Source organism: Paracoccus sp. NBH48, assembly GCF_015390265.1.
In the GTDB taxonomy this organism is placed as follows: Bacteria; Pseudomonadota; Alphaproteobacteria; order Rhodobacterales; family Rhodobacteraceae; genus Paracoccus; species Paracoccus marcusii.
Window position 1 is genome coordinate 56,157 of record NZ_VUOJ01000002.1, and the last position, 57,671, is coordinate 113,827.

A 57,671-nucleotide genomic window follows, 5' to 3' on the forward strand; every position below is an offset into this window, starting at 1 on the left:
GGTGCCGGCGGCGGCATGCCCGACATGGGCGGCATGGGCGGGATGATGTAATCATCCCCCTGCCCCTTGGCAGAACAGGAAAGGGCGCCCCGCGGGGCGCCCTTTTCGCATCCGACAGTGTCGATGGCCCGTCTACTTGACGATGCCGACGACGCCGATCGACTTGCACAGCGACAGAAAGCGCGACTGCGCAACCTCGCCCATCAGGTGACGGCCGGTGGATGTCAGGCGCAGCTCCAGCGTGCCGGCCGGGGTCAGGCGCAGGCTGGCCGCATCGGACGGATCGTCGATCGCGAACATCGCGCCAAAGCGCATCGCCTTGCCTAGGATCTCGGCCGCGCGGATCTCGTCGTCATCCAGCAGCGCGAACAGCGGTGCCATCTGCGATTCCGCACGGTTGTTCTTGTAGCGGTGCAGCAGGGCCAGCCCCAGGAAGATCCGCTCGGGGTGGCTCAGCGCCGCCATGTTCGCGCGCGTGACGTTGTCGAAGCAGGCCTCGGCCCGGTAATCGGGGTGGGCGCGCCATGCGGTGTCGTGCAGCAGGCAGGCCGCCCGCATCAGGCGGTCGCGTTCGGGCGTCAGGTTCGGGAACAGCGGCAGCAGGAACTGGTACAGCTTCTTGCCGAAACCCGGCAGGCGGGCCATCTGCTTTTCGGTGAAGCGCGCCGCCTCGATCAGGGGGTCGCGCTTTCGCAGCGTCGTCGACATGTGCTCATAGAGCAGCCCTTCGCGGATGCCATAGCTGGACACCGCCAGCTCCTTGGGACCGAACACCTCGATCATCTGCGACAGGACCTGCGAGGCCAGCGGCACCAGTTCGATCCGCGAGGCGGAGATGCCGACCTTGGCGCGCAACGTGCCCAGGTCGTGCTTGCCGATCCAGGCGACGGTGTCGGCGACCGCGCCGGGGGTCATGCGGTATTCGTGCAGGACGGTCATGGGATAGCCCACGCGCTCCATGTCCAGCCGCGCGATGGCGCGCCACGACCCGCCGACCAGATAGATCCGGTCGTGATCGGTGCCCAGCTTCTCGGCCAGCCCCTGCAGGATCGTGGTGATATGCGCGCGCAGCTGATCGGGGGCGACCTGCTGCAGGCGGAACGGACCCAGCTGCGACGTCACGCGCCGCCCGACCTTGCCGTCCGCGACCTCCGCCAGCTCCATGGAGTTGCCGCCGATGTCGCAGACCAGCCCCTTGGCGTCGGGCCAGCCCAGCAGGACGCCCTGCGCGGACAGCCGGGCCTCCTCCTCTCCGTCGATCACGTGCAGCTTCAGGCCGGTCTCCTTCTCGACGCGGCGCTGGAAGGCGGGGCCGTCCTCGGCCTCGCGCACGGCGGCGGTCGCGACGCAGGTCAGCGGTGCGATGTCCATGCTGCGGGCCAGCGCGGCAAAGCGGGCCAGCGCGGAAAAGCCGCGCTTGATCCCCTCGGGGTTCAGTCGGCCGGTGCGGGCCATGTCCTGGCCCAGACCCGCCATGACCTTTTCGTTGTAGAAATAGGCGGGCGAACGAGCCGCCCCGTCGAACACCACCAGCCGGATCGAGTTCGACCCGACATCCACCACGCCGATCCGCTTGAGGGCCCGCTTGGGCAGCTTGCGGAACTTGCCGCCGAATGGCTCGATCGTCTGGCCGCTTGTCGTGCGTACGCCGTTCATCTTGCAGCCCCTTGTCCTTGGTCGCCCGTTAAGTGGCCCGGCGGGGCCAAACCGTCAATCCGCCGAATGGGTCAGGGCCGGCACGTCACGCGCGCCCGCCGTTCCCCGTCCCGACAAGGACGGGTTTTCCATGAAGAAGCGATGACAGTTGAACAGATCGTCACGCCCCTCGGGCAGGTAACGCAGGAAACGGCCATCCGGCTGCAACAACCAGCTTTGCGCCTCGTCGGCCATGTTGGCGGCCATGACCTGGTTGACGATCTGCGCCTTGACCGTGTCGTTGACGCATTCGACCAGAGTCTCGACCCGGCGGTTCAGGTTGCGGTCCATCCAGTCGGCCGAACTGATGAAGACCCGCGCCTTGGGCGACGGCATGCCATGGCCGGACCCGAAACACACGATCCGGCTGTGTTCCAGATAGCGCCCGACGATCGACTTCACGCGAATATTCTCAGACAACCCCTTGATACCGGGTCTTATTCCGCAGATGCCGCGAACGATCAGGCTGATGCGGACACCTGCGGCGCTGGCGGCATAGAGCGCCTCGATCACGTCCTTCTCGATCAGCGAGTTCATCTTGGCCCAGATCGCGCCGGGGCGGCCTTGGCGTGCATACTCGGCCTCGCGGCCGATCAGGTCGATCAGCCGCGATTTCAGGTCGATCGGAGAGATCGACAGGTTCTCCAGCCCTGCGGGCTGCACATAGCCGGACAGATAGTTGAAGACCTTTGTCGCATCCCGGCCAAGCGCCGGGTTGCAGGTGAACAGCGACAGGTCGGTATAGATGCGCGCCGTGATCGGGTGATAGTTGCCGGTCCCGTAGTGGGTATAGGTCACCAGGCCCTCGCCCTCGCGTCGTACGATGGTGCTGATCTTGGCGTGGGTCTTGTAGTTCACGAAGCCATAGACGACATGCGCGCCCGACCGTTCCAGCCGGCGCGACTGGCGGATGTTGGCGGCCTCGTCGAAGCGGGCCTTGAGTTCGACCAGTGCGGTCACAGACTTGCCGGCCTCGGCCGCCTCGCACAGCGCATCGACGATGGGGCTGTCGCGGCTGGTGCGATACAGCGTCTGCTTGATCGCCAGCACGTCCGGGTCGCGCGCCGCCTGTGCCAGATAGCGCACGACCATGTCGAAGGTCTCGTAGGGGTGATGCAGCAGCATGTCCTTCTGGCGGATCGCCGCGAACATGTCGCCGTCATGGTCCTGGATCCGCTCGGGGACACGGGGGGTGAAGGCGGGCCACATCAGGTCGCGGCGGCTGTCCAGCACCAACTCGCGCAGATCGGCCATGCCCAGCAGGCCCTCGACCTCGATCACCTCGTCGGGGCTGACCTCCAGCTCCTCCATGATCAGGCGGCGCAGGCGGTCGGGGGCGCCGGCGGTGATCTTCAGCCGGATGACGCTGCCGCGGCGGCGCCGCTTCAGCGCGGTCTCGAACTCGCGGACCAGATCCTCGGCCTCCTCCTCGACCTCCAGATCGCTGTCGCGCAGCACGCGAAAGCTGCAATGGCCCGTATCGCGATAGCCGGGAAACAGGCTGGACAGATGCATCAGCAGCAGATCCTCCAGCCGCAGGAACCGCTGCCCGCCCGGCAGGGGCACGAACCGCGGCAGCTGCGCGGGGATCGGTAGCAGGGCCTGCATCTTGCGACCATCGGTCTCTCGCGCCAGCTCCAGCGCCAGCGAAAAGCCCGCGTTCGGGATGAACGGGAACGGGTGGGCGGGGTCGATGGCCAAGGGCGACAGGACCGGAAAGACCAGGTTCTGGAAATGGCCGTTCAGGAACTCCTCCTCGGCGCGGGTCAGGCGCTGGCGGGACAGGATGACGATGCCCGCCTGCTCCATCTCCTTGCGCAGCGTGTTCCAGACGCCCTGCTGCGCGCCCATCAGGCGGCGCGCGTCGGCGTTGATCAGGGCCAGCTGTTCCGCCGGTGTCAGGCCGTCATCCGAAGGCGTGGTGCTGCCCTCGCGCACCAGTTCGCGCAGGCCGGCCACGCGGACGGTGTAGAACTCGTCCAGGTTCGTGGCGCTGATCGACACGAAGCGCAGGCGCTCCAGCAGCGGCACGCGCGGATTGCGCGCCTCGTCCAGGACGCGCCAGTTGAACGACAGCCAGGACAGCTCGCGGTTGAAAAACCGTGCGGCGCCTTCGGGAACGCCCTCGGGCAGGGTCTTGGGTTCGGGAAACGGCGTGCGAAGAAAATCGGCTTGGGTCATGATCGTCCGGCGGCTGGCGTGGACGCGATCATGCGTCACCCTCGGACAGCTTGTCCAGCAGGTCGGCCGCGATCCGGCGGGTCACGGGGCCCTTCTGCGCCATGGCCGCATGATCCATCGCTGCGACCAGCCGACGCGCCAGGCCCAGGTCGCGATCCATGTGCAGCACCAGCCAGTCGATCAGCCCCGCAGGCACGGCCAGCTGGCGATCCGCGAACAGCTTGACCAGTACCGCGGCCATCAGGGCCTCGTCCGGCGACCCAAGCCGCACCTGCGGCATGGCGTCCATGCGCGACCGCAGATCGGGCAGCACCAGTCCCCAGTCCCGCGGCGGCGTCCGTGCGGTCAGCAGCAGCAGGCAGTCGCGGGGTCCGCACAGGTTCCACAGATGGAACAGCGCCTGTTCGGCCCCCGCGGCAAAGCCCGCGTGGTCGGCATCCTCGACCACCACGGCGCCGCCGTCGGCGGCCAGCAGATCGGCGGCATCGGGGCGCAGGGCCGAGGCGCTGATGCGGCGCGCGCCGTTCTCGGCCGCCCAGAAGGCCGCCAGATGGGTCTTGCCCGACCCTTCGGGCCCGATCAGCAGCATCCGCCCCGCCGGCCAGTCCTGGGGGCGGTCCAGCGCCTTGAGCGCGGCATGGTTGGCAGGCGCGGGCAGGAAATCCGCCCGCGCATGGGCGGGCGGCGTGGTCAGGTCCAGCGTCAGCTGGCGCGAGGGCGGAAACAGGCTCAACCCGTCAGCCTTGCAGGTCGCGGCGCGCCAGGTTTTCCTGCATGGCCTCGATCTGCTGCTGGCTGCGGGCGCGGTCGGCATCCATCCGCGCGGTGCGCATCCGTGCGGCCACGGTGCCCGCGGGCACCATCTCGACCAGGATCGGCTGCGACGGTTCCGCCGGCAATGCCTGCCCGGTGAACAGCGAGCTTTCGCGATAGCGTGCGATCAGGAACCGCGCCAGCACCCCCAGCGCCGCCGCCATCGGCACTGCCATGACCAGACCGACAAAGCCGAACAGCGCGCCGAAGACCGACAGCGCCAGAAGCAGCCAGACCGGGTGCAGGCCGACATGGCCGCCGACGATCTTGGGTTGCAGATAGTTGCCTTCGACGATCTGGCCCAGGGCAAAGATCGCGACGACCGCGCCGATCCACAGCGGATCGCCCCAGAAGCTGAACAACGCCACGCCGATGGCCGTCGCGCCCCCGATCAGCACCCCGACATACGGGATGAAGGACAGGACCGCCGCCATGATCCCGATGAAGAAGCCGAAGGGAAGGCCCACCAGCATCAGCGCCAGCGCGTACCACGTCCCCAGGATGGCGATCACGACCCCCTGTCCGCGCAGGAACCCGGACAGCGCGTCGTCGATCTCGGCGGCAAGCTGGCGGATGGTCGCCGCATGTTCGCGCGGCAGCAGGTCGTCGATGGCCGCGACCAGGTGATCCCAGTCCAGCAGCAGATAGAAGGCGACCACCGGCACGATGACCAGCAGCGCCACGGTCCCCAGCACGCCGGTGACCGATCCCAGGACGGTCGATGCCAGGCGTGCGGCCTGATCGCCCATCGTCGCCTGCAGGTCGGTCAGCGTCTGCTGCAGCCCGTCGCCCTGCGGGATCAGGTTGGGAAAGCGCGTGTCCAGGAAACCCCGCGCCTGGCTGATCATTTCCGGCGCGGTCTCGATCAGGGCGGTGGCCTGGCGCACCAGGATCGGCATGACCAGCAGAACGATGGCGACGAAGGCCAGCACGACCGCAAAGGTGATCACCACCACGGACATGGTGCGCGACAGGCCCGCGCGCTCCAGACGGTCGGCAAGCGGGTCCAGCAGATAGGCGATGCCCGCCCCCAGGATGAACGGCAGGACTGCCTGCCCCAGCAGCCACAGCGTCACCAGCAACGTCAGCGCCGCGATGCCCCACCACATGACCTGCTTGCGTACGGGGATGCGCATGGTTCGACCCTTGTCCAGAAACCTGCGGCGAATGTGCCGCCCCGTGCGTCTGGTTGCAAGCGCGATGCTTGGCAAGGCCGGACCGATCCGGTAACGCTGCGGACCGAACCGCTTTGAAGGACCCGTGCCATGCGTCTGTCGCGCTATTTCCTGCCCGTGCTGAAGGAAGACCCCAAAGAGGCGCAGATCGTCAGCCACCGGCTGATGCTGCGCGCGGGCATGATCAAGCAGCAGACGGCGGGCATCTATTCCTGGCTGCCGTTGGGCTTCAAGGTGCTGCGGCGCATCGAGCAGATCGTGCACGAGGAGCAGGCCCGCGCCGGTCACATCCCGATGCTGATGCCCACGTTGCAGCCCGCCGACCTGTGGCGCGAAAGCGGCCGCTATGACGACTATGGCGAGGAGATGCTGCGCATCAAGGACCGCAACAAGCGCGACCTGCTGTACGGCCCCACGAACGAGGAGATGATCACCGACATCTTCCGCAGCCATGTCGGCAGCTACAAGGATCTGCCGCTGACGCTGTACCACATCCAGTGGAAGTTCCGCGACGAGATCCGTCCACGCTTCGGCGTGATGCGTGGCCGCGAGTTCCTGATGAAGGACGGCTACAATTTCGACCTGACCAAGGAAGACGCGCTGCACGCCTACAACCGCCACCTGGTCAGCTATCTGCGCAGCTATGAGCGGATGGGCCTGCAGGCGATCCCGATGCGCGCCGATGGCGGCCCGATCGGCGGCGATTACACCCACGAATTCCTGGTCCTGGCCGAGACCGGGGAATCCGAGGTGTTCTATGACAGCCAGATCACCGACCTGACCTTTGGCGACCGGGACATCGATTATGACAGCGTCGAGGAATGCCAGGCCGTGCTGGAGGAGTTCACCAGCCGCTATGCCCGCACCGACGAGACGCATGACGAGGCCGTCTATGCCCAGGTCCCCGAGGAACGCCGCCGCACCGCGCGCGGCATCGAGGTCGGGCAGATCTTCTATTTCGGGACCAAGTATTCCGAACCGATGGGCGCGATGGTCCGCAACTCGGACGGTGCGCAGGTTCCCGTGCACATGGGCAGCCACGGCATCGGCGTGTCGCGCCTGCTGGGCGCGATCATCGAGGCGAACCACGACGACAAGGGCATCATCTGGCCCGAGGGCGTGACCCCCTTCCACGTCGGCATCGTCAACCTCAAGCAGGGCGACAATTCCACCGACGCCGCCTGCGACGCGATCTATGCCGAACTGCAGGCCCGCGGCCTGGACCCACTGTACGACGACCGGGACGAACGCGCCGGGGCAAAGTTCGCCTCGATGGACCTGATCGGACTGCCCTGGCGCATCACGGTCGGTCCGCGCGGCCTGACCAGCAACAAGGTCGAGCTGACCAGCCGCCGCACCGGCCAGACCGAGGAGGTCTCTCCCCAGGAGGCCATCGCCCGGATCGCGCAGATCTATCAGCCCGTGTTGGGCGTGACGGTCGCGGACAAGTAGGCCGCGACGGACGGTCGCCGCCGCGCTTCATCGCAAGCGTCGTGGCGACCGACCACCCGCGCATTGCCCCTCTGTGTTGGTCCGCCATCGGGGGCATGGTTGACAGGATGACCAGTGCGGATGTCAGGTTCGAACATGGCATTTTCAAAGACGCAACCGCTGCACAAGTTAGGCGGATGCTATTCGACATCGGCGATGACGTCCGACGTCCCTGAACCCCGTGAAACGCCGGCAATACCATTCGGAACGGGATGACCACGGCGACGGCCGACCGTCCCAAAGCCGGCTTGAAGCGAGGGGCGATCATGCGGTCCAAAGTTGCCCCTGCGTCACACGTCAACCTGTCCAAAAACCATGCAAATACGCGCGACAACGCACTTTCTTTTTGAATGTTGCGCTTCTAACCTGACGCGCAGGACAATGTTCCAACTGGGAGACTTCCACATGAAAAAGCTTCTTCTCGCGACCGCCGCCGGGGCGCTGATGGCCGGTGCCGCGGGCGCCGAAGAAATCAAGCTGGGCATCTCGCTCGGCTTCACCGGTCCGCTGGAATCGATGGCCCCCGCAATGCAGCAGGGCGCCGAGATGGCCATGAAGGAGGTCAGCGATTCCGGCCTTCTGCTGGACGGGTCGACCGTTGTGGCGGTCACGGGCGACAGCACCTGCATCGACGCCGCCGCGGCGACCGCGACCGTCGAGCGTCTGATCGCATCCGAAGGCATCAAGGGCCTGATCGGCGGCATGTGCTCGGGCGAGACCATCGCCTCGCTGGAAAACGTCGCCAAGGCGAACGGCATCGTGATGATCTCTCCGTCGGCCACCTCGCCCGCGCTGACCGACATCGAGGATGACGGACTGTTCTTCCGCACCGCCCCGTCGGATGCCCGCCAAGGCGAGGTGATGGCCCAGATCATCGCCGACCGCGGCATCGAAACCGTCGCCGTGACCTACACGAACAACGACTATGGCAAGGGCCTGGCGGACAGCTTTGCCGCGGCCTTCACCGCCAATGGCGGCACCGTGACCGTCAACAGCGCGCATGACGACGGCAAGGCCGACTACTCGGCCGAGATCGCGGCCCTGTCGGCCGCGGGCGGCGATGCGCTGGTCGTGGTGGGCTATGTCGACCAGGGCGGCTCGGGCATCGTGCGCGGCGCGCTGGACAGCGGCGCCTTCGAGACCTTCGTGTTCCCGGACGGCATGGTCGGCCAGGCGCTGGAGGACAACTTCGGATCGGAGATCGAGGGCAGCTTCGGTCAGAACCCCGCAGCCGAAGGCGAAGGCCGCGAGGCCTATCTGGCGATGGCCGAGACCGCGGGCTTTGACGGCTCGGGCGCCTTTTCGGCCGAGGCCTATGACGCGGCGGCGCTGATGCTGCTGGCGATGGCCAAGTCCAAGTCGTCGGACCCGGCGGTCTACAAGGAGCACATCATGGACGTGGCCAACGGCCCCGGCGAAGAGATCCTGCCGGGCGAATTGGCCAAGGCGCTGGAGATCATCAACGGCGGCGGCGACGTCGATTATGTCGGCGGCACCTCGGTCGAGTTGGTGGGTCCGGGTGAATCCGCGGGCACCTTCCGCGAGATCCAGTTCACCGACGGCAAGCTGGAAGTGGTCGGCTATCGCTGATCGCAGACCTGAACAGGCGGCCCGGCACCATCTTGGTGCCGGGCCGTTTTGCAAAGATAACAGCCGCTTGACGGCACATCTTCACCAAGAATGTGAAGACAGGGAAGGTGACGCATGATCCGTGTCGAGGATCTTCACAGACATTTCGGCGGCTTTCGCGCCGTGGACGGCGCCAGCCTGACGATCGAGACCGGATCGATCACCGGGCTGATCGGGCCGAACGGCGCGGGCAAGTCGACGCTGTTCAACGTGATCGCGGGCGTGCTGCCCCCGACCTCGGGCCGCGTCTTCATGGACGGCGAGGACATCAGCGGCCTGCCGCCGCACGAGCTGTTTCACAAGGGCCTGCTGCGCACCTTCCAGCTGGCGCATGAGTTCAGCTCGATGACCGTGCGCGAGAACCTGATGATGGTCCCCGGCGCGCAATCCGGAGAGACGATCTGGAAGACCTGGTTCCAGCGCGGCCGGATCGAGCGCGAGGAGGCCGAACTGAAGCGCAAGGCGGATGAGGTCCTGGACTTCCTGACCATCCGCCATCTGACCCATAAGAAGGCCGGCAACCTGTCCGGAGGCCAGAAGAAGCTGCTGGAGCTGGGCCGCACGATGATGGTCGACGCCAAGATCGTCTTCCTGGACGAGGTCGGCGCGGGCGTGAACCGCACCCTGCTGATGACCATCGCCGACGCAATCATCCGTCTGAACAAGGAACGCGGCTATACCTTCTGCGTGATCGAGCATGACATGGATTTCATCGGCAAGCTGTGCGACCCGGTGATCGTGATGGCCGAGGGCAAGGTTCTGGCCAAGGGCAGCGCCCAGGACATCATGAAGAACGAGGCGGTGATCGAGGCCTATCTGGGCACCGGCCTGAAGAACAAGGACATGGTGGGCGCATGAGCGACGCAGGCTTTGGCAATCGCGGCAACCGCGACGCCTCGGTGGTGAACATCAAGGGCATGGGCCAGATTGACGGCACACGGCGGTCCGGACCGGTGGGCGCCGGTCGCGCGGGCGATCCCTTCCTGATCGGCGAGGCGATGACCGGCGGGTACGGCAAGGGCGCCGACATCCTGCACGACTGCACCATCGCGGTCGAACAGGGCCAGATCGCGGTGATCGTCGGCCCCAACGGCGCGGGCAAATCCACGGCCATGAAGGCCATATTCGGCATGTTGAACCTGCGCCAGGGATCGGTGCGGTTGAACGGCCAGGACATCACCGCGCTGAACCCCCAGGACCGGGTCAAGGCGGGCATGGGGTTCGTCCCGCAGGTCAATAACATCTTCCCGTCCATGACGGTCGAGGAAAACCTGGAGATGGGCGCCTATATCCGCCGCGACGATATCCGCGCGACGATGGAGCAGGTCTATGACCTGTTCCCCGCCGTCGCCGCCAAGCGCCGCCAGGCCGCGGGAGAGCTGTCGGGCGGGCAACGCCAGCAGGTCGCCGTCGGTCGCGCGCTGATGACCCGACCCAAGGTGCTGATGCTGGACGAACCCACCGCGGGCGTCAGCCCCATCGTCATGGACGAGCTGTTCGACCGCATCATCGCCATCGCGCGGGGCGGTCTGCCTGTCCTGATGGTCGAACAGAACGCACGCCAGGCGATGATGATCGCCGACAAGGCCTATGTGCTGGTGCAGGGCGCGAACGCCCATACCGGCACCGGGGCCGACCTGATGCAGAACGACGAGGTGCGTCGCACCTTCCTGGGGGGCTGAGCCGTGGATATCCTGAACGCCCTCGTGGTCTTTCTGAACTTCGTCTTCATCCCGGCCGCCGCCTATGGCGCGCAGCTGGCGCTTGGCGCCCTGGGCGTCACGCTGATCTATGGCATCCTGCGCTTCTCGAACTTCGCGCATGGCGACACCATGGCCTTCGGCACGGGCATCGTGATCCTGCTGACCTGGGGGCTGCAATCCCTGGGCGTCAGCGCGGGCCCGCTGCCCACGGCGCTGATCGCCCTACCCCTTGGCATCGCGCTGACGGCGCTGCTGGTGCTGGGCACCGACCGCGCCGTCTATAAATTCTATCGCCGGCAGAAGGCCGCGCCGATCATCCTGGTGATGGCATCGGTCGGCGTGATGTTCGTGATGAACGGCCTGACCCGCATCCTGATCGGCGTGGACGAGATCCGCTTTGACGACGGCGCGCGCTTCCTGATCGCGGTCCGCGACTTCCGCGAAATGACCGGGCTGGAGGAAGGCCTGGCGCTGCGCTCGACCCAGGCGCTGACCGTGGGGGTGGCGCTGATCGTGATGATCGCGCTGTTCTGGTTCCTGAACCGCACGAAGTCGGGCAAGGCCATGCGCGCCTATTCCGACAACGAGGATCTGGCCCTGCTGTCGGGCATCGACCCGGAACGCGTCGTGCGCCTGACCTGGATCATCGCGGCCGCGCTGGCCACCATCGCGGGCACGCTTTACGGGTTGGACAAGTCGTTCAAGGCCTTCAACTATTTCCAGATCCTGCTGCCGATCTTTGCCGCGGCGATCGTCGGGGGCCTGGGCAATCCGCTTGGCGCCATTGCGGGCGGGTTCCTGGTCGCGTTCTCCGAGGTCGCGGTGACCTATCCGTGGGTCAAGGTCGTGGGCTATCTGGCGCCTTGGTACGAACCCGGCGGGCTGATGCAGCTTCTGGGCACGGAATACAAATTCGCGGTCAGCTTCGTGATCCTGATCGTCGTCCTGCTGTTCAGGCCCACCGGCCTGTTCCGCGGCAAATCGGTCTGAGGGGGAGAGATCATGGCAACCAACCGTCAAGCCGCGACATCCGCCAGCCCCTGGCGCGCGCCGGTCCTGTTCGGGGTGCTGGCCATCCTGTTCGTGCTGGAGGGCACGGTCCGGAACAGCATGTTCTCGGGCAGCTGGAACACGTCGCTGGCGATCTTGAACATGGGGCTGCTGTCCGCGATCACCGCCCTGGGCGTCAACATGCAATGGGGCTATGCGGGCCTCTTCAACGTGGGCGTGGTGGGCTTTCTGGCGATGGGCGCGCTGGCCCCCGTCCTGGTGTCGCTGCCTCCGGTCGAAGGAGCATGGGCCGCGGGTGGCACGCGGCTGATGCTGGCGCTGGCCGTGGGCGTGGGGACGCTGGCCATGGCCAAGCTGGCCTGGACGCGCACCCGCAGCGGCATCCTGACCGCGGTCGTGCTGATCGGCGGCTTTGTCGCCTATCGCTGGCTGTTCGATCCCGCTGTCATCGCGATCGAGGCGAACAACCCGGCCCGCAACGGCAATATCGGCGGCCTCGGCCTGCCGGTGCTGCTGTCCTGGGTGGTGGGCGGCCTGTTCGCGGCCGCCGCGGCCTGGGCCATCGGCAAGGTCGCCCTGGGCCTGCGGTCCGATTACCTGGCCATCGCCACGCTTGGCATCGGCGAGATCATCGTGGCCGTGATGAAGAACGAGGACTGGCTGGCCCGCGGGGTCAAGAACATCACCTCGATCCCGCGCCCCGTCGCGCAGGAGGTGGCCTTGCAGCGCAACCCGGATTTCGTCGACTTTGCCGCCAGCTGGGGCTTCCCCGCGGCCGAGGCGTCGGGCATCTGGGTCAAGCTGTCCTACATGTCGCTGTTCCTGGTCGTGCTGCTGGTCATCATCCTGCTGGCCGAACTGGCGCTCAAATCGCCCTGGGGCCGCATGATGCGCGCCATCCGCGACAACGAGACCGCGGCCGAGGCGATGGGCAAGGACGTGACCCGCCGCCACCTGCAGGTGTTCATCCTGGGGTCGGCGGTGATCGGGGTCGCGGGGGCGATGATGGTGACGCTGGACGGGCTCTTGGCGCCGACAAGCTACAACCCGCTGCGCTATACCTTCCTGATCTGGGTGATGGTGATCGTCGGCGGGTCCGGCAACAACTGGGGTGCGGTGCTGGGGGCCGTCACCATCTGGTTCCTGTGGATCAAGGCGGAGGTCTGGGGCCCTGCCCTGATCTCGATGCTGACCGGGCCGATGGCCGACGGGCCGGTCAAGGCGCACCTGCTGGACAGCGCGCCGCACATGCGCTTCATCGCGATGGGGGCGGTGCTGCTGCTGGTGCTGCGTTTTGCGCCACGGGGCCTGCTGCCCGAGAAATAGGGCGACATGGGAAAGGGGCGCGGATCACACCGCGCCCCTTGTCCGTTCAGCGGCAGTTGTTGCCTAGGACCGTGCTGTGCCACAGCCGCCCGTCCCGCGCCGCGCGCGACCCCCGCTGCCGATCTGATAGCTGAGCTGTCCCAGGACCTGTTCCCGCTGCGGGCCGGGGACAAGCCACGCGTTGACCGTTCCTTCGGGCGTGCCGCCGGCGCCGACCAGCTGGACCACGCCGCAGGTCGGATAGCCCACGGACCGCGCGCGGTCGACGACGTTCGACCCGTTCGACCCGGCCACGTCCGCGCGGCCCATCCGCGCCATGTCGCAGGCATGGGCCAGCGCGATGCGGTCCAGTTCCGCACTGCTGGCCAGTGCGTTCTTGCCCTCGGCCGCGCGGGCGGCGTTGACGGCGGCGGACAGGCGCAGCCCCGCGTCGACCTCTCCGCGGCATTCTGTGGCCAGCGCCTGATCGGCGGGGGCCTGCGGGGCCGTCAGGCCGGGAATCGGCATCTGGCAGGCAGACAGGGCCAGAACGCAGGTGGCGGCAAGGGACAAGCGCTTCATCGGGACATACCTTTTGCACGGATCGGGGTGATTGACCCCGAACGCGCGCGGGTTTCGTCGGTTCCCGCCCGCCCCGGCGCCGAAATGCTTGCAAGGTGCTGAAACCGCGCTTAAAGCGCACCCATGACCCAGCACCAGCGCCTTCTGATCATCGACTTCGGCAGCAGGTGACGCAGCTGATCGCGCGTCGCCTGCGTGAACTGAACGTCTATTGCGAAATCCACCCGTTCAACACGGTGACCGACGACACGCTGCGCCAGATGGCGCCGCAGGCGATCATCCTGTCGGGCGGCCCCGCCAGCGTCACGACCGACGGCAGCCCGCGCGCGCCCCAGGCCGTGTTCGACATGGGCGTGCCCGTCTTTGGCATCTGCTATGGCCAGCAGGTCATGATGGAGCAGCTGGGCGGCCGGGTCGAGGCCGGGCATCACGCCGAATACGGCCGCGCCTTCATCGCGCCCGCGCCGGGCCACAAGTCCGACGGCATCTTTGCCGGCCTGTTCGACACGGGCCGCGAAGAGGTCTGGATGAGCCATGGCGACCGCGTCACCAGCCTTGCGCCGGGCTTCGAGGTCATCGGCACCTCGCCCAACGCACCCATGGCGATGATCGCGGACGAGGCGCGCCATTTCTATGCCGTCCAGTTCCACCCCGAGGTGCATCACACGCCGAACGGCCGCACCATGCTGGAGAACTTCGTCCGGCTGGCGGGCTTTACCGGCGACTGGACCATGGCCAGCTACAAGGACGAGGCGATCCGCAAGATCCGCGAGACCGTGGGCGACCGCAAGGTCATCTGCGGCCTGTCGGGCGGCGTGGATTCGTCCGTGGCGGCGGTGCTGATCCACGAGGCGATCGGCGATCAGCTGACCTGCGTCTTCGTCGATCACGGGTTGCTGCGGCTGAACGAGGGCGAGGACGTCGTCAAGATGTTCCGCGACAACTACAATATTCCGCTGATCCATGCGAACGAGGCCGACCTGTTCCTGGGATCGCTGGAGGGCGTCAGCGACCCAGAGGTCAAGCGCAAGACCATCGGCCGGCTGTTCATCGACGTGTTCCAGAAATACGCCAGCCAGATCGAGGGCGCCGATTTCCTGGCGCAGGGGACGCTGTACCCGGATGTGATCGAAAGCGTCAGCTTCAGCGGCGGCCCGTCGGTCACGATCAAGTCGCACCACAACGTCGGCGGCCTGCCGGAGAAGATGGGCCTGAAGCTGGTGGAACCCCTGCGCGAACTGTTCAAGGACGAAGTCCGCGAACTGGGCCGTGAACTGGGCCTGCCCGAGAGCTTCATCGGCCGCCACCCCTTCCCCGGGCCTGGTCTGGCCATCCGCTGCCCCGGAGAGATCACCCGCGAAAAGCTGGAGATCCTACGCAAGGCCGACGCGGTCTTCATCGACCAGATCCGCAAGCACGGTCTGTACGACAAGATCTGGCAGGCCTTCGTGGCGATCCTGCCGGTGCGCACGGTGGGCGTCATGGGCGACGGCCGGACCTATGATTTCGCCTGCGCGCTGCGGGCCGTGACCTCGGTCGACGGGATGACGGCGGACTATTATCCCTTCACCCACGACTTCCTGGGCGAGACCGCGACGCGGATCATCAACGAGGTCAAGGGCATCAACCGTTGCACCTATGACATCACGTCCAAGCCGCCGGGTACGATCGAATGGGAATGACGCGGCACCGCGTCGCATGACATGTCGGGAACGCGCAGGGCAACCTGCGCGTCCTTGTCATTCTGGGGGTGTGAAATGCGTCTGATCCTGGTGCTGGGCGACCAGCTGTCGCCTGACCTGTCAGCGCTGCGCGAGGCGCGCCCCGACGATCTGATCGTCATGGCCGAGGTGATGTCCGAGGCCAGCTATGTCCCCCACCACCCGCAGAAGATTGCCTTCCTGTTCGCCGCGATGCGCAAGTTCGCGGACCGTCTGCGCGAGGCCGGCCACCGCGTCGCCTATGCGACGCTGGACGATCCGGACAACACACAGTCCATTCCCGGAGAGCTGCTGCGCCATGCCGCGGCGCATGGCGCCGACCGCGTGATCGCCACGAGGTCCGGGGAATGGCGCCTGATCGCCGCGCTGGACGACCTGCCCGTGCCCGTCACCCAGCTGCCCGATGACCGCTTCGTCTGCAGCCAGCCCGAATTCGAGGGCTGGGCCGAGGGCCGCAAGGAATTGCGGATGGAGTGGTTCTATCGCGAGATGCGCCGCAAGACCGGGCTGCTGATGGAGGGCGACCAGCCGATGGGCGGCAAGTGGAACTTCGACCACGACAACCGCAAGCCCGCCCAGGCCGACCTGCTGCGCATCCCCCCGCCCCGGTTCGAACCGGACGCGGTGACCGCCCAGGTTCTGGACCTGGTCGAGGCACGGTTTTCCCGACAATTTCGGCCGTCTGCGGCCCTTTGGCTATGCCACCGACCGGGCCGGCGCGCTGCAGGTCCTGGCGCATTTCATCGACCATTCGCTGGACGAATTCGGCCCCTATCAGGACGCGATGCTGCAGGACGATCCGTTCCTGCATCATTCGATCCTGTCGCCCTATATCAACGCGGGCCTGCTATCCCCGATGGAGGTGTGCCAAGCCGCCGCCGACGCCCATGCCGCGGGAAAGGTCCGCCTGAATTCGGCCGAAGGATTCATCCGCCAGATCATCGGCTGGCGCGAATACATGCGCGGCATCTATTTCCTGGAAGGCCCTGACTACACCGCGCGCAACGTGCTGGGGCATGACCGCGTCCTGCCGCCGGTCTATTGGGGTGCGCCCACGCGGATGAACTGCATGGCGCAGGCGGTGGGACAGACCCGCGATCACGCCTATGCGCATCATATCCAGCGGCTGATGGTGACGGGCAACTTCGCCCTGCTGGCGGGGATCGATCCGGCGCAGGTCCATGAATGGTATCTGGCCGTCTATGTCGATGCCTATGAATGGGTCGAGGCGCCCAACGTCATCGGGATGAGCCAGTTCGCGGATGGCGGCGTGGTCGGGTCCAAGCCCTATGTCAGTTCTGGCAACTACATCGCCAAGATGTCGGATTATTGCAGCGGGTGCGCCTACAAGGTGACGCAGAAGACCGGGCCCGGCGCCTGCCCGTTCAACGTGCTCTATTGGGATTTCATGGTGCGTCATCGCGACAGGTTCCAGTCGAACCCCCGCATCGGGCGCGCTTATGCGACCTGGGACCGGATGGACGCCGACAAGCGCCGCCAGATCCGCAGCGACGCGGCAGCGTTCCTGGACCGCCTGGATGCGGGCGATCCGGTCTGAGCCGCTTGACGCGGAGCTGCCGTGCCGCCACGCTGCCCGCCGATCAGCGAAAGGACCTGCCGATGGATTGCGCCTGCGGCCATGCCCATACCCCCGCCCTGGACCCTTCAGGCACGCCGGTGCCCCTGTCGCCTGCCCCCGTCGCCCTGCACGGACGCCTGATCTGTCACGACACGGCGCAGATGCTGACCGCGCTGGACCTGCTGCAGGATCATGCCGATGCCAGCCGCGCCGAGCCGGGATGCCTGCGCTTTGACATCGCGCAATCCGACGACCCGATGGTCTGGTCCCTGTCCGAGGTCTTTGCCGATGAGGACGCGTTCGCGGCGCATCAGGCCCGCACGGCATCCAGCCCCTGGGGCCTGCGCAGCCGCGACATGGGCCGCGATTTCCATCGCCACGCCGCTCAGGTCATGATCCGGCCCGAGGTCCCGTCGGATCACGCAGCCCTGGACACCCTTCTGGTACGCGCATTCGATGGCCCGGCCGAGGCCCGCCTGCTGCGCGCGCTGCGGGCTGATGGCGATCTGTCCCAGGCGCTGGTGGCCCATGTCGAAGGGGTGCCGGTCGGCCTTGTCGCCCTGTCACCCCTGCAGGCGGCGGAACCCGCATTCGCCTTGGCGCCGCTGGCTGTCCATCCGGCCATGCAGCGGCGCGGCATCGGTCGGGCGCTGATCGATGCCGCACTGCGCGCCGCGACGGGGCCGGTCGTGGTCCTGGGCGATCCCACGGTCTATGCCGGATCGGGTTTCGTCCCCGCGGATCTGGCATCCCCCTATGCGGGGCCTGGCCTGCAGATCCACGGCAGTCTGCCCCGGGGCAGCGCCGTGACCCATGCCGGGGCCTTTACGGCCCTGTGACGGCGCGCCCCTTGCGGCGCTGCCCGGCAGGGTCCACATCTGACGCCGAAGCATTTTGAAAGGACCCACCATGGCAGGCAACACCGTCTTCGATGCAACCGATCCGGCGCGCGCCAAGGGCGATTTCGGCACCCTGCCCGAATGGGATCTCAGCGACCTCTATACCTCCCCCGACAGCCCCGAACTGACCGCGGACATCGCGCGCATCGAGACGCAGGCGCAGGCCTTTGCCGCCAAATATCAGGGCAAGCTGGCCGACCTGACGCCCGCGCAGATGCTGGAGGCGGTCGAGGCGTTCGAGCAAATCAATATCCTGGCCGGGCGCGTCATGTCCTATATCGGGCTGCGCTATTACCAGAACACCACCGACCCGGTCCGTGCCAAGCAGATGGGCGACCTGCAGGCGCGCATCACCGATCTGACGACGCCGATCATCTTCTTCTCGCTGGAGTTCAACCGCATCCCCGATGCGACCTACGAATCCATGTTCACCGCCGCGGACGGCCCTGCCCGCTACAAGCCAGTCTTCGACCGGATGCGCGCGATGCGGCCCCACCAACTGTCGGACGAGCTGGAGCAGTTCCTGCACGACACTTCGGTCGTCGGCGCCGCCGCATGGAACCGCCTGTTCGACGAAACAACCGCCGCCCTGACCTTTGACGTCGACGGAGAGACCTTGGGCTTGGAGGCCACGCTGAACCTGCTGACCGACCACGACCGGGCACGACGCGAGGCCGCCGCCCATGCGCTGGCCAAGGTCTTCACCGCGAATGTTGGGCTGTTCACGCGCATCCACAACACGCTGGCCAAGGAAATGGCGATCGAGGACAAGTGGCGCAAGATGCCCACGCCGCAATACGGCCGTCACCTGTCGAACCATGTCGAACCCGAGGTGGTCGAGGCGCTGCGCAATGCCGTCACCGCCGCCTATCCCCGCCTGTCGCACCGCTATTACGCGCTGAAGGCGAAATGGCTGGGGCTGGACAAGCTGCAGGTCTGGGACCGGAACGCGCCGCTGCCGACCGACGCGCCCCGCGTGATCGACTGGCCCGAGGCGCGGTCGACGGTCCTGGACGCCTATGCCGGCTTCTCGCCGGAACTGGCCGAACTGGCCGAACCGTTCTTCGACAGGGGCTGGATCGACGCGGGCGTCAAGCCGGGCAAGGCGCCGGGCGCGTTCGCGCACCCGACCGTCTCGACCGCGCATCCCTATATCCTGCTGAACTATCTGGGCAAACCGCGCGACGTGATGACCTTGGCGCACGAACTGGGCCACGGCGTTCATCAGCGTCTGGCCGCCCGTCAGGGAGAGCTGCTGTCCTCGACGCCGCTGACCCTGGCGGAAACCGCGTCCGTCTTCGGTGAGATGCTGACCTTCCGCGCGCTGCTGGCCAAGACCACGGACCCCGCGCAGAAGAAGGCCCTGCTGGCGGGCAAGGTAGAGGACATGATCAACACGGTCGTCCGTCAGATCGCGTTCTATGATTTCGAATGCCGCCTGCACGCCGCCCGCGCCGAGGGAGAACTGACCCCCGACGACATCAACGCGCTTTGGATGGCCGTCCAGCATGAAAGCCTGGGCCCGGTCTTCGAATACATGCCGGGATACGAGACGTTCTGGACCTATGTCCCGCATTTCGTGCATTCGCCCTTCTACGTCTATGCCTATGCCTTCGGCGACGGGCTGGTGAATGCGCTCTATGCCGCCTACGAGGACGGCCTGCCGAACTTTCAGGACAAGTATTTCGACCTGCTGAAGGCCGGCGGCTCCAAGCATCACCGCGAACTGCTAGCACCGTTCGGCCTGGATGCGTCCGACCCGGCCTTCTGGGACAAGGGCCTGTCCATGATCGAGAGCCTGATCGACCAGCTGGAGGCGCTGGAGGCGTGATCCCGTCTGGCGTCCCCGGTCCGTCGCGCTAGACTGTGCGCGACGGATCGGAGGAGTCATGTGGAAACGGGTGCTGCTGGGGACGGGCGCGGTCCTGGCGATGGGCGTGGCGGGGTTTCTGACCTTCGCCCCGGCCTATGTCGAACGCGGGATGAACCCCGTCACCATGCCGGCAGAAGGCTGGCCGGTCACGGCAGAGGCGCAGGCCCTGCATGACCGGCTGGTGATCGGCGACTGGCATTCCGATGCGTTGTTGTGGGACCGCGACCTGCTGGACCGTGCGGATCGGGGGCATACCGACGTTCCGCGCCTGCTGGACGGGAACATGGCGGTGCAGGTCTTCACCACCGTCACGAAAAGCCCCCGCGGCCAGAACTATGACCACAACGCCACCGATACCGGCGACAACATCACGCCCCTGTTCATCGGACAGCTGCGCCCGCCGCGCAGCTGGTTCTCCCTGCGTGAACGGGCGCTGGTGCAGGCGCAGGCGTTGCAGGACGCCGCGGATCGCGCACCTGACCGGCTGCGGGTGATCCGCAGCCGCGCCGATCTGGCCGACCATCTGGCGCGGCGGCAGGCAGGCGCGCAGGTCCTGGGCGCGGTGCTGGGATCGGAAGGCGGTCACCCTCTGGAGGGCGATCCGGGCAATCTGGACGTGCTCTATGACGCGGGCTTCCGGTTGATGGGGCTGACGCATTTCTTCGACAACGAACTGGGCGGCAGTCTGCACGGAGAGGGCGGCACCGGCGCGGGCCTGTCCGATTTCGGGCGTCAGGTGGCGGACGCGATGATCGCGCGCGGCATGATCATCGACGTGACCCATGCCAGCCCGCAGATGGTGCGCGACGTGCTGGCCATTCCGGGCGCGCGGCCGGTCCTGTCCCATACCGGCATCACCCGCCACTGTCCCAGCCCCCGCAACCTGCCCGACGATCTGATCGCGGACATCGCGCAGGCGGGCGGGATCATCGGCGTCGGGTTCTGGTCGGACGTGGTCTGTGGATCGACGCCCGCCGACGTGGCCCAAGCCATCGCAGCCGCGATCGAGGTCGCCGGAGAGGACCACGTCTCGCTCGGCTCGGACTGGGACGGGTCGGTCGATACGCCGTTCGACGCCGCCCATCTTTCGGCACTGACCCAGGCCCTGCTTGACCAGGGCCTGTCGGAAGTGCAGATCGCCAAGGTCATGGGGGGCAACATGATGGCCTATCTGGCCGAAACCCTGCCCGAGAACTGAGAGGAACCGATGAAACGCACGACCTTGCTGCATGCCGAACTGTCCGGGCTGATCGCCGCCTTCGGCCATGGCGACATGCTGGTGATCGGCGATGCCGGGCTGCCCGTGCCCGCCGGCGTCCGGGTCATCGACCTGGCCCTGACCCGCGGCATTCCGGGCGTCTTCGACGTGCTGGATGCGGTGCTGGCCGAACTGGTCGTCGAACGTTCGGCGATGGCGACCGAAACCGCCCCCGACCTGCAGGCCGAATTCGCGCGACGCGACATCGGAGCGGTCACCATGCTGTCGCATGACGACTTCAAGGCGGCGTCGCGCCACGCCCGCGCGATCGTGCGGACTGGGGAATGCACCCCCTATGCCAATCTGGCCCTTTACGCCGGCGTGGCGTTTTAGACGGAACCGATGCGCCGATATTGCGTTGCAAGCCCAGATGCTTATCCACAAGGAGACTGAGCGATGCAGAAGAAGATCCTGGGCCTGACCGCCGTTCTGGCCATGATGACGCTGGCCGCCTGCGAAACCGTGCAGGGTGCGGGCCGCGACATCTCGACCGCCGGCGCGGTCGTCCAGCAGGAAAGCGCCGAGGCTCAAGCCGGGATGTGATCCTAATCGATCGGCACGACATGACGGCCCCCCGCAGCCTGCTGCCGGGGGCTTTCTCATGCGCATGGGACATTGGATACGGAACCCGATGCCGATCTGGTCCGTTTGAACGTATCCCTTAAAGAAACGATGAGGCCATCATGCGGATTATCCTGATGGCGCTGCTGGCGCTGCCCCTGCCCGCCCATGCTTTCACCGCCCGCAATGGCATGGAGGCCCGTCAGGTCGATGCGACCGATATCGCGGTCCCGTTCGAGGCGGGCCGGACCGACACGGATTACTGGTGCGCCGCCGGTGATCTTGCGCATCAGGTGATGAACCAGCCGGTCGCGACGCGCATCTGGCGCGCCAGTCCCAAGCCGCGCGAGGCAGGTCAGGGCATCCTGTTCACGCTGGACCCGGCTCGCCAGGCGCAGGGCGCGGGCCTGTCCCAGTTCGGATCAGGGCCGCGCGATGGCGCACTGTCGGTCGGTCAGGCCGTGGCCAGTCATTGCCGCATCATCATTCCCTTCATTCGGGAATGACGATCAGTTGTCCATCTTCAGCGCCTGGATGAAGGCCGTCTGCGGGATCTCGACCTTGCCGAACTGACGCATCTTCTTCTTGCCGGCCTTCTGCTTCTCCAGCAGCTTCTTTTTCCTCGTGGCGTCGCCGCCATAGCACTTGGCGGTCACGTCCTTGCGCATGGCTGACAGCGTCTCGCGTGCGATCACGCGGGCGCCGATGGCGGCCTGGATCGGGATCTTGAACATGTGCCGCGGGATCAGGTCCTTGAGCTTTTCGACCATCGCGCGGCCACGGCTTTCGGCACGGTCGCGATGAACCATGATCGACAGCGCGTCCACCGGTTCGTCGTTCACCAGGATCGACATCTTGACCAGGAAATCCTCGCGGTACTCGCTAATCTGATAGTCAAAGCTGGCATAGCCCTTGGTCACCGACTTCAGCCGGTCATAGAAGTCGAACACGACCTCGGCCAACGGCAGGTCATAGACCACCATCGCCCGCGCGCCGGCATAGGTCAGGTCCAGCTGGATGCCGCGACGGTCCTGGCACAGTTTCAGCACGTCGCCCAGATATTCATCCGGCACCATGATCGTGGCCTTGATGCGCGGCTCCTCGATATGGTCGACATGGGTCAGGTCCGGCATGTCGGCGGGGTTGTGCAGGTCGCGCACCTCGCCGTCGCGCATGTGGAGCTTGAAGACCACCGACGGCGCCGTGGTGATCAGGTCCAGGTCGTATTCGCGCTCAAGCCGGTCACGGATGACCTCAAGGTGCAGAAGCCCAAGAAACCCGCAGCGGAAGCCGAACCCCAGGGCCGCCGACGTCTCCATCTCATAGCTGAAGCTGGCATCGTTCAGGGCCAGCTTCTCGATGGCGTCGCGCAGGGGTTCGAAATCGTTGGCGTCCACCGGGAACAGACCGCAGAACACCACCGGCTGCGCCGGCTTGAAGCCCGGCAACGCCGTGGCACAGGGCTTGCGTTCCTGGGTGATCGTGTCGCCCACGCGCGTGTCGCGGACCTGCTTGATCGAGCCGGTGAAGACACCGATTTCACCCGGGCCCAGTTCGGCGATGTCGACCATCTGCGGCGTCAGGACGGCCAGCTTGTCGATGCGGTGGCTGGCGCCTGTCTGCATCATCTTGATCTGGTCGCCCTTGCGGATCACCCCATCCATGACGCGGATCATCACGACAACGCCCAGATAGGCGTCGTACCAGCTGTCCACCAGCATCGCCTTCAGCGGCGCGTCGCGGTCGCCCTTGGGCGCGGGCAGGCGCGTGACGATGGCCTCCAGGACGTCCGGGATGCCCAGACCGGTCTTGGCGCTGATCGGGATCGCGTCCTGCGCGTCGATGCCGATGACTTCCTCGATGTTCTCCTTGACGCGGTCGGGCTCGGCCGCGGGCAGGTCGATCTTGTTCAGGACCGGCACGATCTCGTGGCCTGCGTCGATCGCCTGATAGACGTTGGCCAGCGTCTGCGCCTCGACGCCCTGGCTGGCGTCGACGACCAGCAGCGACCCCTCGACCGCGCGCATCGACCGGCTGACCTCATAGGCAAAGTCCACGTGGCCCGGCGTGTCGATCAGGTTCAGGACATAGGTCCGGCCGTCCTTGGCCGGATAGCTGATCCGCACCGTGTTGGCCTTGATGGTGATCCCGCGCTCGCGCTCGATATCCATGCTGTCCAGCATCTGGGCCTTCATGTCGCGATCCGCGACAGTGCCCGTGGACTGGATCAGCCGGTCGGCCAAGGTGGATTTCCCGTGGTCGATATGCGCCACGATCGAAAAATTGCGGATGAGGTCAAGGTCGGTCATGGGCGGGCTATACAGCCCCGCAAAGGCCGCGAAAAGAGGGTTTCGCGGCCCTGCGTTATTTGGTGTCAGGGCGCGGTCGGAAGGTCCGCGGCCTTCAGCATCAGGCGCGCGACCTCGGCCGACGAGGCCGGGTTCTGGCCGGTGACCAGGTTGCCATCGGCGACGGCAAAGGGCTGCCAGTCCGGGCCCTTCTGATGATGGCCGCCCTGGGCCTTCAACTGGTCCTCCAGCATGAACGGGACGACATCGGACAGGCCGACCGCGTCCTCCTCGCTGTTGGTGAACCCCGCCACGCGACGGCCGTGGACCAGCGGATCACCCGAGGCGAGACGCGCCGACAGCAGGCCGGCCGGCCCGTGGCAGACCGCGCCGACGACCGCACCCTTGTCGAACGCCCGGCCCAGCAGATCGCCCAGGGCCTTCGAATTGGGCAGGTCCCACATCGTGCCGTGACCGCCCGGAAGGAACACGATGTCGCAACCGGACACCTCGACGTCCTCGACCTTGGTGGTGTTCTCCAGCTTGTTCATGACCGCCTCGTCGGCCAGCAGGCGGCGGACCTCGTCGGTCATCGCGTCGCCCTCGGCCGAGGAGGGGTCCGCCGGGGGCTTGCCGCCCTTGATGCTGGCCAGCTCGATCTGCCAGCCCGCGTCCGACAGGATCCAATAGGGGGCGGCCAGCTCCTCCCAATAGAAACCCGTCGGTTTGCCGGTATCGCCAAGCGTGTCGTGCGAGGTCAGGATGAACAGGGCCTTGGGCATGGTAAACCTCCTTGAGGGATGCAAAAATCACCACGATGCCGGGATGGCGCCATGGCGTTCGGCACGTCAATGTTCTCCGACGCGTCTGGGTTCCCGGTCGCGATGTCGCACCGGTGCGACCATCTGGGTCGCGCGGCCGCCAAGGCCCCTCGATGGGGCCGCAGGCGGCCTCGTCCGCCCAAGCCACGCGCGGGCAGGATCTCAGCCGGGACCGGGTCGCACCAGGCTGTCGACGGGGCGCCTGCGCCGCAGCCCCGCCTCGCGCCACATCGCATAGCCCCCCGCCAGCGCGATCAACGCCGCCCCTGCCAAGGTGGCCGCATCGGGCCGCTCGCCAAAGATCACCGCCGCCACGACCAGCGCAAAGGCCAGCCGCGTGTATCGGAACGGCGCGACGACCGACGCCTCGCCCAGACGCGAGGCCGCCACCAGCGTCGCATAGCCCACGACGCCGAACACCACCGTCCCCGCCAGCAAGACGACCTCGATCGGGCCAGGCATCACCGGCGCGGGCCCGGCCAGCAAGCCCAGCACCACCCCCGCCGGAATCATCGCGCCATAGGCCGAGGCCGACAGTTGATCCGACGCCACCCCCGGCGGAATGCGCCGCGTGGCCAGATCGCGCAGCGTCAGCCCCGCGACGCCCGCCACCGCCCACAGCATCGCAGGCTGGAACGCCGCCGTCCCGGGCCGCAGGATCAGCAGCACCCCCGCGAACCCGACCGCCACCGACAGCCAGCGGCGCCACCCGACCTTTTCGCCCAGAAACAGCGCAGCGCCCAGCACTAGCGTCAGCGGCAGCACCTGCAGGATCGCCGAAGTCACCGCCAGATCACCCACCGCCAGCGCCGTCACCAGGCAGACGGCCCCCACGATCTCTCCGGCATTGCGCAACAGCGCCATGGGATGGATCAGGTCACCTGTCCAAAGACGCCCTCCCCGCCGCGCCAGACGCGTCCAGAATATCGCACCCGCGACCACCCCCACCATCGCCAGCAATTGCCATACCGGCATCGTCCGGGTCAGCACCTTGAGAAACGCATCCTCGACCGCGAACATCGCCATTGATGCCGACATGAACAGCGCGGCACGCCCGTTGTCGGTCACGCCGCACCTTCCAGGTCGGCGATCAGCGCGGGCAGTCCGCCCATGTCGGACAGCTGATGCAGGCGCGGATGATCAGGCGCCTCGGCATGTTCATGGCTCCAGGTCAGGTCATGCGGGATGAAGACCCCCGTCCCGCCCAGATCCAGCACCGGGATCACGTCGCTGCGCATCGAATTGCCCGCCATCAGGAACCGCGACGGCTGCACCCCCTGCCCCATCAGGACCCGGGCATAGGCCTCGGGCGTCTTGTCGGCCAGGATATGCACCGCCGCGAATCGCTCGGCCAGGCCAGAGGCTGCGAACTTGCGCTCCTGATCCATCAGGTCGCCCTTGGTGATCAGGATCAGCCGCCGCCCCTCCAGCGCGTCCAAGGCTTGTTCCACGCCCGGCAGTAGGGTCACGGGATGGGCCAGCATCTCGGCGCCCAGGTCCAGGATGCGGGCGATCTGGCGGCCCTCGATGCGTCCGTCGGTCAACTCGATCGCGGTCTGGACCATCGACAGCATGAAGCCCTTGATGCCGTAACCGTAGCGCGCAAGGTTCACGCTTTCCGTGTCGTACAGCCGCGCCGCGATGGTCTCGGCGTCGCCGTGGTCCGACAGCAGCGCGCAGAACTCGGCCTCGGTGACGCGAAAGAACGTCTCGTTCTCCCACAGCGTGTCGTCGGCATCCAGCCCAATGGCGTCAAACAGGGTCATGTCGTCCTCTTGCGGGCGGCGCCGCGCTGTTTCAGGATCGAACGACCCAGCACAGGAGCGCCCGATGATCTATTCCGTCCCCGACATGAGCTGCGACCACTGCAAGGCCGCGATCGAGGCCGCCGTCGCCGGGGCTGGCGGCCGCGCAACCGTCGATCTGCCCGAAAAGCGTGTCACCGTCGAGGGGCTGGATCCCGCCACCGCGCAATCCGCCCTGACCGCCGCGGGCTTCACCCCCCACCCGCTGCCTGCCACATGACCCCGATCACCAAGTTCGCCGCGATTGAGCGGCGGGCCGCTTGATGCTAGGATCGACCGATCGGCCTATGCGGGCAAGAACCGGACCAACCGGCGCGCGGCCGTCCGAGGCATTTCGAGGAGACAGTCCCATGCTGAACCGTTTCGTGATCGCGGCCGCCGCGATCGTCATGACGACCCCCCTGGCCATGGCCGGACCCATCGACAGCGCCTGCGTCCGGTCGGACCGCGCGCGCGGCAACGCACCGCTGTGCGGCTGCATCCAGCAGGTCGCGAACCAGACCCTGTCCCGGTCGGACCAGCGCCAGGCGGCGCAGTTCTTCCGCGAGCCGCATCGCGCCCAAGAGGTCCGCACGTCAAAGCGTGACGCGGACAACGCCTTCTGGGCCCGCTACCGCAATTTCGCGGCGCAATCCGAACGGCTGTGCCGCTGATCTGAACTAACAGGCTGGCCCGCTTGGGTCAGCCGATGCGGGCCAAGATCTCATCCGTCAGCGCGGCCATCTCGGCCGTTGCGGGACCTTTGGGGCGTTCGATCGCCCCCAGACCCAGTCCCAGGGTCTCGGCATAGACGACGCGGTTTGCGACCTGCGTGTCGGCCACCTGCGCGCCCAGCTCGGCCGCCTTCTGCGCCACTTCGACCGACAGGCGCGTGTTGGGGCGGGTGCGGTTCAGGACCACCAGCACATCCGCCTTGTCGCGCCGCGCCAGATCCAGGACCCCCTCGGTCGCCCACAGGTCGACATGGCTGGTGGCCACCGGCACCACCACCAGATCCGCCACACGCAGCGCCGGGCGCAGGTCGCTGTCGATCTTGGGCGGCGTGTCGATGATGACGTAATCGAACCGACGCTTCAGCTTCTCCGATTCGTAGCTGGCCCCCCAGGCCGACGAGGTCGAGAAATCCATCGCCTCGTCCTCTCCTACCGCGGACATGCGTTCCATGAACCAGCGGCCCAGGCTGCCCTGCGGATCGGTGTCGACCAGGGCGACGGAGTGACCCCGCGCATGCAGGCTGACCGCCAGATTGACGGCCAGCGTCGTTTTGCCCGATCCGCCCTTTTGCTGAGCCACCGTGATGATCCGACCTGACATTGCGACAATCCCCCGCGTTTGGCCCAGCCTAGGGTCCAACGCGGCCGATTGCACCAAGTTTCTGCATGTGCAGCATCAGGGATGCACGGACTGAACCTCGTACATCACGGGCTCGAACGACTTGCACATTCCGTGGATTTCCCGGTTCCGGCGACGCATCTCGGGGTCGCGCAGCATCGCTTGGTAATCGCGGCGGTCGCGCCACTGCGAATAGGTGGCGATGCGGGTCTGCGCGTCGTTCAGATGGATCGCCCCGCCCAGGCAGCCGGCCTGTCTGCTGATGACCTGCGCCCAAGCCTCGGTCAGCAGGTCCAGCACGTCATGCGCGGTACCGGGGGTCACCTCGAAGGTGGTGATGACGGTCTGGCCGTCGAAATCGGGCGTGATGCGGGGCATGGGCTGGCCTTTCATGGGCATGGTCCTGCCATCAGCGTAACCCCCAAGCCCCTTGGCGCAAAGTGCCATTGCAGGGCGCTGCACGATGTGCATCCTGCCGGGACGAAACAGCAAGGACACGCCATGACCCCGGTATTCGACGGCCACAACGATTTCCTGCAGCGCGTCGTGGCGGCGGGCGCGGATGCCGACCAGCTTTGGCTGCATGGCGACGGCACCGGCCATCTGGACCTGCCCCGGATGCAGGCCGGCGGCATGGTCGGCGGTTTCTTCGCGATCTGGATACCGACACCGGCAGGGCTGGGCGACGACCATGCGATGGACGCGATGGAGAACCCGCCCTTCGAGCTGCCCCTGCCCGCCCAGATCGCGTCCGACGTGGCCCTGCCCCAGGCTTTCGCACAGGCGGCGGCATTGCTGGCGCTGGAGCGGACCGGCACCCTGGACATCGTGCGCGACGCCGCAGGGTTGCGCGCAACCATCGCGGCCGGGCGGATCGCCGCGATCATGCACATGGAGGGGGCCGAGGCGATCCGCGACCGCGACGCGTTGCATTTGTGGCACGCGGCGGGGCTGCGCTCGCTTGGGCCTGTCTGGTCGCGGCCCACCCAGTTCGGCGAGGGCGTGCCCTTCGCCTTTCCCGCCAGCCCCGACATGGGTGGCCCGCTGACCCCCGAAGGTCATGCCCTGGTCGCGGATTGCAACGCGCTTGGCATCATGCTGGACCTGTCGCACCTGAACCAGGCCGGTTTCGACGACGTGGCCCGGCTGTCGGACGCGCCCCTCGTCGCCAGCCACAGCGCCGTGCATGCCTTCAGCGAAAGCAGCCGCAACCTGACCGACCGGCAGCTGCGCCAGATCGCGGACAGCAAGGGCTTGGTCGGACTGAACTTCGCCTCCAGCTTCCTGCGGCCTGACGGGCGGCGCCAGCCATTGGAGGATCTGGGCATGATGATCCGGCATCTGGATCACCTGCTGGAGATCCTGGGGGAAGATGGCGTAGCCTTGGGGTCCGATTTCGACGGCGCGCTGATGCCGCGTGATCTGCCCGACGCATCGGCGCTGCCTGTGCTGATCAAGGCGATGGACGATGCCGGTTACGGCCCCGACCTGATCCGCAAGATCGCCTGCGACAACTGGATCGGCCTGCTGGAACGCACCTGGCGCTAGGCGGGCCGGGGTTCCGGCCCTGCGTGTCTCACTCGGTTTCGGTCTGGCCGGGCGTTGCGACCTGCGCCACCGCGATCATCTGCGCCAGTTCGGGGTCGGCCGCGGGATCGGCCAACGCGTAACGCTCGGTCAGGCTGGCGGGGGACAGTTCCACCCCGCTGATGACCTGCGCGCCGGGCGCCGCCGGCCCATAGGTCTGGCCGCTGACCGCGAAATAGACCGCGCCCGAATTGCCTGTCCGCAGCACGGGCGGCTGTTCCAGCGGCGGCAGCGCAAAGCGTTCGCCCGCATCCATGATCTTTTCCAGCAGCACCGTGCCGTCCGCCGATGTCACGCGCACCCAGGCCGGACGTGCCGCCATCAGCTCCAACGGGGGTGCATCCGGGGCCAGCGTGCGCACGACGCTTTCCACGGCGGCGGGCTGAGCGGTCTGCAAGGCGCCGATGGCGCCAGGCGTTCCGGTCGGCACCTGCGCCACGCCCGCCTGCTGGGCCAGCGCGTTCTGGGGAAGCGGCACCTGCGCGACCTGTCCCGCCGAGGCGATCACATCCTCGACCGTGGCAGAGCTGTCCAGCAGACCGGGATCGATCGCCGCGATGGGCCCGTCGCGCGCGGTCAGGACCGGTGCCTCGAGGATCTGCGGACGGTACAGACGATCCAGCGCCTCGGGCTGGGGCAGGCTCAGCGCGATGTCGCTGCCCTGTCCGCCATCGATGGCAGGGTCCGACAGCCCCGCGCCCTGCGTCGGGTCCAGTTCGGCGACCACCGTGGGCAGATCATCGCCCGGGGTCAGCGTGACGCGTTGGACCTCCTGCAGGACGGCCCATCCGCCATAGCCCAGCCCGCCGATTAGCGCCATCAGCACGAAGATCGCGCCGACGGCCCGAGGCTCGACCTCGGACAAGAATCCGCGTTCCTGAGGGATGAACAAGGCGCGAGGATTGGCCAGCGCTTCGGCAGGGTCGGACGGACGGCGGCCCGGCTTGGGCCCGGCAGCGGCAGGAGCCATGCCATGCGTCGGCTGAAAGCCAGATTCCTGACAGAACCGCCGGAAGACCCAGTCGGGGTCCATGCCCAGATAACGCGCATAAGAGCGCACATAGCCCGAGATAAAGCTGGGCGCGTCAAAGGCCGAGACGTCGCAGTTCTCGATCGCGGCGACATAGGAGGCACGGATGCGCAATTCGCGCTGGACGTCCAGAAGGGACTTGCCCAACGTCGCCCGCTCTCCGCGCATCAGATCGCCCAACCGCGTGTCATCGTCCAGGAACACTGCCGTATCCCCGACTTGCACGAAATCTTCTGCCGGGTCAGGTGCCCGCAGCCTGCTCATTGCCTATGCCTCATCCGCTTGTTATAGGCTGCCTCCGAATCGAAGGCTACCAAAGCTTCTTTAGCCAAAGGTTATCACGCAGGCGAGAGCAGTTCACCCGTGGATTGCATTACGCGCTCAATTCCGCGCGATTCAGGGCACAGTGCGACCACAGTGCATCCATCGCCCGGACCAGGTGATCGATCTGCTTCGGATCGTGCACCGGCGACGGGGTAAAGCGCAGCCGTTCGGTCCCGCGCGGGACCGTGGGGAAGTTGATCGGCTGGACGTAGATGCCGTAATCGCGCAGCAGCATGTCGGACAGCGCCTTGCAGTGCACGGGATGACCGACATGGACAGGCACGATATGGCTGCCGTGGTCGATGATCGGCATACCGAGCGATTTCAGGCGCATCTTCAGGATGCGGGCATGCAGCTGCTGCGCATCGCGCAGCTTCTGCCCCTCGGCCGTCTTCAGCAGCGCGATGGACGCCGCGGCCCCCGCTGCAACCGCCGGTGGCAGAGACGTGGTGAAGATGAACCCTGGCGCATAGGACCGTATCGCGTCGCACATCTTGTCGCTGGCCGCGATATAGCCGCCGAACACGCCGAACGCCTTGCCCAGAGTGCCGTTGATGATGTCGATGCGATCCGACAGCCCGTCGCGTTCCGCGACGCCGCCGCCCCGCTTGCCGTACATGCCGACGGCATGAACCTCGTCCAGATAGGTCAGCGCGCCGAACTCGTCGGCCAGATCGCAGAACCCCTCGATCGGGCCGAAATCGCCGTCCATCGAATAGATGGATTCGAAGGCGATCAGCTTGGGCGCGTCCGGGTCGTCCGCGGCCAGCAGCTCGCGCAGATGCGCCAGATCGTTGTGCCGGAAGATGCGCTTGGCGCCGCCATTGCGCTTGATCCCCTCGATCATGGACGCGTGGTTCAGCTCGTCCGAATAGATGATCAGGCCGGGAAACAGCTTGGGCAGCGTGGACAGCGTCGCGTCATTCGCGATGTAGGCGCTGGAGAAGACCAGGGCCGCCTGCTTGTCGTGCAGGTCCGCCAGTTCGGATTCCAGACGCTTGTGATAGACCGTGGTGCCGCTGATGTTGCGCGTGCCGCCGGACCCCGCGCCGGTGGCGTCCAGCGCCTCGTGCATCGCGGCCAGGACGGTCGGGTGCTGACCCATGCCCAGATAGTCGTTTCCGCACCACACGGTGATTTCCTGGCGTTCGCCGTCGGGGCGATTCCAGACCGCCTGCGGGAACCGGCCCTGCGCACGTTCGATGTCGATGAAGGTGCGATAGCGCCCTTCTTCGTGCAGACGTGCAAGGGCCTTGTCCAAGGCGACATCATATTTCATGGCGGGCGATCCCTTGCATAGCTGGCTGGGTGCGATCATTCTCCGACCGCGCGCTTTCTGCCTTGATAGAGGTCAAGGCGCGAAAAAAACAGGCCGAAAACGTCGCAATTCGACGAAAGGCGCAGGCAGAAACCTGAAATCGACACCGCAAGAGGTAGGAATCATGGGCGAACACGCAAGGCTGCAGGACATCCTGACGCATCTGGACCAGGGGTTGGAGGATGCGCTGGCACGGCTGATGCGTTTTCTGGAGATCCCGTCCATCTCGACCGATCCGGCGCATGCGGGCGATGTGCGGACCGCCGCCGAATGGCTGGCACAGGAACTGCGCGACCTTGGCTTCGATACCCAGGTCCACGACACGCCCGGCCATCCGATGATCACCGCCCGCAGCCCGCGTGGCGATGCGCGCCCGCTGCTGTTCTATGGTCATTACGACGTGCAGCCGGTGGATCCGCTGTCCCTGTGGGACCGCCCGCCCTTCGAACCGGCGATCGAGGATACGCCCCAGGGACGGGTGATCCGCGCCCGCGGCGCGTCCGACGACAAGGGCCAGCTGATGACCTTCGTCGAGGCGTTCCGGGCCTGGAAGGCCGTGCATGGCGCCCTGCCCACCGACCTGATCCTGCTGTTCGAGGGCGAGGAGGAGTCCGGCTCTCCGTCGTTGCGACCGTTCCTGATCGAACATGCCGACAGCCTGCGCGCCGATCTGGCGATGATCTGCGACACGGCGCGCTATGCCGACGGGCGGCCCGCTATCACCACCCAGCTGCGCGGGCTGGTGGGACAGGAGGTCGTGATCCACGCCGCCGATCGCGACCTGCATTCCGGCAGCTTCGGTGGGCTGGCGGCGAACCCGATCATGATCATGGCGCAGGCGCTGGCGGCGCTGAAGGACGACACGGGTCGCGTCACCCTGCCCGGCTTCTATGACGGCGTGGCGGATCTGTCGCCGGAGCTGGCGCGCGACTGGCAGGCGCTGAATTTCGACGCCACCGACTATCTGTCGCGCGTGGGACTGTCCCAACCCATCGGCGAACGGGGCCGCACCGCATTGGAGATGGTCTGGAACCAGCCGACGGCCGAGATCAACGGCATCGCCGGCGGCTATGCCGGGGCAGGGTTCAAGACCGTTCTGCCGGCGACGGCACGCGCCAAGGTCAGCTTCCGCCTGACGGGCACCCAGGACCCGCAGGCGGTGCGCCAGGCGTTCCAGGATCATGTCCGCCGCTTCGTTCCTGCCGATTGCCGGGTGGAGTTCCACGACCACGGCGCCGGGCCCGCCAGCGTCATGGACATCAGCGACCCGGCATTCGGCCAGGCCAAAGATGCGCTGACGCAGGAATGGGGCCAGGAGGCCGCCTATATCGGCGGCGGCGGGTCGATCCCCATCGCGGGCGATTTCAAGGAGCTGTTGGGCATGGATTCGATGCTGGTGGGATTTGCCCGCGACGACGACCGCATCCATTCACCGAACGAGAAGTATGACGTGGAAAGCTTTGCCAAGGGCGCGCGCTCCTGGGCGCGCATTCTGTCGGCCCTGCGCTGACATGAAAAAAGGGGGCCGATCCGGCCCCCTTTTTTCGAACTTGATCCGGTCTCAGCCTTGCGCGCTGCAATAGCTTTGGCTGGAGGTCCAGGCGGCGATGTCCGCGCGCTTCTTGCTGCTGCGCATCGGCGCCCAGTCCCGCGCAACGCCGCGCCAGCCGTTGTCGTCACGGGCGACGGCGTTGTCGCGTCCCACCTGCTGCGCAGCGATCTTGACCGCGCAGGCCATGTTGTCGGCGCCGTTGCGGATGTTGCCGGTGCAATCATAGTTGCGCCAGGTCGCGGGCGCGATCTGCATCAGGCCGATCCATTTGCCACCGCCACCGGCGGCCTGCGGATTGAAGGTGCTTTCATGCCGCGCGACGGCCGACAGCAGCCCCGCCCAGAACGCCTTGCGGCCGGTGGGGGCAAGCTGGCGATAGTTGGGGCAGAATTCCGCGATGTCATGAGGGGACGCTGGACAGCATCGTCACGCCTTCGCGGTCAAGCGCCTCCATCGTGGCGCGGGTCCATTCGTCAGAGCCGTTGCGCTCTCCCCACCGCATCGGGGGCACCTGGGCCAGGGCCATCTCCTGTGCCTCGACCTGGGCGTCGGTCGGACCCGACGGGGTCGTGGAACAGGCGGCCACCAGGGCTAGGGCGGCAAGGGAAAGCGCGGCGCGCATGGTTACCTCAAAGGGTGGTTTCGTCGTCCTCTGCCATAGCGTGTGTCGAATATCCTGCAAGAAGAAGGATTTGCCTCGGCGGGAACCTGCCGCGACACGAAAGGCACATGGTCGGAAATCCGCCGACGGCCTTGACCGAACACCGCCGTTCATTCGAATTTTACGCATTGCAGGGCGCCAGTGATGATTCGCGCGGCAGTGGCGGGCGGGGCCGTGACAATGCCACGGCCTTGCCCTAAAACCGCCGCCAGACCGTTTGCCGCCAAAGAGGCCCGCCATGCTTGACCTGACCTTCACCGCCCCGCAGCCGAAAGTGATCCAAGGCGCGCAAGGCGATTGGGAACTGGTGATCGGGCTGGAGGTTCACGCCCAGGTCGCATCGAACGCCAAGCTGTTTTCCGGCGCCTCGACCCGGTTCGGGTCCGAGCCCAACAGCAACGTGGCCTTCGTCGATGCGGCCATGCCGGGCATGCTACCGGTCATCAACGAATTCTGCGTGGCGCAGGCGGTCCGCACCGGCCTGGGCCTGAAGGCCCAGATCAACCTGCGCAGCGCGTTCGACCGCAAGAATTATTTCTATCCCGACCTGCCGCAGGGCTATCAGATCAGCCAGCTGTACCACCCCATCGTGGGCGAGGGAGAGATCATCGTCGACATGGCCCCCGGCGTCGCCCGTCGCGTCCGCGTCGAGCGCATCCACCTGGAACAGGACGCGGGCAAGTCGATCCACGACATGGACCCGACCATGTCCTTTGTCGATTTGAACCGCACCGGCGTCGCCCTGATGGAGATCGTCAGCCGCCCCGACATCCGCGGCCCCGAGGAGGCCGCCGCCTATGTCGTCAAGCTGCGCCAGATCCTGCGCTATCTGGGCACCTGCGACGGCAACATGCAGAACGGCAACCTGCGCGCCGACGTCAATGTCAGCGTCTGCAAGCCCGGCGATTACGAACGGTTCCAGGAGACCGGTGATTTCGGCCATCTGGGCACGCGCTGCGAGATCAAGAACATGAACTCGATGCGCTTCATCCAGGCGGCCATCGACTATGAGGCCCGGCGCCAGATCGCGATCCTGGAGGATGGCGGAAAGATCGTCCAGGAGACGCGCCTTTATGATCCCGACAAGGGAGAGACGCGGTCGATGCGGTCGAAGGAGGAGGCGCATGATTATCGCTACTTCCCCGACCCCGACCTGCTGCCGCTGGAGATCGAGCAGGCCTGGGTGGACGACATCGCGGCATCCATGCCCGAACTGCCCGATGAGAAGAAGGCCCGCTTCGTGCAGGGCATGGGCCTGTCGGAATACGATGCGGGCGTACTGACCGCAGAAGTCGAGAACGCCGATTACTTCGAGGCCGTGGCATCGGGCCGCGACGGCAAGATGGCCGCGAACTGGGTCATCAACGAACTGTTCGGCCGCTTGAACAAGGAAGGTCTGACCATCGCGACCTCTCCGGTGTCCGCCGCGCAGTTGGGCGGCGTGATCGACCTGATCGCATCGGACGCGATTTCCGGCAAGATCGCCAAGGACCTGTTCGAGATCCTGTGGACCGAAGGCGGCGACCCCGCCCGGATCGTCGAGGATCGCGGCATGAAGCAGGTCACCGACTTGGGCGCGATCGAGGCCGCGGTCGATCAGATCATTGCCGACAACCCCGCCCAGGTCGAAAAGGCACGCGCCAACCCCAAGCTGGCGGGCTGGTTCGTGGGCCAGGTGCTGAAGGCCACCGGCGGCAAGGCGAACCCCGCCGCCGTCAACGACATGGTCGCCCGGAAACTGGCTCTGTGACCCTTACCCCCTCGCGACAGGACGCCGACATGCGCTTTGAATATTCCGTCATCCCCGCGCCGACCAAGACGGAGAAGGCCCGCGAGGCAAAGACGCCGACCGACCGGTATGCCCTGTCGCTGACGGCAGAGCTGAACCGCATGTCGGCCGAGGGCTGGGAATACGTGCGCGCCGATGTCCTGCCAAGCGAGGAGCGCAGCGGCCTGACCGGGCGCACCACGGTCTATCACAATGTGCTGGTGTTCCGCCGCCCGCACAGCGTCGATCCCGAACTGCGCCGCCTGCCCCAGCCCGAGGCCGCGCCCGCGGCCCCCGATGCGATGACCGACCGCCCGTAAGGGTCAGGCGGCCGCGCTGAGCGGTTCGGGGCAGAACGGCACGACCTCGACCCGGCCACGCTCGAACGTGCAGAAACTGCCGGGGGAACCTCGGTCCAGTCCGCCTCGTCACTCTCCAGCGGTTCGGACACGACGGCCCAGCCCTGACGGCTCTCCGACCATCGATGATACAGCGACGGCGCCTGATCGTCGCTGCTGTAGCGCAGCGCGTACAGCCGCTCTCCGTCCGACAGGGCGCAGGCGGCGCGGACATGGGGTGCGCATCCGCGCTGACGCGCCAATGTGCCCAACAGCCCAAGCGCCCGTTCCATCGCAACCTTGGGGTTCTGGTCCAGCCCGCATCCCAGGGCGACCAGGAACAGCGCCTCGCTGTCGGTCGCGCCCTTGCGATGGGGATAGTATTCGTCCGGGATCAGCACGTCGGCATGGCGCCGGAAGGCGTCATAGCCGCCGAACTGGCCATTATGCATGAAGCTCCATCGACCGACGGCAAAGGGGTGACAGTTGTTGCGGCTGGTCGCCGTTCCCGTCGACGCGCGCACATGCGCCATGAACAGGCCGGACCGCACCTGCGCCACAAGGCTGCGCAGGTTCGGGTCGGACCAGGCCGGCATGACATCGCGGTACAGCCCCGGTTCGGGACGTTCGCCGTACCACGCGATGCCGAAGCCGTCGGCATTCACCGGCGTATGACATCGCATCGCGCCCTGGCTCTGCCGGATCAGCGAATGCGCCGGCCGGCTGACGATATCCTCCAGAAAGATCGGTGCGCCCAGATAGGCGGCCCAACGACACATGCCCTGCCCCTTCACGTCTCTTTTGTGACAGGACTAGCACGAAAGTCTGAAGGTTTCACCTATTCCGTGGGGGGTGCAGCCTCTTCCACGATGACAAGATCGCGTTCGCTGGCCCCTTTGGCATGCGCAAGCGCCGCCTGGTACTCGGTGCTGTGATAACAGGCAACGGCCGCATCAAGTGACGGGAACCGCGCGACCACGTGGCGGGCGCGGTCCGCCCCCTCCAGCACGTGATAGCGGCCGGCGCGGGCCAGGAACACACCGCCATGGGCGGCGATCGCAGGGCCCGCCGCCTTGGCGTAAAGGCCATAGGCGTCCGGGTGCGTCACGGTCACATGGGCAATCCAAAGCGCTGTCATTTGCTGTCCTCGATGATCTTGCGGGCGTCCTGGAACGCCGTTTCCGCGGCCGCCAGAGAGGGCGCGCCACCCTGTGCCCGGTCGGGGCGGCCGCCACCGCCCTTGCCGCCCAGTGCGGCGGTCGCAGCCTGCACCAGCGCCACGGCGCTGATGCGACCGGTCAGATCGGGCGTGACGCCCGCGGCCACGGTGGCCTTGCCGCCATCCTCGGCCAGCACCAGAACTGCGCCGCTGCCCAGGGATGCCTTCATCTCGTCGACCAGCGCACCCAGCTCCTTGCCGCCCACGCCCTCGACCTTGCGGGCGATGAACTTGATGCCCGCGATCTCCTCGGCCTCGTCTCCGCCGCCCATCGCCAGCTGGCGCTTCAGCTGCGCGACCTCGTTGGCCAGCGCCTTGCGTTCGTCGGCCAGCGCGCGGACGCGGGTCACCACCTCGGCGGACTGCGCCTTGAGGATGCCCGCGATCTCGGCCAGGCGGCTGTCCGCATCGCGCAGATGCGCCAGCGCCGCCTGTCCGGTCAGCGCCTCGATCCGCCGGACACCCGCGCTGGAGGCCGCGTCGCCCAACAGCACGAACGCCCCTATATCGCCGGTCCGCGCGACATGCGTGCCGCCGCACAGCTCCAGCGAATAGGTCGCCCCGTCGGCGCCCTTGCCGCTGCCGGGCTGCGCGCCCATCGACACGACGCGAACCTCGTCGCCGTACTTCTCGCCGAACAGGGCCTGCGCCCCCAAGGCGCGTGCATCATCAGGCGTCATGATCCGGGTCTCGACCGGGCTGTTCTGGCGCACATAGCCGTTCACCTCGGCCTCGATCGCCGCAAGCTGCTCGGCCGTGACCGCATGATTGTGACTGAAGTCGAACCGCAGCCGGTCCGGCGCGTTCAGGCTGCCCCGCTGCGCGACGTGATCGCCAAGGGCCCCGCGCAGCGCCTCGTGCAGCAGGTGCGTTGCCGAGTGGTTCGCGCGGATCGCCGACCGGCGGTCGTGATCGACCGACAGCTGCGCCCCCTGGCCACGGCTGATCGTGCCCATCGTGACCTCGGCCTGATGGATAAAGACGCCGGCAACCTTCTTGGTGTCGGTGACGCGCGCCGCCCCCGTTTCGGTGCGGATCAGGCCGTGATCGCCGACCTGCCCGCCGCTTTCGGCATAGAAGGGCGACTGGTTCACCACGATGGCGACCTTGGCCCCCTCGCCCGCCTCGGCCGCATCGGCGCCGTCGATCACCAGCGCGGTGATCTGGCCCTCGGCCTCCTCGGTGTCATAGCCCAGGAACTCGGTGACGCCGTGCTTTTCGGCCAGCTCGAACCAGATGGTCGCATCCGCGGCCTCTCCGGAACCCGACCATGCGGCTCGGGCCATGCGCTTCTGCTCGGCCATCGCCGCGTCGAACCCTTCGGTCTGCACCGCGCGGCCCTTTTCGCGCAGCGCGTCCTGTGTCAGGTCCAACGGAAATCCGAACGTGTCGTACAGCTTGAACGCGGCCTCGCCTGGCAGGTCGGCCCCTTCGGGAAGGCGCGCCAGTTCGTCGTCCAGCAGGCGCAGACCCCGGTCCAGCGTCTGGCGGAACCGCGTCTCCTCGGACCGCAGGGTCTCCTCGATCATCGCCTGCGCGCGTGTCAGCTCCGGATAGGCCGCACCCATCTGGCGCACCAATGCGGGCACCAGCTTGTGCATGACCGGGTCCTGCGCGCCCAGCATGTGCGCATGGCGCATCGCGCGGCGCATGATCCGGCGCAGCACGTAACCGCGGCCCTCGTTCGACGGCATCACCCCGTCCGCGATCAGGAAGCTGGTCGACCGCAGGTGATCCGCGATCACCCGGTGATGCACCTTGCCCGGCCCGTCGGGATCCGCGCTGGTCGCATGGGCCGAGGCCTCGATCAGCGACCGCATCAGGTCGGTGTCATAGTTGTCGTGCTTTCCCTGCAGCAGCGCGCCGATCCGCTCCAGCCCCATGCCGGTGTCGATGGACTGCATGTCCAGCGCGCGCATCGAGCCGTCCTCGAACTGCTCGTTCTGCATGAAGACCAGGTTCCAGATCTCGATGAAGCGGTCGCCATCCTCGTCCGGGCTGCCCGGAGGGCCGCCGGGGATCTTGTCGCCATGGTCAAAGAAGATCTCGGTGCAGGGGCCGCAGGGACCGGTCGGGCCCATCTGCCAGAAATTGTCCGACGTCGGGATGCGGATGATGCGGTCGTCGGACAGGCCCGCGACCTTCTTCCAGATCTGCACGGCCTCATCGTCGGTGTGATAGACCGTGACCAGCAGGCGGTCCTTGGGGATCGCGAAATCGCGGGTCAGCAACTCCCAGGCATGCGCGATCGCCTGGTCCTTGAAATAGTCGCCAAAGCTGAAATTGCCCAGCATCTCGAAGAACGTGTGGTGCCGCGCCGTATAGCCAACATTGTCCAGGTCGTTGTGCTTGCCCCCCGCGCGAACGCATTTCTGCGCGCTGGTGGCGCGGTTGTAGTCGCGCGTCTCGACCCCGGTGAACAGGTTCTTGAACTGCACCATGCCGGAATTGGCGAACATCAGCGTGGGGTCGTTGCGCGGGGACCAGCGGGCTGCTGTCCACGACCCGGTGGCCGTTCCTTTCGAAATAGCCAAGGAAAGTCGAGCGGATGTCATTCAGACTGGGCATGGCGGGCCTTCATCGCAAAAGTGTCTCCGGCCAAGCCGGGCTGCCGATGGTCTATCGCTCGGCCGCTGCCCTGTCCAGCAACCGGCATGCGAAAAGGCGCAGGGTCTCCCCCGCGCCCGTGCGTCGTAATGACAGCGACCTTATTCGGTCAGCGAGTCGTCGTCGCCGCTGTCCGACCCTTCGCCGACGCCAAATTCCAGGCCATGGCTGGCGCGGATCTTGTCCTCGATGGCAAAGGCCACCTCGGGGCGGTCGCGCAGGAACTGCTTGGCGTTCTCACGGCCCTGGCCGATGCGCTCGTCACCATAAGAATACCAGGCGCCCGACTTCTCGACCACGGCCGGCCTTGACGCCAAGGTCGATCAGTTCGCCGACCTTGCTGATGCCCTCTCCGTACATGATGTCGAACTCGACCTGCCGGAAGGGGGGCGCGACCTTGTTCTTGACCACCTTGACGCGGGTGGCGTTGCCCACGACCTCGTCGCGCGTCCTTGACCGCGCCGGTGCGGCGGATGTCCAAGCGAACCGAGGCATAGAACTTCAGTGCGTTGCCGCCGGTTGTGGTCTCGGGGTTGCCGAACATGACGCCGATCTTCATGCGGATCTGGTTGATGAAGATCACCATGCAGTTCGAACGCCCGATGCTGGCGGTCAGCTTGCGCATGGCCTGGCTCATCAGGCGGGCCTGGCTGCCCATCTGCATGTCGCCCATGTCGCCCTCGATCTCGGACTTGGGCGTCAGCGCCGCGACCGAGTCGACCACGACCAGGCTGACCGCGCCCGACCGCACCAGCGTGTCCACGATCTCCAGCGCCTGCTCGCCCGTGTCGGGCTGGCTAATCAGCAGCTCGTCCAGATTCACGCCCAGCTTCTTGGCGTATTGCGGGTCCAGCGCGTGTTCCGCGTCGACGAAGGCGCAGACGCCGCCCTTCTTCTGCTCCTCGGCCACGACATGCAGCGTCAGCGTCGTCTTGCCCGAGCTTTCCGGCCCGAATATCTCGATGATCCGGCCCTTGGGCAGGCCGCCGATGCCAAGCGCGATGTCCAGACCCAGCGACCCGGTCGAGGTCGCCTCGATCTCGGCCACCGGACTGTCCTTGCCCAGCTTCATGATCGAGCCCTTGCCGAACTGCCGTTCGATCTGGGCCAGGGCGCTGTCCAGCGCCTTCTGCTTGTCCGCCGCGCGTTTGTCCGTCATGTCGAAGATGCTCGCCTGTGCCATGTGATCCCCACGTTATTTCACAGCCCTCCGGGCGGGGCAATCAATTCGACCGACCGGATGTTCTTGTCTTGTTCACCACTAGATGCGTCATCCTTAAACCGGTTTTCAAGGATGTTGTGGACGATTGTCGATTCGTCTGCGCCAGCATCGCGCAGACAGGGTTAACAAAGCGTTTACAGCCTTTGGCGGGCCCGCTATTCAACGCCTCCGTGCATCTGCACACCATGATCGGACGACAGGCATGCTGATATTCTGGGACCAGAGGCTGGTGTTCCTTGCTACTCCCAAGGCCGGCTCGACGGCGATCGAGGTTGCGCTCGAGTCGCTGGCCTCGGCGTCGCTGCTGCGACCGGACGCGCTCAAGCACACCGATATCGCCACCTATCGCCGTTTCGTCGGCCCCTGGCTTTCCGCGCAGACCGATGCGGATTTCACCACGGTCGCCCTGATGCGAGAGCCGGTGGACTGGCTGCGCAGCTGGTACCGCTTCAAGCTGCGCGACGATCACGACGATCCGCGCCATGCCATGGACGGCATCAGCTTTTCCGATTTCGCGGCGCGTTACGCCGCAGGCCAGCACCCCGAAATTCGGCAGCCAGAGTGCCTTCCTGACGGACGGCGATCATCGCGTCGACTGCATCTTTCCGCTACGAGGACATCGCCAGCTTCGTGGATTTCCTGGAGACGCGACTTGATTGCGCGATCGAGCTGCGCGCATCAACGTGCCGCCCAGTGTCGACGTCCATCTGCCGGAACCGGCCGAGGCGCAGCTGGCGAAAACGCCATGGCCCGCGACCTGGACGTCTACGCGTCCTTGCACAGCCGCAGCTGATCCGCGCGTCAGTGCAGCCGGTCGCTGCCCGAGGGGCGCGTTCAGCTGCATCTCGACATCTGCGTCAGCTCGGTCAGCGTGAACGGCTTGGCCAGGAACGAAGCGTCTGCAATGGGCACCTGTCCGTCCACGAAAATGTCTTCGGTATATTCCGGACATGAAGATGACCTTGGCGGAAGGCAGCATCCGCCGCCCCTCGCGGACCAGGTGGGGCCGTCCATGCCGGGCATCACGACATCGGTGACGAAGATATCGACCGGACCGTCGCGCCCTTCCAGAAGGCTCAGCGCGGCCTCTCCCGATCCGGCCCTCAAGGACGTCATACCCCTTCAGCTTCAGGGCACGCGCGGCAAACGCGCGGACCGGCGCCTCGTCCTCGACCAGCAGCACGGTCGCCTTGGGGCCGGTCTGCAGCTGCGGGGTGGGCCGGGGCGCCGGACGCGCGGCGGGAACCGCCGCGATCTGGGCGCGGGCATGGGCCGGGAAATAGAGCGAGAAGGTCGTCCCTTCGCTCAGCACGCTGTCACAGAAGATGAAGCCGCCGGTCTGCTTGACGATGCCATAGGCCGTCGACAGGCCCAGTCCCGTCCCTCGCCCGTGCGCTTGGTGGTGAAGAACGGCTCGAATATCTTGCCAAGATGATCCGGCGCGATGCCGCAGCCGTGGTCGCGCCACGATGATGCGGACATAGTCGCCCCTTGGGCAGCGTGACCTGGTCGCGGGTCATCGCCTCGGACAGGTGAAGGTTTTCGGTGCGCACGGTGATGTCGCCGCCTTGCGGCATGGCATCGCGGGCGTTGACGACAAGGGTTCATGATGACCTGCTCCAGTTGCCGCTTGTCGGCGCGGATGGCGCGCAGCGCCGGATCGTAGGTAATGGTCAGGCCCACCCGTTCCCCCACCAGCCGGTTCAGCAGGTGGGTCAGGTCGGCCAGCGTGTCTCGCAAGTCCAGCGTCTCCAGCCGCAGCGTCTGCTTGCGCGAGAACGCCAGCAGCTGTCCGACCAGCGCCGCCGCGCGGTTGGCGTTCTGGCTGATCTGGTCCAGGTCGGCATAATCCGGATCGCCCTTGTCGCGCTTGAGCATCAGCAGGTCGCAATGCCCGCTGATCGCGGTCAGCAGGTTGTTGAAATCATGCGCGACGCCGCCCGCCAGCTGGCCGATGGCCTGCATCTTCTGGCTTTGCACGAACTGCGCCTCCAGCGTCTTGAGGGCGCTGGCATCGGTCAGCACGGCGATCATGCGGCCAGCCTCGGCAGGGTCGCGCGCCAGCGACAGCTGGAAATAGCGGTCGCGCATCTCTCCCTGGCGGCTGTCGGGGTGGCGCAGGCGCAGCATTTCCGTTCCGTTGGTGGCGCGCCCGGCGCACATGTCGGAAAGCCAGTCCGCCAGCGGGCGTCCCGGCCCTTCCAGCAGTTCGGCCAGGTTCTGGCCCTCGTCCGCCAGCATGCCGTCCAGCAGGTGACGCGCGGCGGCATTGGCGCGGCAGATGCGGCCATCAGTCGCCAGACGCAGCAGCGCGACGGGAATGGCGTCGAAATCATCGGCGGGGGGCTGGTCCTCCTCCATCGCCAGGGCCAATTCGAACCCATCGGGCTGGACCCCGGCGCGGTGCAGCGACCAGATCTGCAGCGGCGCGTCGGGCAGGCAGGACAGCGACAGGATCTCTCCCTCGGCCAGTTCCAGATCGGCATTGCCCACCCGCAGCGCACGAGCGGTCAGGTCGGCCAGCTGCCCTTCGGCATCGGCGCGCAGGCGCGCGATCAGCGACAGGACCGGGCGACCGGTCAGGTCCTCGAACTCGGTCCGGGCGGCCTCGTTCTGGAACAGCACCTGGCCGCGGGCATCGCACATCCAGATCGGGTCGGCGGCGGTCGCCACCTCTCCCCTGATGGCGCGCAGGGCCTTGCGGGCCGATAGTCCGCGCGCCAGATGGCCCACGGCGACCGCGCCCCCCAGCAGGTACCACGCCACCGCGACCGTCGAGGCAAGCACGGCCGCCGTCCCGGTCGCGGCGCCCGGTCGCGCCATCAGCACGGCCGCCCCCAGCACCATCGGCGCCAGCAGCAGCGGCAGCGCCGCCAGCGCCCCGCGCGGCAGGCCCGCCTGTTCGTCAAGATGCGCCATCGCGAATCGTCCCTTGTTCCGTCCGATCCTTCGCAGCGTAGCGCGGCTTTGCTTAAATTTGCGTTAACCCTGTCGCAGCTGGGCCAGAAAGAACCCGTCGCCCCCGGTCAGGGGTGTCCATGCCTGCTGGTCGATGCGCCGGAAACCGGGATGACGCGACAGGAACGCGTCCACCTGATCGCCGTTCTCGGCCTCAAGGAGGGAACAGGTCATGTAGGCCAGCAGACCGCCGGGCGCGACCAGTGCCGCCACCTGATCCAGGATGCGGGCCTGCAGCGCCACGAGGTCGCTCAACTGCGCCGCGGTCAGACGCCATTTCGCGTCGGGCGTCCGCCGCCATGTCCCTGATCCTGAACAGGGAACGTCGGCGACCACCAGGTCGGACGTCCCGCGCGGCTGCGTCTGGATCTGGACCTTGGCCACCGCGCGGGCGGCACGGGCGGGCAGATCGGCCATGCGGGCCGGGGCCACGTCATGGGCGGACACCTGCATGCCAGGCTGCCGCGCGGCCAGGGCCAGCGCCTTGCCGCCGCCCCCCGCGCAATAGTCCAGGACCCGCAGGCCGGGAGCCAACGGCAGCCGCGCGCAGGCCATCTGTGGTGACAGGTCCTGCAACTCGACCAGGCCGTCCAGATAGGCGCTGGACCGCGCGATCAGGCGGTCGCCCGACACGACCCGCAGGGCCGATGCAAGCTGGGGCGCGGCCTCGACCGTGATCCCGTCGGCGGCCAGCACCGCCGCCGCCTGTTCGGGCGTCGCGCGCGACCCGTTTACGCGCAGCCAGACCGGCGCACGCTGCGTCATGGCCAGCGCCACGGCATCGGCCTGATCGCCCAGGGCCTGCCGCCAGGCCGGGCGCAACCAGTCGGGCAGGTCGTCGGGCAGCGGGTCGGGGGGAACCACGGCGGCCTCGGCCTCCGTCAGGGGTGATGGTGCGTGGCCTTCTCCGGTGAAGATCGCGTCCAGCGACGGACCGGATTGGCGGACATGGCCGATCATCAGCCCCCGCCCCGTCAGATCACCGCCCAAGGCGGCCAGACTGTCGCGGCGTCGCAGGGCACCGAAGACCAGATCGCGCAGGGCGGCCCGGTCGCCCGACCCCGCAAAGCGGCTGGCGCGCGACCAGCGCAACAGCGCCTGTTCCGCAGGGCTGCCGGCAAGGATCTGGTCCAGAACGGTGATGGCGGCGCTGATGCGGGCGGCGGGCGTCACGATGTCGCCCGTCCGGAAAGGGTGTGATGGGTCATGGGTCCCTTGGCTGATCTGTCAGATCATCTGCCTATCATGATGACGCGGGACCGGGCCAGCCCCATCAGCATTCCTGACGGTGTCGATCAGATAATCGAAATTTACCTGATGCGTTAACCAAGCTACTGTCCGGCCATGACGAATCGCCCGCGATGCGACCGGTCCGCGGCATGCCGCCGGACCGCCCGCATGGCCCGCAAGATGGAGATGATGATGGACGGCAACCCGATGAACAGCGCCGGCAAATGCCCTGTGATGCATGGCAGCCATACCTCGACCGCGGCGTCGAACACCGACTGGTGGCCCAGTGCGCTGAATTTCGACATCCTGCATCAGCATGACCGCAAGACGAATCCGCTTGGCCCCGATTTCAACTATCGCGAACAGCTGAAGTCGCTGGACGTCGAGGCGCTGAAGAACGACATCCGCGCCCTGATGACCGACAGCCAAGAGTGGTGGCCCGCCGACTGGGGCAGCTATGTCGGCATGTTCGCGCGCGTCACCTGGCATGCGGCGGGGTCCTATCGCTTGGGCGACGGTCGGGGCGGTGCGGGCACCGGCAACCAGCGTTTCGCGCCGCTGAACAGCTGGCCCGACAACAACAACACCGACAAGGGTCGCCGCCTGCTGTGGCCGATCAAGAAGAAGTACGGCAACAAGATCAGCTGGGCCGACCTGATCGTGCTGGCCGGGACCATCGCCTATGAGCAGGCAGGTCTGAAGACCTTCGGCTTTGCCTTTGGCCGCGAGGACATCTGGCATCCCGAGAAGGACATCTACTGGGGCGCCGAGAAGGAGTTCCTGGAGGGGTCTGAAAGCCGCTATGCGGACGTGACCAAGCCCGACACGATGGAGAACCCCCTGGCCGCCGTGCAGATGGGGCTGATCTACGTGAACCCCGAGGGCGTGAACGGTCAGCCCGACCCGGCAGCCACCGCCCAGCACATCCGCGAGACCTTTGCCCGGATGGCCATGAACGACGAGGAGACCGTCGCCCTGACCGCCGGCGGCCACACCATCGGCAAGAGCCACGGCAACGGCCGGGCCGAGAATATGGGGGCCGAGCCAGAAGGCGCGGCGCTGCACGAGCAGGGCCTGGGCTGGAACGCGCAGGAAGGCCGCCGCGGCATCGGCCGCGACCAGATGGTCAGCGGCATCGAGGGCGCCTGGACCAGCAACCCCACCAAGTGGGACATGGGCTATTTCGACATGCTGTTCGGCCATGAGTGGGAGCTGCGCAAGTCGCCCGCAGGCGCCTGGCAGTGGGAGCCCGTGGACATCAAGCCGAGGACATGCCCGCCGATGTCGAGGATCCATCGATCCGGACCATGCCGATCATGACCGACGCGGACATGGCGATGAAGGTGGACCCCGTCTATCGCGCCATCTGCGAGAAGTTCATCGCCGATCCGGCAAGCTTCGACGACGCCTTCGCCCGCGCCTGGTTCAAGCTGACCCACCGCGACATGGGTCCCAAGGCTCGCTATGTCGGGCCCGACGTGCCGTCCGAGGACCTGATCTGGCAGGACCCGGTTCCCGCCGGCCGGACCGATTACGACGTCGAGGGCCTCAAGGCGCGGATCGCGGCGACCGACCTGACCGTGGCCGAGATGGTCGCGACGGCCTGGGACAGTGCGCGGACTTTCCGCGGGTCCGACCTGCGCGGCGGTGCCAACGGCGCCCGCATCCGCCTGGCCCCGCAGAAGGACTGGGCCGGCAACGAACCCGAGCGCCTGGCCCGCGTCCTGTCCGTCCTGCAGCCCATCGCCGATGAGGCCGGCGTCCCCCTGGCCGATGTCATCGTGCTGGCCGGAAATGTCGGCATCGAGAAGGCAGCGCAGGCGGCGGGCCACGCGATCACCGTGCCCTTTGCCCCCGGCCGCGGCGACGCGACCGAGGAGCAGACCGACGCGGCATCCTTCGACGCGCTAGAGCCGGTGCATGACGGGTTCCGCAACTGGCTGAAGGCCGATTTCGCCGTCAACGCCGAGGAGCTGCTGCTGGATCGTGCGCAGCTGCTGGGTCTGACCGCGGCCGAGATGACCGTCCTTCTTGGCGGGCTGCGGGTGATCGGTGCCAACTATGGCGGGTCCAAGCTGGGCGTGCTGACCGACCGCGAAGGCGCGCTGACGCAGGACTTCTTCGTCAACCTGACGGACATGGCCAACCGCTGGACCAAGGCCCAAGGCGACGCCGAGGTCTATGAGATCCGCGACCGCAAGACCGACGCCGTCCGCTGGCAGGCGTCGCGCGTGGACGTGACCGTGGGCTCGAACTCGATCCTGCGCAGCTATGCCGAGGTCTATGCCCAGGACGACAACGCCGAGAAGTTCGTCCGTGATTTCGTCGCCGCCTGGGTCAAGGTGATGAACGCCGACCGCTTCGACATCGCGGCCTGATCCGGCAGGGGCGCATCCGTGCGCCCCGACCACCCATGACAAAGGCGGCCCCCTTGCGGGGGCCGCCTTTTCGCTGTGAGGCCGATGTTCAGCCCAGACGGTAGTTCGGGCTTTCGCGCGTGATCTGCACGTCGTGGACGTGGCTTTCCTTCAGCCCTGCCCCGGTGATGCGGACGAACTGGCAGTTGGTGCGCATCTCGGCGACGGTGGCGCAGCCGGTATAGCCCATCGCGGCGCGCAGGCCGCCGACCAGCTGGTGCACCACGGCGTTGGCCGTCCCCTTGTAGGGCACCTGCCCCTCGATCCCCTCGGGGACCAGCTTGTCGCTGGCCGCGTCCTTCTGGAAATAGCGGTCGGCCGATCCGCGCGCCATCGCGCCCAGCGAGCCCATCCCGCGATAGGACTTGAAGCTGCGGCCCTGGTACAGGATCACCTCCCCGGGGCTTTTCGTCGGTGCCGGCGATGGCGCTGCCGACCATGGCGCAGCTGGCGCCCGCGGCGATGGCCTTGGCGAAATCGCCGCTGAACTTGATCCCGCCGTCAGCGATGATCGGGATGTCGCCCGCACCGGCCACGGCATCCATGATCGCGGTCAGTTGCGGCACGCCCACGCCCGCCACGATCCGCGTGGTGCAGATCGAGCCCGGCCCGATGCCGACCTTGACCGCGTCCGCGCCCGCGCCGATCAGCGCGCGCGTGGCCTCGGTCGTGGCGACGTTGCCGGCAACAACCTGCACGCCCTCGCGGAACGCCTTGACCCGTTCGACCGCGCGCGCGACGCCTGCGGAATGGCCATGGGCCGTGTCGATCACGACCATGTCCACGCCGGCCTCGATCAACGCGCAGCTGCGCTCGAAGCCCTCGTCGCCCACGGTGGAGGCTGCGGCCACGCGCAGGCGGCCCAGGTCGTCCTTGCAGGCCTGCGGGTTCAGCACGGCCTTTTCGGTATCCTTCAGCGTCAGAAGGCCGGTCAGCTTGCCCGACCCGTCGGTGACCAGCAGCTTCTCGATCCGGCGCGCCTTCATCAGGCTGATCGCCTCGGCCCGGTCGGCCGGTTCGCGCAGGATGGCCAGGTTGTCCGACGACATCATGGCTCGCACCGGGGTGCGCATGTCGCTGGCGAACCGCATGTCGCGGTTGGTCACGATCCCCAGCACGCGCCCGTCCGCATCGACGACCGGAAAACCGGTGACGTTGTATCGGTCCTGCAGCGCCTTGGCATCGGCCAGGGTCTGGTCCGGCGTCAGGGTGATCGGGTTGTAGACGATGCCGCTCTCGAACCGCTTGACGCGGCGGACCTCGTCGGCCTGCTGCTCGGTCGTCAGGTTGCGGTGGATCACGCCCATGCCGCCGGCCTGCGCCATCGCGATGGCCATGCGGCTTTCGGTGACCGTGTCCATGGCGGATGACAGCAGCGGGATGTTCATCCGGATCGACCGGGTGACATGGGTGGTCACGTCAGCGGTCGAGGGAAGCACCGTCGATGCTGCCGGAACCAGAAGAACGTCGTCGAATGTGAGGGCCTCACGAATCTGCATGGGGGGTGTCCTTGCGGCAATCTCGTTTGGCAGTTTCCCCTTTCACGCCCTGTCCACTTTGTCCAGCCCGCACGCAGGCGTTGCACGGACGACACGGCATACGGGCAGACATGACGCGGACGTCACGTCAGCGTGTTTGGGTAATTGATCGATAACGTTCGTGCGCTACGGTGGGTTCCGGGGGCGGTTCGCCCGACCGAGGGAGGATGACATGAAAATTCGCAATCACGAGCATGGCCGCGCTGCTGGCGGGAACCGCGCCACTGCTGGCCGGGGGGATCGAACGCGCGCCCCAGTCACTGAACATCCTGTTCGAACAGGGCAATTACGCGGAACTCAGCTTCGGCGGCGCCGACCCGACCGTCGAAGGCCCGGACAGCCCTCCCGTGGGCGCACCGATCCCGCAGCGTAACACGGGTGACGTGGCAAACGGCTATGGGTTCGTGGGCCTGGGCTACAAGCACCAGTTCAACGACGCGCTGTCGGCCGCATTGATCATCGAACAACCCTTCGGCGCGGACGTGACCTACACCCCTGCCGCCGATGGGGGATCGTTCCTGCTGGGCGGCACCCGCGCGCGCGTCGATTCGACGACCGTGACCGCCCTGATGCGCTACAAGCTGCCCAACAACCTGTCGTTCCATGGCGGCCTGCGCGGCTCGCGCGCCGATGCCGAAGTGACGCTGAGCGGCGCGGCCTATGGTCCGATCAGCGGCTACAACGTGCAGTTGGACCAGGACTGGGGGCGTCGGCTTCGTGGTCGGCGCCGCCTATGAGATTCCCGACATCGCGGGTCGCGTCTCGCTGACCTACAACTCCAAGGTCGAACATCAGTTCGACACGGTCGAGAGCGTGAATGGCACCATCCTGGGACGTTCCACCACGACCGTCGACACCCCGGAATCGCTGACCCTCGAAGCGCAGACCGGCGTCGCTGCGGACACGCTGGTCTTCGGCAGCATCCGCTGGGTCAACTGGTCGGAGTTCACCGTGAACCCGCGCATCTTCTCCCGCGCACCCACCGCGACGGATCCGCTGGGCTTCAACGTCACGGACGGCCTCGTGTCGCTGGAGGACACGACGACCTATACGCTCGGCGTCGGTCGCAAGTTCAACGAGACATGGTCCGGCTCCGCAGCGCTTGTCTACGAGCCGGAGAACGACGATCTGGTCTCGCCCCTGGCGCCGACCAACGGTCGCCTCGGCCTGACGCTGGCCGCCGTCTACACCATGGACAACATGAAGATCACCACGGGGATCAACTACTCCAAGCTGGGCGACGCGCGTCCCCAGACCGGCGGCGAACCCCGTGCACAGATGGAAGACAGCGACCTGCTGGGGATTGGCATCCGCATCGGCTACAGCTTCTGATCGCCGCCTGATCTTAGGTCACCGATCGGCCCTGTCTCCGCGACAGGGCCGTTTTTCGTTGGACGGCAACCCTGTGGTGGTGGGCGGCGACATCGTCCAAACGCCCCTGCGCGGGGGACAGGCCGACGATGCGCAACGAACTGGCGGAATGCCGCGACGGTGGGGGGTCCGGGGGGCTGGCCCCCCGGCCTGCGCGGGACGCAGAGGGTCCTGCGCGACGCGGCGTGGTACGCCCGTGCGGTCGGCCTCTTTCCATGCCGCATGCATGCGATTACCTAGGGGCCGAGCAGGGAAAGGGCATGGGATGATCTATGGCAGCGCGGATGAATGGCGGGCCGCCGCGGGCAAGCGGGTCGTGCTTTTCGGCATGTCCGGCCTGGGCAAGACCTATCTGGCCTCGATGCTGCGGGACACGGGCGACTGGTTCCACTACAGCGTCGATTACCGGATCGGCACGCGCTACATGGGTGAATACATCGCCGACAATTTCAAGCGCGAGGCGATGAAGGTGCCGTTTCTGCGCGAATTGCTGATGTCTGACAGCGTGCATATCGCCAGCAACATCACCTTCGACAACCTGGCGCCGCTGTCCACCTATCTGGGCAAGCCCGGCAGCCCGTCGCGCGGGGGACTGCCCTTCGACGCCTATTGCCAGCGTCAGGACCAGCATTGCCGGGCCGAGATCGCCTCGCTTCTGGACACCCGACATTTCATGGACCGCGCCGGCGACATCTACGGCACGCCGCATTTCGTCTGCGACAGCGGCGGCTCGATCTGCGAGGTCGTGGATCCGGACGATCCCGACGACCCGGTCCTGACCGCCCTGTCGCGCGACCTGCTGCTGGTCTGGATCAAGGGCAGCGACGCGCATACCGCCGAACTGGTCCGCCGTTTCGACCGCGCGCCGAAGCCGATGTATTACCAGCCGCAGTTCCTGGAACGCGCCTGGATCGCCTATCGCGTGGAAAAGGGGCTGGAAGCTGACCAGGTGAACCCCGATGACTTCATCCGCTGGACCTATGCCCGGGCGCTGGCGCATCGCCAGCCGCGCTATGAGGCGATGGCCCGGCGCGGCGTCACCATCCTGGCCGAGGAGGTGGCGCAGATCCGCACCCCTGACGATTTCACCGACCTGATCGCGACCGCCATCGCGCGCAAGGATAGCTGACATGCCCATCACGTTGAATGAAAGCCTGCCCGCCTATCGCATCCTGTCCCAGGAAGGGGTGATGGTCATGTCGCCGGGTCGTGCAGCGACCCAGGACATCCGTCCTCTGCGCATCGCGCTGCTGAACCTGATGCCCAAGAAGATCCAGACCGAGAACCAGTTCGCCCGGCTGATCGGCGCCACGCCGCTGCAGATCGACTTTCAGCTGATCCGCATGTCGGACCATGAAAGCCGCAACACCGCCGCCGACCACATGGAAAGCTTCTATCGACCGTTCCGCGACGTCGAGGCCAGCGGAGAGAAGTTCGACGGCCTGGTCATCACCGGCGCTCCGATCGAGCATCTGCCATTCGAGGACGTGACCTATTGGGGACGAACTGACCCGCGTCTTTGCCTGGACGCAGACCCATGTGCATTCGACCTTCGGGGTCTGCTGGGGCGGCATGGCGATGGCGGCGCATTTCCACGGCCTGCCCAAGCACCCCCTGCCCGCCAAGGCGTTCGGCTGTTTCCGGCACACCAATCTGGCGCCGGCATCGCCCTATCTGCGCGGGTTCTCGGACGAGGTGCTGGTCCCGGTCAGCCGCTGGACCGAGGTGCGTCAGGACGACGTGGACGCCCGCCCTGCGCTGACCACCCTGCTGGCCAGCGCCGATGTCGGGCCGTGCCTGCTGGCCGATCCGGGGCATCGTGCCCTCTATGTCTTCAACCATTTCGAATATGACAGCACCACGCTCAAGGAGGAATACGACCGGGACGTCGCGGCGGGGAAACCGGTGAACGTGCCCGCCAACTATTATCCCGGCGACGATCCGACGCGGGCGCCCGCGAACCGCTGGCGCAGCCATGCGCACCTGCTCTACGGTAACTGGATCAACGAGATCTATCAGACGACATGGTACGACATGTCGCGCATCGGAGAGGGCTGAGCACATGGGCGCCGAACTGCCGGACCTGCCGCTGGTGGGCAAGATCACCGCCTATCTGCAGGACGAGGCCCCCGCGCCGATCCGCAAGGCGGTTCAGAAGGGGTCGTCCAAGGACATCCTGGACCCGGACTTCCCCTACAGCGCAGAGATGCCCAAGGCGGAATACGAACCGCAGATGGCTGCATTGCAGATGCAGCTGGTTCGCATGATGCATGATGTGATCGACAGCGGAAAGCGGCTGGTGGTCCTGTTCGAGGGGCGCGACGCCGCCGGCAAGGGCGGCACGATCGAGCGCGTGCGCGAAAACCTGAACCCCCGGTCGGCCAGCATCGTGGCCCTGCCCAAACCGAACGAGCGCGAGGCGGGCCAGTGGTATTTCCAGCGCTATGTCGACTGGCTGCCCGGCGCCGGAGAGATCGCCCTGTTCGACCGCAGCTGGTACAACCGCGGCGTGGTCGAACGGGTCTTCGGCTTTTCGACCGACACGCAGCGCGCGGCGTTCTTTCGCCAGCTGCCGGGGTTCGAACAGATGCTGGTCGACGACGGGATCATCCTGGTCAAGCTGTGGCTGAACGTGGGCCGCGCCGAACAGCTGCGGCGTTTCTTGGACCGCGAAAAGGACCCGCTGAAGCAGTGGAAGCTAAGCGGCATCGACGTGGACGGGCTGGCCCGGTGGGACGACTATACCGCGGCGATCCGCGACACGCTGGCGGCGTCCCATTCGCCGATCGCGCCCTGGACCGTGATCCGGTCGGACGACAAGCGCCGCGCCCGGATCGCCGCGATCCAGACCATTCTGGGCGCGGTCGATTACGCGGGCAAGGATCCGGCCGCCATCGGAACGCGCGACCCCCTGATCGCAGGCGGGCCGGAACTGCTGCGCGACTGATCTTGGCGCGCGCGCGCCCACGTGCCAGAACCCGACCGGAACATCCTGGGAGGGGATCATGGATCTGTCGAACTGCCGCGCCGTCGTGACCGGGGGCGCATCGGCCTGGGCGCCGCCACCGCGGCGCATTTCCGCGACATGGGGGCTCAGGTCACCGTGCTGGACCGCGACCCGGCGGGGGCCGAAGCCGCATCCGCCATCGGCGCGCATTATGCCGTGACCGACGTCACCGACGAAGCCAGCGTGACGGCGGCGCTGGATCATGCCGTGGCGCGGATGGGGGGCATCGATGTGTGCGTGAACTGCGCGGGCGTGGTGGTGGGCGAAAAGACCCTGGGCCGCGACGGTCCGCACCGTCTGGACAGCTTTCGCCGCACGATCGAGGTCAATCTGATCGGCAGCTTCAACGTGCTGCGCCTGGCCGCCGAACGCATGGCCGCGAACGGGCGTGCCCAGAACGGCGTGATCGTGAACACGGCGTCTATCGCCGCCTTTGACGGGCAGAAGGGCCAGGCCGCCTATGCCGCCTCCAAGGCCGGCATCGCGGGCATGACGCTGCCGCTGGCGCGCGATCTGGCGGGACAGGGCATCCGCGTCTGCGCCATCGCGCCCGGCATCTTTGGCACGCCCATGCTCAAGGGCCTGCCCGCGGACGTGCAGGACAGCCTGGCGGCCGAGGTGACCTATCCCAAGCGGCTTGGCGATCCGACCGAATTCGCGCGGACCTGCGCCTTCATCGTCCAGAACGACTATCTGAACGGAGAGACGATCCGCGTCGACGGCGCGTTGCGGATGCGCTAGGCACACAGGCCCATCACGGGCGCGCGAAACCCTTGCGCGCGCCCGCAGCCCGCCTTAGCGTTGTCGCAAATCCGACAACAGAGAGGCCAGTTTTCATGCGCTTGCTGACCACCACCATCCTGGCCGCGGCGGCCCTGCCCGCCTATGCCGCCGACCGCGAACTGACGGTTTTCGATTGGGCCGGGTTCGAGGAGCCCTCGATCTTCCAGGCCTATGTGGACAAGCACGGCGACAGCCCGACCTATGCCTTCTACGGCGATGACGACGAAGCGTTCCAGAAGGTCGCGTCGGGTTTCAAGGCGGACGTGATCCATCCCTGCAGCCAGATGGTCGGCAAGTACCGCGATGCCGGCCTGATCGAGCCTTGGGACACGTCGCGCATCCCGAACTTCGAGCAGATCGAGGAGCGGTTCCTGGACAGCGAGGTGTTCCGCGACGATCAGGGCGTGTGGTTCATCCCCACCGACTGGGGCGCCACCGCCATCGCCTACAACACCGAGACCGTGCCTGCCGAGGACGTGGCCAGCCTTGGCGTCTTCACCAACCCGAAATACCAGGGCCGCACCTCGCTGCCCGACAGTTCGGATGATGTCTGGGCGCTGGCCTATCTGGCGACCGGCGTGACCGACTGGTCCGAGGTGACCGACGAACAGTTCCAGGCCGCCGCCGCCTGGCTGCGCGAGGCGCATGCCAATGTCGCGGCCTACTGGGCCGACCCGTCCGAACAGGCGCAGCTGATGGCGTCGGGTGCGGTGGACGTGGCCTGGTCATGGAACGACGGTGTCGTCTATCTGCAGGCCGACAACTATCCGGTGGGCTTTCAGCGTGAGCCGGCCGAAGGGTCGTCGACCTTCTTTTGCGGCTACGTGAACGTCAAGGACGGTCCGGGCAGCGAAGACAAGGCCTATGACTTCATCAACGCCTGGCTGGAGCCGTCGGCCGCCAAGGCGCTGCTGGACACGATCGGTTATGGCCATACCTCGGCCGCGGCCATGGCGACCATTGCCGACGAACCCGCCGTCGCCGAAGGTCTGGCCGAGATCGACGCCCCGGTCCTGGCCCAGACCCCGAACGACCCCGAACTGCGTCAGCGCCAGTTGGCCGAGTTCGAGAAGATCAAGGCCGGCTTCTGATCCCGGTCAGGGACAGCGCATGATACCTGTCAGGGGGCGATCACGATGTGGTCGCCCTGCTGCATGATCGGGACCGCATCCAGCCCGCATTCCGCACCGGCCACGACGCTGCCGGTCGACTTGTCGAAGCTTGCGCCATGTGCGGTGCACAGCAGCCGCAACCCATCCGCCGAAAGCAGCATTTTCGCCGCGGTAATCCAGCGGCAGGTACTGATGGGGACAGGCGTTCACATAGGCACGCAGCACGTCGCCGTCGCGCAGCACGATCATCGGGAACGACCCGCGGTCGGTCGTGACGGTCAGCGGATGGACGCCAGTGATCCCGGTCGCCACGCAGACGCGCGTTCCGGGCGCCGGGGCGCTGCTGTAATCGGTCCAGGCCATGATCATCGGCGCGGCGGCCTCCCCGCCGCCGCGCCGCTCCTCCCTACTGGGCCGGGGTGGCGTCGAGAACGCCGCGCCGGATCTGGTCTTCCTCGATAGACTCGAACAGGGCGCGGAAATTGCCCTCTCCGAACCCGTCGTCGCCCTTGCGCTGGATGAACTCGAAGAAGATTGGCCCGATCACCGTCTTCGAGAAGATCTGCAGCAGGATGCGTGTCTCTCCGCCACCCACGACGCCTTCGCCGTCGATCAGGATGCCGCGCGCCTTCATGCGGTCCAGCGGTTCGTCATGGTCCTTCACGCGGCGGTGCGACATCTCGTAATAGGTGTCGGGGGGGCCGGGCATGAACTCCATCCCAGCCTCGGCAATGCGGTCGGTTCCGGCATAGATGTCGTTCGAGGCGATGGCGATGTGCTGGATGCCCTCGCCCTTGTATTCGCGCAGGTACTCCTCGATCTGGCTGTGATCGTCGGTGCTCTCGTTGATCGGGATGCGGATCTTGCCGCAGGGCGATGTCAGGGCGCGGCTGACCAGCCCGGTCTGCTTGCCCTTGATGTCGAAGAAGCGGATCTCGCGGAAGTTGAACGTGTCGTGATAGAACTTGTACCACGTGTCCATGTTGCCGCGGATCACGTTGTGGGTCAGGTGATCCAGATAGAAGAAGCCGAACCCTTCGGGGCGCGGGTCTGTCTCGCCGATCCAATCGTAATCCGCGTCATAGGCACTGCCCGCGTCCCCATAGCGGTCGATGAAATACAAAAGCGACCCGCCGATGCCCAAGACAGCCGGTGCCTCGATCGACTTGCCGGGCCCGGTGTATTCGGTGGCGCCAAGCTCCAGCGCGCGCTTCAGGGCGACCTGCGCGTCCACCACCCGCCACGCCATGGCCGGCGCGCAGGGGCCATGCTCCGCGACAAAGCCGGCTGCATGGCTGTCCGCCTCGGCATTCAGCAGATAGTTGATGTCGCCCTGACGATAGAGCGTGATCGCCTTGGTCTTGTGGGTCGCCACGGGGGTGAACCCCATCTGCCGGAAGATGCGGTCCAGGACGGCCGGGTCCGGATGGGCGTATTCGACAAACTCGAACCCATCCGTTCCCGCGGGGTTGGCGGCACTGATCGTGGCCTTGGGGGCATCGTGGGGAAAGGGTCCCATGGCATTCCTCCTGCTTGTTGCCACCATGATGCGCGTGGGCCGCTGCAATGTGCTTGCAAAGAGGATCACCCTGCGGCCAGAATTGCACGAAACGCGCATCGATGGCGCAAATGACGCACAGGTGACGCATGGACCGGTTCGACAGTGCAATCCTGGCTGCCCTGCAGCGCGACGGGGCCCTCAGCAACGCCGCATTGGCACAGATCGTGGGCCTGTCTGCCAGTCAGATCTCGCGCAGGCGCGCGGCCCTGGAGGAGGCCGGCGTGATCGAGGGCTATGCCGCGCGGCTGTCGGCGGCCAAGCTGGGGCACGGGTTCAGGGCGGTGATCCGCGTCAACCTGCGCGGCCATGGCCAGGGACGCGAGGACGAATTCGCCCGCTTCGTGGC

General features: G+C 66.7%; 45 protein-coding genes and 10 pseudogenes (2 of these 55 cut by a window edge). 31 read left to right on the forward strand and 24 right to left on the reverse strand.

The genetic code is table 11. The annotated features are described in order from the left end of the window. Positions 1–51: the 3' portion of a chaperonin GroEL gene (gene groL, locus F1642_RS03760; protein WP_045999090.1), read on the forward strand. 1,596 nt of this gene lie to the left of the window's left edge; 51 of the gene's 1,647 nt are visible here — the last part of the coding sequence; the start codon falls outside the window, past its left edge; the stop codon is at positions 49–51. Between the two features lie 81 nt (positions 52–132). Here groL and F1642_RS03765 read toward each other — a convergent pair whose 3' ends face one another. From F1642_RS03765 to F1642_RS03780, 4 genes are read right to left on the reverse strand one after another with little or no spacing between them, the layout of a single operon-like run. Beyond that, positions 133–1,656, reverse strand: a complete 1,524-nt coding sequence (locus F1642_RS03765; RefSeq protein WP_194885515.1) for a Ppx/GppA family phosphatase — start codon at positions 1,654–1,656, stop codon at positions 133–135. A 54-nt stretch (positions 1,657–1,710) separates the two neighbouring features. Continuing rightward, entirely contained in the window at positions 1,711–3,876 is a 2,166-nt protein-coding gene (locus tag F1642_RS03770) for an RNA degradosome polyphosphate kinase (RefSeq protein WP_045981326.1), read from the reverse strand. 28 nt (positions 3,877–3,904) lie between these two features. Next, a complete protein-coding gene (locus F1642_RS03775; protein ID WP_331497796.1) occupies positions 3,905–4,609 on the reverse strand; it encodes a chromosomal replication initiator DnaA in 705 nt (234 codons plus the stop codon). 4 nt (positions 4,610–4,613) lie between these two features. Further along, positions 4,614–5,825, reverse strand: coding sequence for an AI-2E family transporter (locus F1642_RS03780; RefSeq protein ID WP_064503533.1), 1,212 nt, complete (start codon positions 5,823–5,825; stop codon positions 4,614–4,616). Between the two features lie 129 nt (positions 5,826–5,954). On the opposite strand from F1642_RS03780, the gene proS reads away from it, so the two are divergent. The 6 genes from proS to F1642_RS03810 all read left to right on the forward strand — a co-directional run bounded on the left by proS (position 5,955) and on the right by F1642_RS03810 (position 13,024). Continuing rightward, entirely contained in the window at positions 5,955–7,316 is a 1,362-nt protein-coding gene (gene proS / locus F1642_RS03785) for a proline--tRNA ligase (protein WP_127898619.1), read from the forward strand. Between the two features lie 444 nt (positions 7,317–7,760). Beyond that, positions 7,761–8,945 carry an ABC transporter substrate-binding protein gene (locus F1642_RS03790; protein WP_045999611.1) on the forward strand — a complete coding sequence of 395 codons (1,185 nt, stop codon included), beginning with the start codon at positions 7,761–7,763 and terminating at the stop codon, positions 8,943–8,945. 114 nt (positions 8,946–9,059) lie between these two features. Continuing rightward, positions 9,060–9,842: an ABC transporter ATP-binding protein gene (locus F1642_RS03795; protein ID WP_194885516.1), complete on the forward strand. Its 783-nt coding sequence runs from the start codon at positions 9,060–9,062 to the stop codon at positions 9,840–9,842. Beyond that, entirely contained in the window at positions 9,839–10,666 is an 828-nt protein-coding gene (locus F1642_RS03800; RefSeq protein ID WP_084693643.1) for an ABC transporter ATP-binding protein, read from the forward strand. The genes F1642_RS03795 and F1642_RS03800 overlap by 4 nt, the downstream gene beginning before the upstream one ends. A 3-nt stretch (positions 10,667–10,669) precedes the next feature. Then, complete coding sequence (locus tag F1642_RS03805) at positions 10,670–11,677, forward strand: branched-chain amino acid ABC transporter permease (protein WP_045999087.1); 1,008 nt, start codon at positions 10,670–10,672, stop codon at positions 11,675–11,677. A gap of 12 nt (positions 11,678–11,689) precedes the next feature. Continuing rightward, positions 11,690–13,024, forward strand: coding sequence for a branched-chain amino acid ABC transporter permease (locus tag F1642_RS03810; RefSeq protein WP_194885517.1), 1,335 nt, complete (start codon positions 11,690–11,692; stop codon positions 13,022–13,024). A gap of 63 nt (positions 13,025–13,087) precedes the next feature. Here F1642_RS03810 and F1642_RS03815 read toward each other — a convergent pair whose 3' ends face one another. Continuing rightward, positions 13,088–13,585: a CAP domain-containing protein gene (locus F1642_RS03815; RefSeq protein ID WP_194885518.1), complete on the reverse strand. Its 498-nt coding sequence runs from the start codon at positions 13,583–13,585 to the stop codon at positions 13,088–13,090. 123 nt (positions 13,586–13,708) lie between these two features. On the opposite strand from F1642_RS03815, the pseudogene guaA reads away from it, so the two are divergent. The 8 genes and pseudogenes from guaA to F1642_RS03855 all read left to right on the forward strand — a co-directional run bounded on the left by guaA (position 13,709) and on the right by F1642_RS03855 (position 21,982). Next, a pseudogene (gene guaA / locus F1642_RS03820) lies at positions 13,709–15,267 on the forward strand (glutamine-hydrolyzing GMP synthase). A gap of 75 nt (positions 15,268–15,342) precedes the next feature. Further along, positions 15,343–16,864, forward strand: a pseudogene (locus F1642_RS03825) (cryptochrome/photolyase family protein). Positions 16,865–16,926: 62 nt separating this feature from the next. Continuing rightward, positions 16,927–17,724, forward strand: coding sequence for a GNAT family N-acetyltransferase (locus F1642_RS03830; RefSeq protein ID WP_194885519.1), 798 nt, complete (start codon positions 16,927–16,929; stop codon positions 17,722–17,724). A gap of 70 nt (positions 17,725–17,794) precedes the next feature. Further along, a complete protein-coding gene (locus F1642_RS03835) occupies positions 17,795–19,615 on the forward strand; it encodes a M3 family oligoendopeptidase (protein WP_194885520.1) in 1,821 nt (606 codons plus the stop codon). A 58-nt stretch (positions 19,616–19,673) separates the two neighbouring features. After that, entirely contained in the window at positions 19,674–20,855 is a 1,182-nt protein-coding gene (locus tag F1642_RS03840; RefSeq protein ID WP_194885521.1) for a dipeptidase, read from the forward strand. Between the two features lie 9 nt (positions 20,856–20,864). Further along, a complete protein-coding gene (rbsD, locus tag F1642_RS03845) occupies positions 20,865–21,248 on the forward strand; it encodes a D-ribose pyranase (RefSeq protein ID WP_194885522.1) in 384 nt (127 codons plus the stop codon). Positions 21,249–21,311: 63 nt separating this feature from the next. Next, a complete protein-coding gene (locus tag F1642_RS03850; protein ID WP_064503532.1) occupies positions 21,312–21,458 on the forward strand; it encodes an entericidin A/B family lipoprotein in 147 nt (48 codons plus the stop codon). A gap of 140 nt (positions 21,459–21,598) precedes the next feature. Then, complete coding sequence (locus F1642_RS03855; RefSeq protein ID WP_194885523.1) at positions 21,599–21,982, forward strand: hypothetical protein; 384 nt, start codon at positions 21,599–21,601, stop codon at positions 21,980–21,982. 3 nt (positions 21,983–21,985) lie between these two features. Here F1642_RS03855 and lepA read toward each other — a convergent pair whose 3' ends face one another. The 4 genes from lepA to F1642_RS03875 all read right to left on the reverse strand — a co-directional run bounded on the left by lepA (position 21,986) and on the right by F1642_RS03875 (position 26,351). Further along, entirely contained in the window at positions 21,986–23,785 is a 1,800-nt protein-coding gene (lepA, locus tag F1642_RS03860) for a translation elongation factor 4 (RefSeq protein ID WP_127898630.1), read from the reverse strand. A 65-nt stretch (positions 23,786–23,850) separates the two neighbouring features. Further along, entirely contained in the window at positions 23,851–24,546 is a 696-nt protein-coding gene (locus tag F1642_RS03865) for a type 1 glutamine amidotransferase domain-containing protein (RefSeq protein ID WP_045981218.1), read from the reverse strand. A 201-nt stretch (positions 24,547–24,747) separates the two neighbouring features. Continuing rightward, positions 24,748–25,653: a DMT family transporter gene (locus F1642_RS03870; protein ID WP_370582769.1), complete on the reverse strand. Its 906-nt coding sequence runs from the start codon at positions 25,651–25,653 to the stop codon at positions 24,748–24,750. Next, positions 25,650–26,351, reverse strand: a complete 702-nt coding sequence (locus tag F1642_RS03875; RefSeq protein ID WP_194885524.1) for an HAD family hydrolase — start codon at positions 26,349–26,351, stop codon at positions 25,650–25,652. The genes F1642_RS03870 and F1642_RS03875 overlap by 4 nt, the downstream gene beginning before the upstream one ends. A 64-nt stretch (positions 26,352–26,415) precedes the next feature. Between F1642_RS03875 and F1642_RS03880 the strand changes: the two genes are divergently transcribed. Together F1642_RS03880 and F1642_RS03885 are read left to right on the forward strand one after the other, a co-directional pair. Next, positions 26,416–26,610 carry a cation transporter gene (locus F1642_RS03880; RefSeq protein ID WP_045999077.1) on the forward strand — a complete coding sequence of 65 codons (195 nt, stop codon included), beginning with the start codon at positions 26,416–26,418 and terminating at the stop codon, positions 26,608–26,610. A 130-nt stretch (positions 26,611–26,740) separates the two neighbouring features. After that, a complete protein-coding gene (locus tag F1642_RS03885; RefSeq protein WP_052714596.1) occupies positions 26,741–27,043 on the forward strand; it encodes a hypothetical protein in 303 nt (100 codons plus the stop codon). 28 nt (positions 27,044–27,071) lie between these two features. On the opposite strand, the gene parA is transcribed toward F1642_RS03885, so the two are convergent. After that, the gene (gene parA, locus F1642_RS03890; protein WP_045999076.1) at positions 27,072–27,704 is read right to left on the reverse strand and encodes a ParA family partition ATPase; all 633 of its coding nucleotides are present in this window, start codon (positions 27,702–27,704) and stop codon (positions 27,072–27,074) included. Positions 27,705–27,779: 75 nt separating this feature from the next. After that, positions 27,780–28,100 (reverse strand): antibiotic biosynthesis monooxygenase, encoded by a 321-nt coding sequence (locus tag F1642_RS03895; RefSeq protein ID WP_045999606.1) that lies wholly within the window; start codon positions 28,098–28,100, stop codon positions 27,780–27,782. A 123-nt stretch (positions 28,101–28,223) separates the two neighbouring features. Between F1642_RS03895 and F1642_RS03900 the strand changes: the two genes are divergently transcribed. After that, on the forward strand, positions 28,224–29,270 hold the full coding sequence (locus F1642_RS03900) for a dipeptidase (RefSeq protein WP_194885525.1): 1,047 nt from the start codon (positions 28,224–28,226) through the stop codon (positions 29,268–29,270). Positions 29,271–29,298: 28 nt separating this feature from the next. Here F1642_RS03900 and F1642_RS03905 read toward each other — a convergent pair whose 3' ends face one another. Together F1642_RS03905 and hemA are read right to left on the reverse strand one after the other, a co-directional pair. Beyond that, positions 29,299–30,507: a helix-turn-helix domain-containing protein gene (locus F1642_RS03905; protein ID WP_194885741.1), complete on the reverse strand. Its 1,209-nt coding sequence runs from the start codon at positions 30,505–30,507 to the stop codon at positions 29,299–29,301. A gap of 205 nt (positions 30,508–30,712) precedes the next feature. Continuing rightward, a complete protein-coding gene (hemA, locus tag F1642_RS03910) occupies positions 30,713–31,942 on the reverse strand; it encodes a 5-aminolevulinate synthase (protein WP_045999074.1) in 1,230 nt (409 codons plus the stop codon). Between the two features lie 163 nt (positions 31,943–32,105). On the opposite strand from hemA, the gene F1642_RS03915 reads away from it, so the two are divergent. Then, complete coding sequence (locus tag F1642_RS03915) at positions 32,106–33,491, forward strand: M20/M25/M40 family metallo-hydrolase (protein WP_194885526.1); 1,386 nt, start codon at positions 32,106–32,108, stop codon at positions 33,489–33,491. A gap of 51 nt (positions 33,492–33,542) precedes the next feature. On the opposite strand, the gene F1642_RS15360 is transcribed toward F1642_RS03915, so the two are convergent. After that, the gene (locus F1642_RS15360) at positions 33,543–33,932 is read right to left on the reverse strand and encodes a transglycosylase SLT domain-containing protein (RefSeq protein WP_370582801.1); all 390 of its coding nucleotides are present in this window, start codon (positions 33,930–33,932) and stop codon (positions 33,543–33,545) included. A 1-nt stretch (position 33,933) separates the two neighbouring features. Beyond that, positions 33,934–34,155: a hypothetical protein gene (locus F1642_RS15365; RefSeq protein WP_255522116.1), complete on the reverse strand. Its 222-nt coding sequence runs from the start codon at positions 34,153–34,155 to the stop codon at positions 33,934–33,936. A gap of 277 nt (positions 34,156–34,432) precedes the next feature. Here F1642_RS15365 and gatB point away from each other — a divergent pair, with 277 nt between their 5' ends. Together gatB and F1642_RS03930 are read left to right on the forward strand one after the other, a co-directional pair. Then, on the forward strand, positions 34,433–35,944 hold the full coding sequence (gatB, locus tag F1642_RS03925; protein WP_194885527.1) for an Asp-tRNA(Asn)/Glu-tRNA(Gln) amidotransferase subunit GatB: 1,512 nt from the start codon (positions 34,433–34,435) through the stop codon (positions 35,942–35,944). 29 nt (positions 35,945–35,973) lie between these two features. Then, positions 35,974–36,282, forward strand: coding sequence for a DUF4177 domain-containing protein (locus tag F1642_RS03930; RefSeq protein WP_045999071.1), 309 nt, complete (start codon positions 35,974–35,976; stop codon positions 36,280–36,282). Between the two features lie 3 nt (positions 36,283–36,285). Here the strand turns inward: F1642_RS03930 and F1642_RS03935 are convergent. The 4 genes and pseudogenes from F1642_RS03935 to recA form a co-directional block, all read right to left on the reverse strand. Continuing rightward, positions 36,286–37,079 (reverse strand): annotated as a pseudogene (locus F1642_RS03935) (class II glutamine amidotransferase). Between the two features lie 59 nt (positions 37,080–37,138). Beyond that, positions 37,139–37,438 carry a DUF1330 domain-containing protein gene (locus F1642_RS03940; protein WP_194885529.1) on the reverse strand — a complete coding sequence of 100 codons (300 nt, stop codon included), beginning with the start codon at positions 37,436–37,438 and terminating at the stop codon, positions 37,139–37,141. Then, positions 37,435–40,087 (reverse strand): annotated as a pseudogene (gene alaS, locus F1642_RS03945) (alanine--tRNA ligase). The gene F1642_RS03940 and the pseudogene alaS overlap by 4 nt, the downstream one beginning before the upstream one ends. A gap of 140 nt (positions 40,088–40,227) precedes the next feature. After that, positions 40,228–41,309, reverse strand: a pseudogene (gene recA, locus F1642_RS03950) (recombinase RecA). A gap of 241 nt (positions 41,310–41,550) precedes the next feature. Here recA and F1642_RS03955 point away from each other — a divergent pair. Continuing rightward, positions 41,551–42,141 carry a sulfotransferase family protein gene (locus tag F1642_RS03955; protein ID WP_255522118.1) on the forward strand — a complete coding sequence of 197 codons (591 nt, stop codon included), beginning with the start codon at positions 41,551–41,553 and terminating at the stop codon, positions 42,139–42,141. Positions 42,142–42,182: 41 nt separating this feature from the next. Here the strand turns inward: F1642_RS03955 and F1642_RS03960 are convergent. Then, positions 42,183–43,682: pseudogene (locus tag F1642_RS03960) on the reverse strand (ATP-binding protein); the annotation flags it as partial. 648 nt (positions 43,683–44,330) lie between these two features. Continuing rightward, on the reverse strand, positions 44,331–45,479 hold the full coding sequence (locus F1642_RS03965) for an RsmB/NOP family class I SAM-dependent RNA methyltransferase (protein WP_194885530.1): 1,149 nt from the start codon (positions 45,477–45,479) through the stop codon (positions 44,331–44,333). 249 nt (positions 45,480–45,728) lie between these two features. Between F1642_RS03965 and katG the strand changes: the two are divergent. Then, positions 45,729–47,914 (forward strand): annotated as a pseudogene (katG, locus tag F1642_RS03970) (catalase/peroxidase HPI). An 88-nt stretch (positions 47,915–48,002) separates the two neighbouring features. Here katG and guaB read toward each other — a convergent pair. Further along, positions 48,003–49,452, reverse strand: a pseudogene (gene guaB, locus F1642_RS03975) (IMP dehydrogenase). Positions 49,453–49,685: 233 nt separating this feature from the next. Between guaB and F1642_RS15370 the strand changes: the two are divergent. From F1642_RS15370 to F1642_RS04005, 7 genes and pseudogenes are all read left to right on the forward strand, one after another. Beyond that, entirely contained in the window at positions 49,686–50,228 is a 543-nt protein-coding gene (locus F1642_RS15370) for a hypothetical protein (RefSeq protein WP_255522119.1), read from the forward strand. Continuing rightward, positions 50,209–50,823, forward strand: a complete 615-nt coding sequence (locus F1642_RS15375) for a hypothetical protein (RefSeq protein ID WP_370582770.1) — start codon at positions 50,209–50,211, stop codon at positions 50,821–50,823. Before F1642_RS15370 ends, F1642_RS15375 begins: the two co-directional genes overlap by 20 nt. Positions 50,824–51,127: 304 nt before the next feature. Continuing rightward, on the forward strand, positions 51,128–51,991 hold the full coding sequence (locus tag F1642_RS03985; protein ID WP_194885531.1) for an ATPase: 864 nt from the start codon (positions 51,128–51,130) through the stop codon (positions 51,989–51,991). A 1-nt stretch (position 51,992) separates the two neighbouring features. Continuing rightward, positions 51,993–52,920: pseudogene (metA, locus tag F1642_RS03990) on the forward strand (homoserine O-succinyltransferase). Between the two features lie 4 nt (positions 52,921–52,924). Beyond that, positions 52,925–53,809, forward strand: a complete 885-nt coding sequence (gene ppk2 / locus F1642_RS03995) for a polyphosphate kinase 2 (RefSeq protein ID WP_139598200.1) — start codon at positions 52,925–52,927, stop codon at positions 53,807–53,809. Between the two features lie 58 nt (positions 53,810–53,867). Beyond that, a pseudogene (locus F1642_RS04000) lies at positions 53,868–54,610 on the forward strand (SDR family NAD(P)-dependent oxidoreductase). Between the two features lie 95 nt (positions 54,611–54,705). Further along, positions 54,706–55,743, forward strand: coding sequence for an extracellular solute-binding protein (locus tag F1642_RS04005; RefSeq protein WP_045999059.1), 1,038 nt, complete (start codon positions 54,706–54,708; stop codon positions 55,741–55,743). Positions 55,744–55,772: 29 nt separating this feature from the next. Here the strand turns inward: F1642_RS04005 and F1642_RS15380 are convergent, their stop codons facing one another. Together F1642_RS15380 and hppD are read right to left on the reverse strand one after the other, a co-directional pair. Further along, positions 55,773–55,925 carry a hypothetical protein gene (locus F1642_RS15380; RefSeq protein WP_255522121.1) on the reverse strand — a complete coding sequence of 51 codons (153 nt, stop codon included), beginning with the start codon at positions 55,923–55,925 and terminating at the stop codon, positions 55,773–55,775. A 245-nt stretch (positions 55,926–56,170) separates the two neighbouring features. Next, positions 56,171–57,283 carry a 4-hydroxyphenylpyruvate dioxygenase gene (gene hppD / locus F1642_RS04015; protein ID WP_194885532.1) on the reverse strand — a complete coding sequence of 371 codons (1,113 nt, stop codon included), beginning with the start codon at positions 57,281–57,283 and terminating at the stop codon, positions 56,171–56,173. 128 nt (positions 57,284–57,411) lie between these two features. Between hppD and F1642_RS04020 the strand changes: the two genes are divergently transcribed. After that, positions 57,412–57,671, forward strand: the 5' portion of a protein-coding gene (locus tag F1642_RS04020; protein WP_194885533.1) for an Lrp/AsnC family transcriptional regulator. It continues 193 nt past the right edge of the window; only the first 260 of its 453 coding nucleotides appear in the window; its start codon is at positions 57,412–57,414; the stop codon falls past the right edge of the window.

Excerpts from the sequence above, each read along its gene's own strand:
- F1642_RS03765 (WP_194885515.1), bottom strand. The coding sequence starts at position 1,656 with ATGAACGGCGTACGCACGACAAGCGGCCAGACGATCGAGCCATTCGGC.
- F1642_RS03770 (WP_045981326.1), bottom strand. The coding sequence starts at position 3,876 with ATGACCCAAGCCGATTTTCTTCGCACGCCGTTTCCCGAACCCAAGACC.
- F1642_RS03780 (WP_064503533.1), bottom strand. The coding sequence starts at position 5,825 with ATGCGCATCCCCGTACGCAAGCAGGTCATGTGGTGGGGCATCGCGGCG.
- proS (WP_127898619.1), top strand. The coding sequence starts at position 5,955 with ATGCGTCTGTCGCGCTATTTCCTGCCCGTGCTGAAGGAAGACCCCAAA.
- F1642_RS03790 (WP_045999611.1), top strand. The coding sequence starts at position 7,761 with ATGAAAAAGCTTCTTCTCGCGACCGCCGCCGGGGCGCTGATGGCCGGT.
- F1642_RS03795 (WP_194885516.1), top strand. The coding sequence starts at position 9,060 with ATGATCCGTGTCGAGGATCTTCACAGACATTTCGGCGGCTTTCGCGCC.
- F1642_RS03800 (WP_084693643.1), top strand. The coding sequence starts at position 9,839 with ATGAGCGACGCAGGCTTTGGCAATCGCGGCAACCGCGACGCCTCGGTG.
- F1642_RS03810 (WP_194885517.1), top strand. The coding sequence starts at position 11,690 with ATGGCAACCAACCGTCAAGCCGCGACATCCGCCAGCCCCTGGCGCGCG.
- F1642_RS03815 (WP_194885518.1), bottom strand. The coding sequence starts at position 13,585 with ATGAAGCGCTTGTCCCTTGCCGCCACCTGCGTTCTGGCCCTGTCTGCC.
- F1642_RS03830 (WP_194885519.1), top strand. The coding sequence starts at position 16,927 with ATGGATTGCGCCTGCGGCCATGCCCATACCCCCGCCCTGGACCCTTCA.
- F1642_RS03835 (WP_194885520.1), top strand. The coding sequence starts at position 17,795 with ATGGCAGGCAACACCGTCTTCGATGCAACCGATCCGGCGCGCGCCAAG.
- F1642_RS03840 (WP_194885521.1), top strand. The coding sequence starts at position 19,674 with ATGTGGAAACGGGTGCTGCTGGGGACGGGCGCGGTCCTGGCGATGGGC.
- rbsD (WP_194885522.1), top strand. The coding sequence starts at position 20,865 with ATGAAACGCACGACCTTGCTGCATGCCGAACTGTCCGGGCTGATCGCC.
- F1642_RS03850 (WP_064503532.1), top strand. The coding sequence starts at position 21,312 with ATGCAGAAGAAGATCCTGGGCCTGACCGCCGTTCTGGCCATGATGACG.
- F1642_RS03855 (WP_194885523.1), top strand. The coding sequence starts at position 21,599 with ATGCGGATTATCCTGATGGCGCTGCTGGCGCTGCCCCTGCCCGCCCAT.
- lepA (WP_127898630.1), bottom strand. The coding sequence starts at position 23,785 with ATGACCGACCTTGACCTCATCCGCAATTTTTCGATCGTGGCGCATATC.
- F1642_RS03865 (WP_045981218.1), bottom strand. The coding sequence starts at position 24,546 with ATGCCCAAGGCCCTGTTCATCCTGACCTCGCACGACACGCTTGGCGAT.
- F1642_RS03875 (WP_194885524.1), bottom strand. The coding sequence starts at position 26,351 with ATGACCCTGTTTGACGCCATTGGGCTGGATGCCGACGACACGCTGTGG.
- F1642_RS03880 (WP_045999077.1), top strand. The coding sequence starts at position 26,416 with ATGATCTATTCCGTCCCCGACATGAGCTGCGACCACTGCAAGGCCGCG.
- F1642_RS03885 (WP_052714596.1), top strand. The coding sequence starts at position 26,741 with ATGCTGAACCGTTTCGTGATCGCGGCCGCCGCGATCGTCATGACGACC.
- parA (WP_045999076.1), bottom strand. The coding sequence starts at position 27,704 with ATGTCAGGTCGGATCATCACGGTGGCTCAGCAAAAGGGCGGATCGGGC.
- F1642_RS03895 (WP_045999606.1), bottom strand. The coding sequence starts at position 28,100 with ATGCCCCGCATCACGCCCGATTTCGACGGCCAGACCGTCATCACCACC.
- F1642_RS03900 (WP_194885525.1), top strand. The coding sequence starts at position 28,224 with ATGACCCCGGTATTCGACGGCCACAACGATTTCCTGCAGCGCGTCGTG.
- F1642_RS03905 (WP_194885741.1), bottom strand. The coding sequence starts at position 30,507 with ATGCGCGGAGAGCGGGCGACGTTGGGCAAGTCCCTTCTGGACGTCCAG.
- hemA (WP_045999074.1), bottom strand. The coding sequence starts at position 31,942 with ATGAAATATGATGTCGCCTTGGACAAGGCCCTTGCACGTCTGCACGAA.
- F1642_RS03915 (WP_194885526.1), top strand. The coding sequence starts at position 32,106 with ATGGGCGAACACGCAAGGCTGCAGGACATCCTGACGCATCTGGACCAG.
- F1642_RS15365 (WP_255522116.1), bottom strand. The coding sequence starts at position 34,155 with ATGCGCGCCGCGCTTTCCCTTGCCGCCCTAGCCCTGGTGGCCGCCTGT.
- gatB (WP_194885527.1), top strand. The coding sequence starts at position 34,433 with ATGCTTGACCTGACCTTCACCGCCCCGCAGCCGAAAGTGATCCAAGGC.
- F1642_RS03930 (WP_045999071.1), top strand. The coding sequence starts at position 35,974 with ATGCGCTTTGAATATTCCGTCATCCCCGCGCCGACCAAGACGGAGAAG.
- F1642_RS03940 (WP_194885529.1), bottom strand. The coding sequence starts at position 37,438 with ATGACAGCGCTTTGGATTGCCCATGTGACCGTGACGCACCCGGACGCC.
- F1642_RS03955 (WP_255522118.1), top strand. The coding sequence starts at position 41,551 with ATGCTGATATTCTGGGACCAGAGGCTGGTGTTCCTTGCTACTCCCAAG.
- F1642_RS15370 (WP_255522119.1), top strand. The coding sequence starts at position 49,686 with ATGGCCGCGCTGCTGGCGGGAACCGCGCCACTGCTGGCCGGGGGGATC.
- F1642_RS03985 (WP_194885531.1), top strand. The coding sequence starts at position 51,128 with ATGATCTATGGCAGCGCGGATGAATGGCGGGCCGCCGCGGGCAAGCGG.
- ppk2 (WP_139598200.1), top strand. The coding sequence starts at position 52,925 with ATGGGCGCCGAACTGCCGGACCTGCCGCTGGTGGGCAAGATCACCGCC.
- F1642_RS04005 (WP_045999059.1), top strand. The coding sequence starts at position 54,706 with ATGCGCTTGCTGACCACCACCATCCTGGCCGCGGCGGCCCTGCCCGCC.
- F1642_RS15380 (WP_255522121.1), bottom strand. The coding sequence starts at position 55,925 with ATGCTGCTTTCGGCGGATGGGTTGCGGCTGCTGTGCACCGCACATGGC.
- hppD (WP_194885532.1), bottom strand. The coding sequence starts at position 57,283 with ATGGGACCCTTTCCCCACGATGCCCCCAAGGCCACGATCAGTGCCGCC.